The organism is Nocardia sp. NPDC024068 (genome assembly GCF_040638875.1).
Taxonomy (GTDB): domain Bacteria; phylum Actinomycetota; class Actinomycetes; order Mycobacteriales; family Mycobacteriaceae; genus Nocardia.
In genome coordinates this window covers 1-53,182 of sequence record NZ_JBEZYU010000038.1, presented here as the reverse complement: position 1 = coordinate 53,182, position 53,182 = coordinate 1, and the positions used below count along the sequence as shown (strand labels likewise).

The window sequence follows — 53,182 nt, the reverse complement described above, 5'->3', positions numbered from 1 at the left end:
CCTGCCCCACCTTGGCGGGCAAGGTCACCTGCCCCACCTTGGCGGGCAAGGTCACCTGCCCCACCTTGGCGGGCAAGGTCACCTGCCCCACCTTGGCGGGCAAGGTCACCTGTCCCACCTTGGCGGGCAAGGTCACCTGTCCCACCTTGGCGGGCAAGGTCACCTGTCCCACCTTGGCGGGCAAGGTCACCTGTCCCACCTTGGCGAGCAAGGTCACCTGCCCCACCTTCGCGAGCAACGTCACCTCCCCACCTTCAAAAGCAACCCTGCTCAACACCTGAGCAGGTTCCGCGATCATGTAAGTGCTCAAAGGCCGCGACCTATGGCCGGTGCGCGCACACCGCCCCCGAACCGGGCGGCCCCCGCCCACAGAATGCGACCGTCCGGACGGTCCGAACATTCGCGTGGACGCGCGCCCGATGCGGGTTCGGTCAGTCAGAGCTACCCGCGCGGATGTTCTCGAAGACCTTCGGGTCCACCAGAGTGGAGGTGTCACCCAACTCCCGGCCCTCCGCCACATCGCGCAGCAGCCGCCGCATGATCTTGCCGCTGCGGGTTTTGGGCAGCTCCGGCACCACATGGATTTCCCGGGGGCGCGCGATCGGGCTGATCTCGCGCGCCACTTCGGCCTTCAGTTCGTCGACCATGGCCTGTCCGGTGTCGGTGGCGTCCGAGGCCAGGATCACGAAGGCCACGATGCCCTGTCCGGTGGTGTCGTCGGTGGCCCCGACCACCGCCGCCTCGGCGACACCCGCGTGCCCGACCAGGGCCGATTCCACCTCGGCGGTGGAGATCCGATGCCCGGATACGTTCATGACATCGTCGACGCGGCCCAGCACCCAGAGATCGCCGTTGACGTCGAGCTTCGCTCCGTCCCCGGCGAAGTACCAGCCCTGCGCGGCGAAACGCTCCCAGTAGGTGGCCCGGTAGCGGTCCATATCGCCCCAGATACCGCGCAGCATGGACGGCCACGGCTGGTCCAGCACCAGGTAGCCGTTGGCCTCGGTTTCGCCGTGGCGTACCTCGTTGCCGTCCTCGTCCACGACGGTGGCCGAAATGCCCGGCAGCGGGGTCATCGCGGCGCCCGGTTTGGTGGCGGTGACCCCGGGCAGCGGGGAGATCATGATGGCGCCGGTTTCGGTCTGCCACCAGGTGTCGACGATCGGGGCGGCGCCGCCGCCGATGACGTCGCGGTACCACCGCCACGCCTCCGGGTTGATCGGCTCGCCCACCGAACCGAGCAGGCGGACCGTGGACAGGTCGTGGGCGTCGGGGATCTGCCGTCCCCATTTCATGAAGGTGCGGACCAGCGTGGGCGCGGTGTAGTAGATCGTGACGCCGTACTTCTCGATGATCTGCCAGTGCCGGTGTTCGTCGGGGAAGTTCGGGGTGCCCTCGTACAGCACCTGGGTGGCGCCGTTGGCCAGCGGACCGTAGACGATGTAGCTGTGCCCGGTCACCCAGCCGACATCGGCGGTGCACCAGTAGATATCGGTCTCCGGTTTGTGGTCGAACACCACGCGATGCGTGTAGCTGGTCTGGGTCAGGTATCCGCCGCTGGTGTGCAGGATGCCCTTCGGTTTCCCGGTGGTGCCCGAGGTGTAGAGGATGAACAGGGGGTGTTCGGCGTCGAAGGCCTCGGCCTCGTGGGCGGGATCGGCCGCGGCGACGGTTTCGTGCCACCACAGGTCCCGGCCCTCGGTCCAGGCCACCTCCGTCCCGGTCCGGCGCACCACCAGCACGTGCTCCACGCTGGACGGAACGTCTCCGTGCGCGAACAGCGCCTCGTCGACCGCTTCCTTCAAGGGGGCGGCGGTACCACGCCGCCACTGGCCGTCGGTGGTGATGACCAGGCGCGCTTCGGCGTCGTCGATCCGCTGCCGCAGCGCGGTCGGGGAGAACCCGGCGAAGACCAGCGAATGCGGCAGACCCAGCCGGGCGCAGGCCAGCATCGCCACGACGGTCTCCGGGATCATCGGCATATAGATGGCGACCCGGTCGCCCGCTGTCAGCCCGAGCGAGGTCAGGTAGTTGGCGGCGCGGCCGACCTCGGCCAGCAGATCGGAATAGGTGATCGTGCGGGAGTCGCCGGGCTCGCCTTCCCAGTGCAGGGCGACCTTGTCGCCGCGGCCTTCGAGGACATGGCGGTCCACACAGTTGTAGGCGACATTGAGGCGGCCACCGACGAACCATTTCGCCACCGGCGCGTCACTCCAGTCGAGCACCTGGTTCCAGGGCTCGTGCCAGTGCAACCGATCGGCCTGCTCGGCCCAGAATCCGTCGCGATCCTGCGCGGCCCGCTCGTATACAGCGGCGTCCACATTGGCCGCGGCCGCGAACTCCGCGCTCGGCGGGTAGGCGTCCGGGTGATCGGCGGTTTCGGTCATCTGAGTCACTTCCTTCGCGTTACCTGCACCATATGGGGCCAACTGTGACCCTAAACGCTCCTCTGTCCGGCCGCGGGAATCCCTGGATGAAAGGCAGCCGAGGTGGGGTGAACGGCAGCCGGGAGCCGACGAACGGTCGCCGCGGCGGCGACTCCGGCATCCGGTGCGGGCCGCGGAAGTCGCGCGCAGCACGCCGAGTGCCGATATCCTCGGCACACCGACGACACGGGGAGGGTGTGTGAGGGCAGCGTTCTGGTCGCTCTGGGCCGTGGGACTGGTGCTGATCCTGGCCGCCGTGACGGTGCTGCCCGCCTGCACCGTGACGCCGGCGCTCGGCGATTCCATCGCGGTCAACGGGTCGGAACCACAGAATCCGCTGGTCCCGTCGAATACCAACGAGAACGGCGGCGGCCGGATCGTCGATCGGCTGTTCGCGGGGCTGCGCCGGATCGCGGCGGACGGCAGCCTGCACGACGAGGTGGCCGAATCCATCGAAACCGATGATCAGCAGCACTACCGGATCCGGCTGAAACCCGGGTGGACGTTTTCCGACGGATCACCGGTGACCTCCCGGTCCTTCGTCGACGCGTGGAACTACGGCGCCTTGGTGACCCACGCGCAATTGCAGAGCTACACCTATGCGCCGATCGTGGGTTTCGACGATCTGCAGACCGATCCGCCACGCGCGCAGGCCATGTCGGGGTTGCGGGTGCTCGACGATCTCACCTTCACCGTCACGTTGACCGAACCCACCATCGATTTCCGCACCCGGCTCGCCTACGCGCCCTACTATCCGCTGCCCGCCGCGGCGTTCACGGATATGGAATCGTTCGGGCAGCATCCGATCGGAAACGGCCCCTACCGGTTCGCCGGACCCGATGCCTGGCAGCACGATGTGAAACTGGATCTCGTGCCGAACGAGCGGTACCCCGGCGACCGCCCGGCCCGGAACAAGGGCCTGACCTTCGTCTTCTACGCCGATTTCGATGCCGCCTACGCCGATCTGCTCGCCGGCAATCTCGACGTACTGGATACGTTGCCCACCAGCGCGCTCACCGTCGCGCACGCCGATCTCGGTGACCGGGCGGTGCAGGCGGCCACCGCCAAGAATCAGTGGATCGGCACCCAGCCCGGGCTCCCGCATTTCGGTGGTGAGGAAGGCCGGTTGCGGCGCCACGCCATATCGATGGCGATCCAGCGGCAGGCCATCGGGGACAAGATCTTCCGCGGCACCCGCGCCCCGGCCCGCGACTACACCTCCAGCGTGCTACCCGGTTTCGACGGGAACCTACCGGGCGCGGAGGTGCTCGAATACAACCCCGACGAGGCCCGCCGGCTGTGGGCGAAGGCGGACGAGATCTCCCCGTGGAGTGGCCGGTTCGAGATCGCCTACAACGCCGACGGCGACCATCAGGCCTGGGTGGACGCGGTCGCGAACAGTATCAAGAACACCCTCGGGATCGAGGCCGTCGGCGCGGCCTATCCGACCTTCAAACAGTTGCGCGACCAGATCACCACGCGCACGGTCGGCAAGGCCTTCCGGTCGGGATGGCAGGGCGACTACCCGACCATGCTCCAGTTCCTGGAACCGTCGTTCCTGGGCAACTCCGAAACCAACGACTTCGGCTACCGCAACCCGGAATTCGACGCGCTCATCGCCGCCGCGGAGGCGGCGCCGACCGAACCCGAATCGTGGAAGCTGGTGGCCCGGGCGCAGACGGTGCTGCTGCGCGATATGCCCACCATCCCGATCTTCGACTACGTGAACTCTTCCGGATACTCGGAGCGGGTCGGCGGGGTCGTGTTCGGCTGGAACGGGATGGCCGACTTCGAGAACCTCGAATTGATATGACGGCCGGATACCGTTCGCGTCCCGACCTCGAGGAGACCCCATGGCCTGGTATGTAGTGCGCCGCCTGCTGCAGATGGTCCCGGTGTTCTTCGGTGCGACGCTGCTCGTCTACTACCTGATCTACAAGGTGTCGGGTGGTTCGGTGGCCGCGCTCGCCGGTGACCGGACACTCACGCCCGCGCTGGAGGAACAGCTGCGCGCCCGATACCACCTGGACCGCTCGTTCCTGGTCCAGTACTTCTACTACCTGAAGGGCATCTTCACCTTCGACCTCGGCACGTCGTTCTCGGGGCGGCCGATCAAAGACGAACTCGCGCGGGCCTTCCCGATCACCATCCGTCTCGCGATCCTGGCGCTGCTGTTCGAGGCGGTGTTCGGGGTTCTGTTCGGGGCGCTGGCCGGGTTGCGTAAAGGGAAGCTCTTCGATTCGACCATGCTGGTGCTGAGCCTGATAGTGATCGCGGTACCGGTTTTCGTCATCGGTTTCCTCGCCCAGTACCTGCTGGGTGTCGAATGGGGGATAGCGCCGGTAACGGTCGGCGCCGACGCGAGCTGGAGCCGGTTGGTGGTGCCCGCGATGGTGCTCGCTTCGCTCTCGTTCGCCTACGTGCTGCGGTTGACCCGCAACGCGGTCGCCGAGAACCGCGACGCCGACTATGTCCGTACGGCGACCGCGAAGGGCCTGCCGCGGCGGCGGGTGGTGCCGGTCCACATCCTGCGCAACTCGCTGATACCGGTGGTCACCTTCCTCGGCGCGGACCTGGGCGCGCTGATGGGCGGGGCCATCGTGACCGAGGGCATCTTCAATATTCCCGGCGTCGGCGGCACCCTCTATCAGGCCGTGGTGCGGGGTGAGGCGCCGACCGTGGTCTCGTTCGTGACGGTGCTGATCGTGGTGTTCCTACTCGCCAACCTCCTCGTCGACCTGCTCTACGCACTGCTCGACCCGCGGATTCGCTATGCCTGAACAGGAGTGCGGTCATGTCCGATGAGTTCTCCGCCGGCGGGCTGCGGCCGGACCGGCAGCGCTGGGCCGCCCCGCCGGACGCGGTGACGGTCGAGACCACCGACCGGGTGCGGGTCGCGGGTTCGCCGCGGGGGTTCTGGGGTCAGGCCTGGCGCGCGCTGCGGCGTAACCCGCTGTTCCTGATCTCGGCGGCGCTGATCGTCCTGGTACTGCTGGTCGCGGCTTTCCCCGGACTGTTCACCGATCAGGACCCGCGCTACTGCGTGGTGGACAACAGCCTGCTGCCGCCGAGTTCGGCGCACTGGTTCGGGTTCGATCTGCAGGGCTGTGATGTCTACGCGCGCACCATCTACGGGGCGCGCGCGTCGATACTCACCGGCGTCGGCGCGGCTTCGCTGTTCGTGCTGATCGGTGCGACGGTGGGGGCGCTGGCCGGTTATTACGGCGGCCTGCTCGATTCGGTGATCTCGCGCGTCGCGGAGATCGTTTTCGCGATCCCGCTCATGCTGGCGGCGATCGTGCTCATGCAGCTCTCCGAACAGCGCACCATCTGGCTGGTGATCGTCATCATGGCCGGTTTCACCTGGCCGCAGGCCGCGCGGATCGCCCGCGGTTCGGTGATCGCGGCGAAGAACAACGAATACGTGCCGGCGGCGCGGGCGCTGGGGGCGTCGCGGTTCGCCGTCCTGCTGCGTCATGTGCTGCCGAATTCGCTGGGCCCGGTGATCGTGGTGACCACCATCTGGCTGGGTGTTTTCATCACCACCGAGGCGACACTGTCGTTCCTCGGGGTCGGCCTGCCACCCACCGAGGTCTCCTGGGGCGCCGATATCGCGACCGGCCAGCAGCAGTTGCGCGGCGGCTCGCTGATCCTGTTCTATCCGGCGACCGCGCTGGCGCTGACCGTGCTCAGTTTCATCATGCTCGGTGACGCGCTCGGTGACGCCATCGACCCGAAGTCCAGGGCGGCCCGGTGACCACGCCGGAACAGGAGGCGGCCATGAGTGCCGGGACGGAGAACGAGACCCCGCTGCTGGAGATCCGCGACCTGCGTATCGCTTTCGGCTCCGGGGAGCAGCGGGTGGACGCCGTGCGCGGAGTCGATCTGTCCGTGTATCCCGGCGAAACCGTCGCGGTGGTCGGCGAGAGCGGGTCCGGGAAATCGACCACCGCGCTCGCGGCCCTCGGCCTGCTGCCGCCGGGTGGGCGGATCGTCGGGGGCAGCGTCCGGTTCGAGGGCGTGGAACTGGTGGGCGCCCCGGAGTCCCGGCTGGTCGGATTGCGCGGCACCGAGGTCGGCTTCGTCCCACAGGACCCGATGTCCAATCTCGATCCGGTCTACAAGATCGGCTTCCAGCTCCGGGAAACACTTGCCGCCAACGGGATCGCTCGCGGTCGGGAGGCTCGTGAGCGGTCGGTCGAGGTCTTGCGCGCCGCGGGAGTCTCCGATCCGGAACTCCGGCTCGGGCAGTATCCGCATGAGCTGTCGGGCGGTCTGCGCCAGCGCGCGCTCATCGCGATGGCGCTGTCCGGGCGGCCGGCCCTGCTCATCGCCGACGAACCGACCTCCGCGCTGGACGTCACGGTCCAGCGCCGCATCCTCGACCATATCGCCGAGCTCACCGGAGAATTCGGTACGGCGATGCTGCTCATCACCCACGATCTCGCCCTGGCGGCCGAACGCGCGGAACACCTGGTGGTGATGTACCGGGGCCGGATCGTGGAATCCGGCCCGGCCCTGGACCTGCTGCGCGACCCGCGGCACGAGTACACCCGCCGGCTCGTCGAGTCGGCGCCGTCTCGCACCGCGGTCCGGCGCACCGATCGGGACCGGAAGCCGCCGGGGGAGGAGCCGATCCTGGTGGCGGATAAGCTCACCAAGCGCTACCGCCTCCGTGGTTCGGCGCCGTGGCGGTCCCGGGAATCGACGGCCGCCGAGGATATTTCGTTCACGCTGCGCCGCGGTGGCACCACCGCGCTGGTCGGTGAATCGGGGTCCGGGAAGTCCACGGTCGCTCAGCTCGTGCTCGGACTGCTGGAACCCACCTCGGGTTCGGTCCTCTTCGACGGCACCGATATCGCCCGCCTGGGCCGCCGGGAACAGATCCGGTTCCGGTCCCGGGTGCAGCCGATCTTCCAGAACCCGTACGGCTCACTCGACCCGCTGTACTCGATCCACCGCTGTATCGCCGAACCACTGCGGATCCACGGCATCGGCACCCGTGCCGAACGCGAGGCCCGGGTGCGCGAACTGCTGGACCAGGTGGCACTGCCGAGTGCGGTGCTCGACCGCTATCCCAGCGAACTCTCCGGCGGGCAGCGGCAGCGGGTCGCCATCGCCCGCGCGCTGGCGCTGGAACCGGAACTGCTGGTCTGTGACGAGGCGGTTTCGGCCCTGGACGTGCTCGTCCAGGCGAATATCCTCGATCTGCTCACCCGGCTGCAGGACGAACTGGGGCTGACCTATCTGTTCATCACCCACGATCTCGCGGTGGTGCGGCAGATCGCCGACGACGTGCTGGTGATGCACAACGGGCGGATCGTCGAGGCCGCGCCGACCACGGAGATCTTCGAATCCCCGCGCGAGGAGTACACCCGCCGGCTGCTCGCCGCCATCCCCGGCCGCGACCTGCCCGTGGCGTGATCGGGGGACCGGTCCGCCGGGGCCCGCGGCCCTTCGCAGTAGCCTGCTAACTCGTGACCGATCCGCTCGCGCCTCTCACCGACCTGCCCGGTGTCCGGGCCGCCGCCGACAAGGCCCGCGACGCGCTGGCCGAGGTACACCGGCATCGCGCCAACCGGCGTGGGTGGGCCACCACCGCCGCCGAGGCCTCGGTGCGGGCCGCCCGTTCCTCCGCCGCGCTGGAGGGCGGCGGGACGACCATGCCCGCCGAAGGGGAGCCCGCCGACCCCATCCTGGCGGGGGCGCTGCGGGTAGGCCAGGCGCTGGACGGGGACGCGCTGCGCAATATGGTCGGAGTATGGCAGCGGGCGCCGCTGCAGGCATTGGCGCGACTGCATCTGCTGGCCGCCGCGGATCTGGTCGCCGACGAAACCGGACTGGGCCGGCCACGCGTGGACGAGGGGGTGGCGCAGCGGCTCGATGTGCTGTCGCAGACCCTGCTGGCCACCTCGGTGCCCGCCCCGGTCACGGCCGCGGTGGTGCACGGCGAGTTGCTGACCTTGAAACCGTTCGGGTCGGCCGACGGAGTGGTCGCCCGTGCCGCGTCGCGACTGGTCACGGTGTCCAGTGGCCTGGACCTGCGGGCGCTGGGGGTACCGGAGGTGTTCTGGATGCGACGTCGGCAGGCCTATCTGGACGCCGCGGCCGGCTTCGGTAGCGGGACCGCCGACGGAGTGGGTGGCTGGGTGATCTTCTGTTGCGGCGCACTCGAAGACGGCGCTCGTGAAGCGACATCCATCGCGGACTCGGCGCCGGGCTGACGACCGGTGGCTCCCACGGCCGGCGAACCTGTTCCGCACATCAAAGCGGGCGGCGTGGTCTGTCGACCTCGCCGCCCGCTAGCACGGAACACCCGGTTACCATGCGTGCTGATTGGGGTTGTGTTCTCCGGCCTCGGCGTTCCTCCGGGCTCCGCAGCAGCTCATCCCCGCAGCTATGCGAGGCCATCGCCGGCAGCGGACCGGATTTCGCAGGCCCACAACGCTTCTGCCCTTGTCGCGGCGAGCTCCGCGTGGGTGCCTGGCGTCCGTGCTGGGAAGGATGGTCGGGAGACTGGGCCTTCTCTTCCGGCTGCGCCTTGGCCTTCCGTCCTTCCGTGTCTCCATTTCTACACTGTGAGCGCGTTCACATCAAGGCTTCCAGTGACATAACTCGACATTCGCGAACGCCCGGCACTCCCGGGAGGTATGTGCTATAAGACCAGGTCGTCGGGGTGTTCACCGGCGGCGGAGTAGCCGGTAACTCACCATGCCCGCGGCCAGCGCACTCAGTCCGACCGCGATACCGGCGGCCACCGTCTTCGACGGCGCCGGAAAGCGTGACCACAGCGAGACCGGGTTGGAGAAGCTCAGAACCGCCCAGCCGCGGGCCGTGGCCTCCCGCCGCAACGCGCGGTCGGGGTTCACCGCGGTCGGGTGTCCCACCGCCGACAGCATGGGCAGATCGGTGATCGAATCGGAATACGCGTAGCTCCGCGAGAGGTCGTAACCCTCTGCGGCCGAGAGTTTCTCGATGGCGGTGACCTTGCCCTCGCCGTAGCAGTAGAAATCGACCGCACCGGTGTATTTCCCGTCCACGACCTCCATCCGGGTCGCGGCGGTATGGGTGGCGCCCAGCGCCTCGGCGATAGGGGCCACGACCTCCTCGCCGGAGGCCGAGACGATGACCACATCGTGGCCACGGATGCGGTGATCGGCGATCAGATCGACCGCCTCGGCGTAGATCAGCGGATCCACGAGTTCGTGCAGCGTCTCGGCGACGATCGACCGGATCTGGGCGACATCCCAGCCGGCGCACAAGGCGGTGAGATGGGCGCGCATCCGCTCCATCTGATCGTGGTCGGCGCCCGAGAGCAGGAACATGAAATGCGCGTAGCTGCTCTCCAGAACAGCGCGCCGGTTTATCAGTCCTTGATCGAAGAACGGTTTGCTGAATACGAAGGTGCTCGACCTGGCTATCACCGTCTTGTCCAGGTCGAAGAACGCGGCGACGCGGCCGTTCTCGCGGTGCCGATCGCCGGTGAGTGGTGTCGTTTTGCCGGAGCCAGTCACCGGTCCAGAATAGGCATTCTCGCGTGGCGTGTCGTCACCCCGCTCTCGTCCGGGCGGAGCTGACCTGTGGTTTCGGCTGTTCGTTCGGGGCGTACGTGAGCTGTGGAACTTCTTTGACGTGAGGCTTGCGTTCCCGTCCTCGGTTGGGTGTAGTATTGCTGTCACCTGGACATGTTCCAGGCGCGTTCAGCCCGACCCCCCGGGGCTGAACCCCGACGGCCCCAGCCTCCTCCCCCCCCGGCTGGGGCCGTCCTCTATTTCCGGACAGTTGAGTTCCGGACAGGGTGGGCCGGTCCCGGGCTTTCTTTTTTCCACAACCCGCGAGTTGTCCACAATCGTCTACGCGGTGCATTTCGACCGGTGGTTCTCGACCACGCTGGCCGTATGGACCACGAATCCACCACCGCCCATCCCGGCGCCCCCGCCGTGCTGGTGCTCATCCGGGACGGCCGGCTCCGCGAGGAGGTACGGCGCGTGGCGGCCGCGGCCGGTCGCCGCCTCGACGAATACGAACCGCCCGCCGGCCGGCACGCGTGGGCGGTGGCGCCGCTCATCGTGCTCGATACCGAAGCGGCGGCGGAGTGCGCCGCCACCGGCCCGCCCCGGCGCAACGGAGTGGTCACCGTCACCGATGGCACACCCGGGCTGGCCGATTGGCAGGCGGCCGCGGTGATCGGCGCCGAGCGGGTGGTCGAGCTCCCGGGCGCCGCGGAGGAGCTCATCGAGAAGTTCGCCGAATACGCCGGGCAGCATGCCGAGGGCGGGGTCGTCGTCGCCGTGGCGGGGTGTGGGGGCGGAGCCGGCGCATCCACACTGGCGGCGGCCACAGCCCTGCGTTCGGCGACCGCGGGCTTCCGGCCGCACACCGTGCTGGTGGACGGCGTGCCACACGGTGGCGGGCTGGACCTGCTGCTCGGTATCGAGGGACTGCCCGGTCTGCGCTGGCCCGATCTGACCGTCGACGACGGCCGGGTCGCCGCCGCCGAACTACACGACGCGCTACCCGGCACCGGGGCCGGATTGTCGGTGCTCTCCTGCGGCCGGGGGACCGGCCGGACAGGCGCGATCGGGGCGGCCGCGGCGCATGCGGTGGTCGAAGCCGCCCGGCGCGCCGGGGATCTCGTCGTCTGCGATATCTCCAGCGCGCGCGGCCCGCATATCGATCGCCTCCTCGACGCCGCCGACCTCGTGGTGCTCGTGGTACCGGCGCGGTTGCGCGCGGTCGCGGCGGCCGAATCGGTCGCGCGATGGATCGCGGGGCGTAACCCGAACCAGGGTCTGGTCGTCCGGGGCCCCGCGCCCGGGAACCTGCGCGGTTACGAGATCGCGACGGTACTGGAGCTGCCGCTGCTGGCCGCGGTCCGGGCGCAACCCGGATTGGCGGCGCGACTGGAGCGCGGCGGGCTGCGGCTCCGGCGCGGTCCGCTGCGCGACGCCTGCGACGCGGTGCTCGCGGTGCTGAGCCCGCCGGGCGAGCGGAAAGCCGGATGACCGGCGGCCCGCACCACCCCGCGGCGGTCTCGGCCGAACTACTGGATCGCGTACGGGAACGCTTGGCGGGAGAATCCGCCGAACCGGATCCGTCCCGGGTCGCGGCGGCCATCCGGGCCGAAGCCGGTGGGATGCTGGGCGATACCGACCTGCTGCGCACGTTGCGCATGCTGCAGACCGAGCTCACCGGCGCCGGTGTCCTCGAACCCCTGCTCCAGGATCCACTGGTGGCCGACGTCCTGGTCACCGCCCCGGATGAAGTCTGGGTCGATCGTGGACGCGGGGTCCAGCGGACTTCGATCACCTTTCCCGATGAGGCCGCCGTCCGGCGCCTCGCGCAACGCCTCGCCCTTTCGGCCGGTCGCCGGATCGATGACGCACAGCCCTGGGTGGACGGGCAGCTGTCCGGCCGGGAACTGGTGCTGGGGGAGCATTTCGGTGTCCGGCTGCACGCCGTGCTGGCGCCGATCGCCCGCGGCGGCACCTGCCTGTCACTGCGGGTCCTGCGTCCCGCGACACAGAGTCTGGATGTACTGGCCCGCGCCGGAACCATCCCTCCCGAGGCGGAAGTCCTGCTGCGGCGGATCATCCGGGCGCGGCTTGCCTTCCTGGTGGTCGGCGGTACCGGGGCCGGCAAGACGACACTGCTGTCCGCGCTGCTCGCCGAGGTCGATCACGGCGAACGCATCATCTGCGTCGAGGACGCCGCGGAACTGGCGCCGCCGCATCCACATGTGGTCAGGCTGGTGGCCCGTCCCGCCAATATCGAAGGGGCAGGCGAGATCACGCTGCGCGACCTGGTGCGCCAGGCGCTGCGGATGCGCCCGGACCGCATCGTGGTCGGTGAGGTTCGTGGCGCCGAGGTGGTGGATCTGCTGACCGCCCTCAATACCGGCCACGACGGTGGTGCGGGCACTGTTCACGCCAACTCGCCGCGTGAGGTGCCCGCCCGGCTCGAGGCGCTCGCCGGTCTGGGCGGTCTGGATCGAGCCGCGCTACACAGTCAGCTGGCCGCCGCGGTGCAGGTCGTACTGCATGTGTGCCGGCTCGGGAACGGAACCCGGCAGTTGCGGGAAATCGGTGTGGTCAAGCGAAATACGGGCGGGCGGGTGGAGATACTGCCCGCGTGGCAGCCAGCGGGCGACGCACCCGCGGCGGCCCGGCTGGAAGCCTTGATCGAAGAAAGGTCCGGCCGGTGAACAGCGCGCACTCCGGTGGCGGGACGGTGCTCGCGCTCGTACTGGTCGCGGTAGCTCTCCTCGCGATGCCCACCGCGGCGGGGAGGAGGCGCTTCGCGTCGATATTCACCGCGCGGCCCACGCGGCGGTTTCCCCTGCACTGGCCGGCGCGTGCCGCGGCGGCCCTCGGCTGCGTGGCGGCGTTCGGTCTCGGCAGCGGAAGCCTCATGGCCGCACTACTGGTGGCGGCCACGGTCACCACGCGGGTCCGCCGAGCCCGCGCGGCACGGGTGCACCGGGCGGAGTGCGGGAATCTGCTCGACGGGTTGGAGGCCGTGATCGCGGAACTGCGCGTAGGTGCGCACCCCGGCGCGGCGGCCGCGGTCGCCGCCCGGGAAACCGCAGGTGTCGCGGCATCTGCCTTCGCGGTCGGCGCGGCCCGCAGCCGGTTGGGTGGTTCCGGCGCCGAAGGCCTCTTGCGCCCGGACTCGGTGATCGGCCCCGAACTCGTCCGCGTCGCGGACGCCTGGCGGGTCGCCGAACGCCACGGCCTGGCATTGGCCGAATTGCTCGCGGCCACGCGCGCCGACCTCTCGGCCCGGATCGCGTTTCGTAGCCGCACCGACGCCGCGCTCGCGGGCGCCCGCGCCACCGCGGCGATCCTGGCGGTGCTGCCGGTGCTGGGTATCGGGTTGGGGCAGATGATGGGCGCGAACCCACTGCGGGTGCTGTTGTTCTCCTCGCCGGGCACCTATCTGCTACCGCTGGGCACCGGCCTGGCCTGCGCCGGATTGCTGTGGGCCGATGAGATCACCCGCCGGGTGGTGCCGAGATGACAGGCGCGGCCTGGGCGTATTCCGCACTGGCGGCAGCGATTCTGCTCCTGCCACCCCGCCCGCCGGTCCTGATACGGCTCCGGACCGAGCGGTGGGCCGGCCGTGCGACGGCGCGAAAAGGCTCCGCGCAGTCCGATCCGGTGGCGATCGCGACCCTCTTCGATCTCCTGGCCGCCTGCCTCCGGGCCGGACTGCCGACGGCCTCCGCGGTACGGGCCGTGGTTCCCACCGCACCTGCCGCGCTCGGCCCACCGCTGCGCCGGGTCGCCGATCTGCTGGCGATGGGAGCCGACCCGGCCACAGCGTGGAGTTCGGCCGATCCGGATCCGGCCGCGGATTCGGACTTCGTATCACTGGCCCGGCTGGCCCGGCGATCGGCGAGATCGGGCTCGTCCCTGGCCGCCGCGGTCGGAGAACTGGCCGGCGAGCGGCGTGCCCGGGTGGAAGAGGCGGCGACCGCCCGGGCCGAACGCGCCGGCGTGCTCATCGGCGGACCGCTGGGTTTGTGCTTCCTCCCGGCCTTCATCTGTCTGGGCATCGTCCCGGTGATCATCGGCCTGGCCGGCGGGGTCCTCGGTGGGGTGCTCGGGTGAGGGCGGAGTGCGAAGGGGCCGGCGAGATGTGTCCGTACGGATCGGCCGTGCGGGCGGGAATGAAAGGGGAGACAGGTGCGGAGAGCGAAAACCGCGCGGTGGGCGCTGCAGGGGATCCGATCGGCCCGGCGGGAGACGAACGCCCGGGTACTTCGGCTGATCGTGGCGGACGAGGGGATGAGCACGGTCGAATACGCCATCGGAACCATCGCCGCGGCCGCCTTCGGCGCGGTGCTGTACACGGTGGTGACCGGCGAGAGCATCCCCGACGCGTTGACCGGCATCATCGACAAGGCACTGAACACCAGCGTCTGATGTCATCGCACCCCGCCGGGTCCGCGGTCGGGCGCGGTGGGGCGCCCGAGCCGGGCCCGGGCGGGCCCGGTGTGGCGGTCGGCCCGGGTGCGGCGGCGGCCGGGACAGTGGCAGAGCGCGTTCCGGCGTCCGGGCCCGGGCGGGTGGCGGCGCTGCGCGCGGACGGCGGCGCTGTCACCGTCGAGGCGGCCATTGCGCTCGGCGCGCTCGCCGCCGCCGTCGCGCTATGCGTGGGCGCGGTATTCGCGGCCGTCACCCAGGTGCGGTGTGTCGACGCGGCGCGGGAAGCGGCGCGCCTCGCTGCGCGTGGTGATCGGGCCGGGGCGGAACCCGCCGCCCGCCGGGTGGCGCCGGACGGTGCGGATATCTCGCTGCGCTACGAGGGTGAACGGGTGGTGGCGGTTGTTTCCGCCGACACCCCGCTGCTGCCGGTGCTCGAGTTGCGCGCCGAGGCGGTCGCGACGCTCGAACCGGGTGTGGGGTCGTGACGGCGGCGGCCGGGCCCCGGCGGCCGATCCGTCGTCGGCCCTCGTCCGGACGTCGACGGGGCGAGGAAGGGTCGGTGACCGTCACGGCGTGCTGTGGGCTGGCGGCGCTCATCGTGCTGACCGTGCTCGTGGTGCAGGTCGGCGCGGTGGTCGTGGCACGGCACCGGGTACAGGCGGCCGCCGACCTCGCGGCACTGGCCGCCGCGGGTGAATTGCGTTCCGGAGCGGACGCCGGATGTGCTGCCGCCGAATCCCTGGGACGTCGGATGAATGTGAGGGTCGAACGATGCGCGGTATCCGGTTGGGATGTCTTGATCTCGGCCGAACAAAAAGTACCGGTGGGTCCGTTCGGAGAGCGGAGTATACGAGCGGTTGCCCGGGCCGGGCCGGTGAAAGAAGAGGTCGTAATCGGAGTTCGATGAATTTTGTTAACGCCGAATATCGATATCACTTAGTGGCGGCAATTAATATCCCGTTACCCATTCTCCGGGTAGTCGTGGGAATTGTTCGGGGGGCGTGTCGAAAAGCTACCGGGCGGTTTCGGGGCTATCGCCCGGTTAACATGATCAACTTCCTCTTAAATCGGCCGTCCGGGAGCCGTGTCATCCGCGGGGGCCGTACGGGGGAAAGCCTCCTGAACAGTGGTTTCGCGCCGATGATCATGGTCTCGGGGCCGGGAGCCGGTGAGCTCGGTGAGAACCGCGGTCAACAATCTCATGGCTCCCGCCTTATCGAGAGGTTCGTTGCCGTTTCCGCATTTGGGCGACTGCACGCAGGAGGGGCATCCGGTGCGGCAGACGCAGGACTTGATCGCGGCGAGCGTGGCGCTCAGCCAGCGGTCCAGCAGCGCGTAGCCGCGTTCGGCGAAGCCGGCGCCGCCGGCCTGACCGTCGTAGACGAAGACGGTGGGCAGGCCGGTATCGGGATGGAGATCGGTGGATACGCCGCCGATATCCCATCGGTCACACGTGGCGACCAGGGGCAACAGGCCGATTGCCGCATGTTCGGCGGCGTGCAGTGCGCCCGGGATATCTGCGGGTGCGATACCGGCGCGGTCCAGCAGTTCCGGGGTCACCGTATAGAGGACGGCCGAGGTGGGCAGGGTCTGCGGGGGGAGGTCGAGTTCGACGAGATCCAGTACTTCGCCGGTCGCCAGGGTGCGCAGGTAGCCCACCACCTGGCTCCGCACCGTAACCTCGGCAAATGCTGCCATGACCTGGCCGGATGCCGCGCTGTCGCGCACCGATTCCACGGTCAGGGAAGTGACCTGGCGCGCGCTGGTGGTCCACCCCGGACTCTCCGCGTGGACCAGGGCCACACCGGCCTCCAGATCCAGTACCTCGACCACGTAGCTCTCGCCCTGATGTAGGTGAACGGCGCCCTCGTGCAGAGTCGCCGGGGCGCGGCCGGCATCGGTGGTGCCGAGCAGCCGGCCCGTGTCGGCGACCACGATCGCGACCTGGGTACCGATGCCGCCGCGGACGTCCACGGAATCGTGGGGCGGTTCGGCGCCGGTGAAGAACCATCGGTGCCCGCTCTCGGTTTCCCGTCGCCGAATCTGGCCCAGACCTGCAAGTTCGGTGAGAACTCGGCGGGCGCCGAGCCGCTCCGCCTCCAGGTCGGAGATCGGCAGCTCCATAGCCGCGCACAGCAGTTGCGGTCCGAGGACATACGGGTTCGACGGGTCGATGATGGTGGCCTCCACCGGCCGATCCAGCAGCGCTTCGGGATGATGGACGAGATAGGTGTCGAGCGGGTCGTCACGAGCTACCAGCAGGGCCAGCGCGCCCTGGGTCCGGCGTCCGGCCCGGCCCACCTGCTGCCGGAAGGAGGCGACCGTTCCGGGGAAACCGGCGAGCACCACGGCGTCCAGACCGGCGATATCGACCCCCAGTTCCAGCGCGTTGGTCGTGGCCGCCGCCAGGATCGACCCGTCCGATATCCCGGCTTCCAGCGCCCGCCGGTCTTCGGGGAGATAACCGCCGCGGTAGGCGGCCACCCGGTCCGGCAGGGCGGGATCGACCTCCGCGAGCCGTTGCCGGGTGTGGATCGCTATCAACTCCGCGGCCCGCCGTGACCTGGCGAAAGTCAGGGTCCGCGCACCCTCCGACACCAGGTCCGCGGTGATCCGCGCGGCCTCGGTGGTGGCGCCCAATCGGACCGGTGCGCCGTTCTCTCCGGTTATCGAGGTGAGCAGGGGCGGCTCCCAGAACGCCACGGTGCGCGAACCGCGGGGTGAGCCGTCCGTGGTCACCGCGACACAGTCCGTGCCGGTCAACCGCGAGGCCGCCGCCGCCGGATCGGCCGCCGTGGCCGAGCACAGCACGAACACCGGATCGGCCCCGTAATACTCGGCCAGGCGTCGTAGCCGGCGCAGGACCAGTGCCACGTGGGAACCGAAGACGCCCCGGTAGGCGTGGCATTCGTCGACGACCACATAGCGCAGCCTGCGCAGTAGCCGGGCCCACCGGCGATGCGACCGCAGCAGGCTCAGGTGGAGCATGTCGGGGTTGGTGAACAACCACCGGGCCTCGGCTCTGACCCACTGCCGGATCTCGGTGGGAGTATCGCCGTCATACGCGGCGACTGCGATCTTCCGGAGCGAATCGTGCCTGGTCAGCGCGCCGGCCATCCGAAGTTGGTCGGCTCCCAGCGCCTTGGTGGGGGCGAGGTAGAGGGCGGTGGCGCGGGGATCGTCGTGCAGCGCGGTGAGCACCGGCAGCTGATAGCCCAGGGATTTTCCGGACGCGGTCCCGGTCGAGACCACCACATGCTGCCCGGCGAAGGCCAGTTCCGCGGTTTCGGCCTGATGGCTCCAGGGTTCCGCGACACCTTCGGACCGAAGTGCGTCGACCACCGCGGATGGCGCCCATTCGGGCCAACAACCGGTAATTGCTTTACGGGCCGGTATCTCGGCTATATGCGTCAGTCGCGAATCGGAGTCCGAACTCCCCAGTAGGACACGATTCAGCAACGATCGCCCATAACTCGTATTCGCCGGGCTCTCCCGCGTCATTCCGATGTGCCTTCCGGACCGCTGAACAGTGTGAAACATCGCCTTCCGGGCCTTGCTACCTGCGACTTCGATACCGAATGGCGATCTGGGTCACAGCTGAGTACTCGTCCTGGAGGCTGGTTATCCGGGGGCAAACATACCGGAGGTTCAGATTCTGTGGCAGATTTCCTGAACTCCGCATTCGCGAGATCATTTTTTTTGCAAATTGTCGGTAACTCCGCTGTTGAATTTCCCAGAGACATGGTTCACTGGGTCTCGGTCGCAAGCTTCTGTGTTCGAGGGGCGGATGCAAAGTCCAAACCCTGGCAGGATCGATGTTGCGAACGGCTTACGTTGGCCCCCATGGGAGTCAAGAGTACCGCCGATCGGAACAGGCCCGGTGGACGAAACCCAGTTGTCCGCCGTTCCGAGTAAGAAAAGAGAAGGAACAGAATGGCACAGGGAACTGTGAAGTGGTTCAACGCGGAGAAGGGCTTCGGCTTCATCGCGCCCGAAGACGGCTCTGCGGACGTCTTCGTCCACTATTCGGAGATCCAGGGTTCGGGCTTCCGTACCCTCGAGGAAAATCAGAAGGTCGAGTTCGAGGTTGGTCAGGGCACCAAGGGCCCCCAGGCCACCGGAGTGCGCGCGCTCAGCTGAGCGGGTAAGGCTCCCAGTACGTCCCTCGCCTCCCGTAACGGGAGCGAGGGACGAACTATATGTGGAGTATGTGTACCTCGGGATCCGCTCCGGCCCACCGCTCCGGGCGTACCTCCGGATCCGCTCCGGCCGTGCGCTCCCGATGTGAGTCGGCGTCCGCCCGGGGCCGCGCCTCCGGGCTCGCCTCCGGGCTCGCCTCCGGGCTCGCCTCCGGGCTCGCCTCCGGATCCGCCCCGGCCGCGCGCCGATCGCGTTCCCGGAAATCAGCCGCGGCGGGTGCTTCTCGGTACCCCGCCGCGAGCACCGGCCCCGTACCCGGGCGCCCGTCGACCCCGGCTGGGCCGACACGTCCCGCCGGGCAGCGGGCCGGGATGAGGCGCTCGTCTCCCCGCCATCGGACCACCCGGTCCGGTGATGCCCCGCACGCGTCCACGGGCCCTGTCGCCACGCGCGGAGGGGCACCGGATTGCCCTCCACCCGCACCGGTCATCGCGATATCGGGCAGGTTCCGCACCCACCGTGCGTGCTTTGCCGCCCCCCGGCACTGCATACTGAACGGCATCGACGCGCCATCGCCCGATGGTCGCAACCGCTCGACCACGCGCAGCGTCAAGGTATAAACGTGTCTGGTGGTGATGTACACCGTCACCATCTGTTCATCCAGCCGCGTCCTGCGCCCCCAGCAGAGTTCAGCGGGTCGAGGAAGGAAAGGGATTCGCCGGTGGCAACACGAGACCGAAGCGCAGCCGAGGCGGGCCGTCCCGTGCGTCGTCTCGTGATCGTCGAGTCCCCCACAAAGGCCCGAAAAATAGCCCCCTACCTGGGCCGGGACTATACGGTCGAGGCATCGGTGGGTCATATCCGGGACCTGCCGCGCGGCGCCGCCGATGTGCCCGCCAAATACAAGGGGCAGGACTGGGCGCGGCTCGGGGTCGACGTGAACAACGACTTCGAACCCATCTACGTCGTCAGCCCGGACAAGAAGGGCAAGGTCACCGAACTCAAGGGTCTGCTGGCCGACGCCGACGAGCTGTATCTCGCCACCGACCCCGACCGTGAGGGCGAGGCCATCGCCTGGCATCTCCTGGAAACCCTCAAGCCGAAGGTCCCGGTCCGGCGGATGGTGTTCCACGAGATCACCGAACCCGCGATCCGGGCGGCCGCCGCCGATACCCGTGATCTCGACAACGACCTGGTCGACGCCCAGGAGACCCGCCGCATCCTGGACCGGCTGTACGGCTACGAGGTCAGTCCGGTGCTGTGGAAGAAGGTCATGCCGCGGTTGTCGGCCGGCCGGGTGCAGTCGGTGGCGACCCGGGTGGTCGTACAGCGCGAACGTGAGCGGATGGCGTTCCGTTCGGCGGAGTACTGGGATATCGCGGCGAAACTGGACGCCGGCGGGGAAACCGATTCCGCCAATCCGCGGACCTTCTCCGCCCGCCTGGTCGATGTGGACGGGTCCCGCGTCGCCACCGGTCGCGATTTCGGGTCGAACGGGCAGCTGAAAGCCGATTCGCGGGCGCTGGTCCTCGACGAACCCCACGCCCGCCGGCTGGCCGAGGCTCTGCACGGGGCCGACCTCGTGGTCACCTCCGCGGAGTCCAAGCCCTACACCCGCAAACCGTATGCCCCGTTCATGACCTCCACGCTGCAGCAGGAGGCCGGCCGCAAATTGCGGTTCACCTCCGAACGCACCATGCGCACGGCGCAGCGGTTGTACGAGAACGGCTACATCACCTATATGCGTACCGACTCGACCACGCTGTCGGAGTCGGCGATCAATGCCGCGCGCGCCCAGGCCACCCAGCTCTACGGCGCCGAGTACGTACATCCGACCGCCCGCCAGTACACGCGGAAGGTCAAGAACGCCCAGGAAGCACACGAGGCGATCCGGCCCTCCGGTGATACCTTCTCCACCCCGGGCCAGCTGCACGCGCGCCTGGACCAGGACGAATTCCGCCTCTACGAGCTGATCTGGCAGCGCACGGTGGCCTCGCAGATGGCCGACGCGAAGGGCACCACCCTCACCCTGCGCATCACCGGCACCGCCGGCACCGGCGAGCAGTGCGTGTTCTCCGCCTCCGGCCGCACCATCACCTTCCCGGGCTTCCTGAAGGCGTATGTGGAGAGCGTCGACGAGGAGGCCGGCGGCCAGTCCGACGACGCGGAGACCCGGCTGCCGCAGCTCGACGAGGGTGAGGGCGTCACCGCGGTGGAGCTGAACCCCGATGGGCACAGCACCAATCCGCCCGCCCGATACACCGAGGCGTCGCTGATCAAAACGCTCGAAGAGCTGGGGATCGGCCGGCCGTCCACCTATTCGTCGATCATCAAGACCATCCTCGACCGCGGTTACATCTACAAACGCGGTAGCGCGCTGGTGCCGTCGTGGGTCGCCTTCTCCGTGACCGGGCTGCTCGAACAGTATTTCGGCCGGTTGGTCGATTTCGATTTCACCGCCGCCATGGAAGACGATCTGGATGCCATCGCGGGCGGCCGCGCTCAGCGCGGCAACTGGTTGTCCAGCTTCTACTTCGGTGGCGACGACGGCGCCGAGGGTTCGGTCGCCCGCGCCGGTGGGTTGAAGAAGATGGTCGGGGAGCGGCTCGACGATATCGACGCCCGTGTGATCAACTCGATCAAACTCTTCAACGACGACGCGGGCCGCGATGTGGTGGTGCGGGTCGGCCGGTACGGGCCGTACCTGGAGCGGATGGTCACCGACCCCGATAAACCCGACGCCGAACCGACCTCGCAGCGCGCGAATCTCCCGGATGATCTGCCGCCCGACGAACTGTCGCCGGAGATCGCGGAGAAGCTTTTCGCCACCCCGCAGGAGGGTCGCAAGCTCGGTGTCGATCCGGCGACCGGTCACGAGATCGTCGCCAAGGAAGGCCGTTTCGGCCCCTATGTCACCGAGATCCTGCCGGAGCCGGAGGAAGATCAGGCGGCCAAGAAAACCGCCAAGAAGAACGGTCCGAAACCGCGCACCGGTTCGCTGCTGAAATCGATGGACCCGGCGACGGTCACCCTCGAGGACGCGCTGAAACTGCTGTCCCTGCCCCGCGTTGTCGGTACGGATCCGGCCTCCGGTGAGGAGATCACCGCCCAGAACGGCCGCTACGGCCCGTATCTGAAGAAGGGCACCGATTCGCGTTCGCTGGCCACCGAGGATCAGATGTTCACGGTGACCCTGGACGAGGCGCTCAAACTCTATGCCGAACCCAAACGCAGAGGTAGACAGGCCGCGGCCGCCGCGCCGCTGCGTGAACTGGGCAATGATTCCGCCACCGGGAAACCGATGGTGATCAAGGACGGCCGGTTCGGGCCCTATGTCACCGACGGTGAGACCAACGCCAGCCTCCGCAAGGGCGACGAGGTGGAGTCGATCACCGACGAACGCGCCTCGGAGCTGCTGGCCGACCGGCGGGCCCGGGGTCCGGTGAAGAAGACCGCGAAGAAGGCCGCCAAGAAGGCTCCCGCCAAGAAGACCGCGGCGAAGAAGACCACCGCCAAGAAGACCACCACGGCGGCGAAGAAGACGACCGCGAAGGCCGCCACGAAGAAGGCGCCGGCCAAGAAGGCGGCCGCGAAGAAGGCCCCGGCGAAACAGTCCGCGAGCGGTTCGGCCGAGAACGGCGATCGGTAGTTCGCTGCCTGTCGGACCCTCGCCGTAGTGTCACGCGGGATTGCCGTCCGATACAAAGGGAGCGCCGATGACCCGCAGCCGGGAACGTGAGGATCTGATCCAGCTACTCGACGAGCAGCGAGAGATGTTCCGGATCGCGCTGCGCGGTATCGGCGAGGACCAGGCCCGCACCCGCACCACCGCCAGTGAACTCACTCTCGGCGGCCTGCTGCACCATCTGGTCCGATGTGAACGCGACTGGACCACCGTGCTCGTCGAACGCGACGAGAACGCGGAACAGAAGCTGGAAGACTACGCCGACGAATACCTCATCGCCGCGGACGAGACCGTCCCCGGCCTCCTCGCGGAATGGGAGCGGATCGCCGCGAACACCGCGGAACTCATCCGCGCCGTGGACGATCTGGACGCCTCCATCCCCACTCCCGCCAATCCCTGGGTGCCCGGCCGGGTGTGGTGGTCGGCGCGTTTCCTCATCCTGCACATCCTGCGCGAGATCGCTCACCACAGCGGCCACGCCGACATCATCCGCGAGGAACTCGATGGCGCCAACACGACCGCGCAGCGCGCCGGCTGAGGCGGGTCCCGTGCGAAGTTCACGACCGAACCTCGCGAGGAGCGAGACGGCATTCAGCGTGCGCCGCGGTGTGGCCGGGCGCCTCGATTAAGGTGGCGGGCGTGGGAGTCTTCGATCGTCTCGTGGGCCAGGAGACGGTGACGGCCGACCTGGTCAACGCCGCCGTCGCCGCGCGTTCCGGGACGGCCGAGGGCGCGATGACGCATTCGTGGCTGTTCACCGGCCCACCCGGTTCGGGCCGCTCGGTGGCCGCGCTCTGCTTCGCCGCCGCACTCCAGTGCACCGACCCCGGCCGGCCCGGCTGCGGACACTGCCACGCGTGCACCACGACGATGGCCGGAACCCACGGCGACGTCCGCCGGGTGATCCCCGAGGGCCTGAGCATCTCGGTCAAGGAGATGCGCGCCATCGTGCAGATCGCCGCCCGCCGCCCCAGCACCGGCCGCTGGCAGGTGGTCATCATCGAGGACGCCGACCGTCTCACCGAGGGCGCCGGAAACGCGCTGCTGAAAGCAGTCGAAGAGCCCCCGGGGCGCACAGTGTTCCTGCTGTGCGCACCGTCGGTGGATCCCGAGGACATCTCGGTGACCCTCCGTTCCCGCTGTCGGCACGTCCACCTGGTGACCCCCTCGGCCCCCGCCATCGCCCGCGTCCTGCGCGAGCACGACGGCCTCGATCCCGAAACAGCCGAATGGGCGGCATCGGTGTCCGGCGGTCATATCGGCCGCGCCCGCCGCCTCGCCACCGACGAGGAAGCCCGCACCAGCCGCCGCCTCGCCCTGGACCTGGTATCGGCGGTCGCCCGCGGCAACGCCTACGTCGCCGCCGACGAACTGGTCAAAGCCGCCGAAGACGAAGCCAAACAACTCAGCGCCGAACGCGACGAACGCGAACGCGACGAACTCGCCACCGCCCTCGGCGCCGGCGGCACCGGCAAAGGCGCCGCCTCCGCCACCCGGGGTTCGGCGGGCGTGCTGAAGGAACTCGAGAAACGCCAGAAGTCCCGCGCCACCCGGACCGGCCGCGACGCCCTCGACCGCGCCCTCCTCGATATCGCCGGCCTCTACCGCGACGCCCTCGCCATCTCCTTCGGCGACCACACCGGCCTCACCCTGACCCACCCCGATATGGCCGGCCGAGCCCGCGAACTCGCCACCCGCGCCCGCCCCGAGGGCCTGCTCCGCTCCATCGACGCCATCCTGGCCTGCCGCGAAGCCCTCGACCGCAACGTCAAGCCGCGTTTCGCGCTGGCCGCGATGGCCGCGACTCTCATCGCGCAATCCTCCTGACCACCCGTTTTCGCGGAACCGGGCGGGAGACGATAGACTCGCGTGGCCGAAAGGCACGCCGCCTTAGCTCAGTCGGTAGAGCGCTTCACTCGTAATGAAAAGGTCAGGAGTTCGATTCTCCTAGGCGGCTCCACTCGGAAATCGGCTCTAACCAGCTGGTTTCCGCCTATCCCGACGCTTCCGGCGAGGTGTCCAAGCCACTCGGTGATCACCGCGATCGGCACCTGCTGGAAGTGCGTCAGGGTCCCGCAGGTGTGACCGCTGGGATTGCACCCGGGTGACCCCTCGGCCGGGTGCCGGGCGGATTGCTGAACAGAATCCAGCGGTGAAGTCCGTGAGCACGGATCCTGGATACCCCGTTTGCGCGGAATCGGCTCGGGTACGGCTGAGGCAGATCACCGCATCTTCCCGGGAACCTGCAGTGATCGAGACCGCGCCGGTTCAACAAAGCAGCCGGCGCGGCCGACCTCTGATTCAATTGCTGAACGGAAGCCGCGGTGCGGTGAGGCTTCGAGCGCAAGACCGCTTACGCATTCACAAGCTGACATGACTCAGCGGATGCAAGCTCTATGTTTGCTGGATGGGTTCCACAGATGCCGCGACGGCAGGCACCACACCCCGAAATTTGTCCTATGTGATGTTCGCCGGAGTGGTTGTCATCTACCTCCTGATCATCCAGGGTGGCGGGCTGCTGCTAGGAAGAATCAGTGGCGAGGACAACTTCCTGACCCCCCGGGCGGTCTTCTTCGGCATGATCATCCCGCTCGCCGTGGCACTGGCATTCACCTACGTCGTCGCCGCCTACCTGGGATGGCTGCGCCCGGTGCTACGTGATGACCGGCCGACCCAGACATGGGTGCGCGTGGTGCCGATCGTGTTCATCATCGCGATCGCACTCGGCATCGACTACAGCGCGCTGGCCGAGAAGGGCTGGGTCTACATAGTGGTCCTGCTGATCGCGACACAGCTGGTCGGCTGGGGCGAGGAGGGCATGTTTCGCGGCATCGGGGTCACGACACTACGTCGGCACGGTCTGACCGAGGGCCGGGTCGCGTTGTGGTCGAGCGTCGTATTCGGCGCGGTACACCTGTCCAATGTTGTCGGGCACGGCATCTCCGCACTGCCGCAGGCGATCATGGTCAGCCTGGCCGGATACTTCTTCTATCTGATCCGCCGGGTCAGTCGCAGCAACGCTGTCAACTCGACCATCCACGGCCTCTTCGACTTCTCGCTGCTGAGCGGAACCGCGATCCTCGTCGAGCAGAAGTCCTACGTCGGAACACTCCTGCCGATCCTGGTCTACCCGGTTCTCGCGATCATTCTGTTCGTCAAACGCCACGACATCGAACCAACGACCACCGCCGCACAGTCGAACTGAAATCAGCAATTTGTTCGTCTATCGCTTCGAAAACTATTGGCGGCTGGGCTATCTCGCTCACCGGTTCGATCGCCGGGGACGGGCAGGGCAATGGCCGCCACCAGCACCGCCAGCGGGAGGGCGGCCGCCACCACCAGGCCGAGCGTTATCAACGCCCGGCCCCCACGGTCGACCACCGGGCGAACGACAAGCGTGGCAGGACCGTTTCGACGTCGGCGACATCCATCACCCGATTCAGTTCCAGCGGGCCGAGGTGGTGTGGGCCGGGCATGACAACCGCGTCCACGTCAGCGGCGTGCACCTGGTCGAACAGTGAGAGCACCGATGCTACGTCCGGCCAGATCACCAGGTAGCCGAGATGGCGCGCCAGACGTTGGACCTGTGCCCGGTCCCACGCCGGCGAAGTACTGATGTCCAGATCTATGTATCCGAGTGCGGTCGGCCGTTTGCGCATCGGGTGCCCCTGTCCCTGTGTCCCCTCGGTCGGTGGTGTGCGCCCACCACCGGGGACTCGAACACCCGGCGGCGGGGCCGAATTCGACGCTATGTGGGCCGATGACGCGCGCATATGCCTACGCTGTTGACAGGTGTTTGCTGTCGGCCGTCGCCGAAAGGAACCCATGGAACCGGGATCGCTTCTCCGGGCCGCCCGTGAGGCGGCCGGTATGGCGCTGCGGGAAATGGCCCGGCGGACGCATTACAGCGCGTCCTACCTATCACTGATCGAGTCCGGTAAGCGCGCCGTTCCGACCGCTGTGGTGGCGGCCTATGAAACGGCGTTGGGGTCGGACCTGGAGCGGTTGACCACCGTCGCGAGATCCGCCGCGAACGTGGACACCAGTGCCTTGTCCGACGTGGCCGTGATGCTCTCGGCAACGCGCCGGATCGAGGACGCTACCGGCCCGGTCGCGGTGCTCCCGGCGGTCAAGGGCATGGCGTTGATGGCCGAGACGTTCGCCGACGAGGCCCGCTCGGGCACCGGGACCGCCGCCGCGTCGATGGCGTCCGAAATAGACCAGTACCGGGGGTGGCTGGAACACGCGACCGGAGCGGGGGCCGCCTCACGGCGCAGTCTCGGCAAGGCCGTGGAGTTGGCGCGACATTGCGGCGACCCGGACCGCTTGGCGCACGGGCTCAGCTTCACGGCGTACGTGCACGCCGAGTCCGGCCGGTACACCGAGGCGGCTGCTCTGTCGGAAGCGGTCCTCGCGGTGCCGGGGATCCATCCGCTGATCGAGGTCTATGAGTGCTACCAGCGGGCTCGGCTCCACGCTGTGACAGGAGAACCCCGCGAAGCTCAGCGGGTCCTTGTGGTCGCTGATAAGGCAGCGGAAGCGGCCGAGGACAAAGAGAAGCCGGACGCGGGGTACTGGTACACCCCGGGGTTCTACGGGCTACAGCGATCCAGGGTGCTGCGCTCGCTGGGCCAGGCCGAGCGGGCGCGGGAAGAGGTCCAGGCCGCCGTCGATGCGCTACCGGCCGAGCACCGGCGGGCAGAGTGGGCCGCGAAGTGGCGGCGGGCGGCCGACGGTGCCGCCGACGTCCCGCACTGAGGGCGGGCTCACTGTCGACCCTGCCCGGCTCAATGCGGTCCCGCACCGCGTGGATAACCGTGCGAGTCCGCACGACTGCCGGTAAACCGGGGTGGTTCGCCGGTACACGGCAAGTGAGGTTGCCGGTAGGGGTCGAGGTGAACGGCTATGGCAGTGATGGAGCGGGAGCGGTCGGTGATTTCGATGGTGATCCCCGTCGTGCTGTAGTCGGCGTACTCACGGGTGTCGGCGGCGCGAGGACGGTGATCATGGCGGCGACCCCGATGGCCGCCGCGGTGATCAGGGCGGTGGCCGCCCACCCGAACCATTCGACCGCCGCCGCGCCGAACGCGGTCCCGAGGCTGCCGCCGATGAAGTAGACCAGCATGTACGCGCTGTTGAAGCGTGCGGGGGCGGTGGGGTCGATCGCGAGGACGGTGCTCTGGTTGGCCACTTGGGCGGCGAACAGTCCGGCGTCGAAGACCGCGAGGCAGACCAGTGTCGCGAACGTGTTCGCGAGGCCGAAGCCCGCGACGATCGCGGCCGGACCGGCCAGGGCGAGGCCGGCGAGGATTACGCGGCGGGCGCCGTCGCGGTCGGTCCGCGCCCCGGCGATCTGGGTGGCGAGGATGCCCGAGAGGCCCGCCAGGGCGTACAGGCCGATCCGTTCGGCCGAGTAGGAGTACGGGGGTTCGGAGAGCGCCACGGCGAGGCCGGCCCACACCGCGCAGAAGGCGAAGAACCACAGGGCGCCACGGAGTGCGGCGACGCGCAGGGGCGGGTGGTGGACGAAGAGGCCGGGGAGGGAACGCAATGTGCTGAGGTAGCCGCGCTCGGCGTTACCGGGTGTCGCGGGGAGCGCCACCGGGCAGCAGACGGCGACGAGGCCGCAGGCGGCGGCGAAAACGAGCAGCATCCCGCGCCAGCCGAGTTCGTCTGCCAGCCATCCGCCTATGATCCGGCCCGCGAGGATACCGACCGAGATACCGGCGGTCACCGTCCCCAGGACCGTTGCCCGCCGCCGTGGATCAGCCAACCGGCCCGCGACCGAACTCAGCCCCGCCCCCACCGCCGAACACGCTCCGACCAGGGCGATTACCGCACCCAATGCGGGGACGGTGCCGACGGCGGCGCCGGCCGCGAGCGCACCCGCGAGGATTCCGAACTGGACGGCGAGGACGCGTCCGGGGGCGTAGCGGTCGACCAGTGGCACCAGGAGAGCCAGGCCGATCAGGTAGCCGATGGGCCCGCATGCGAGTGCGAGCCCGACGGCGGTGATCCGCGTGCCCAGCGTGTCCGCCACATCCGCGATGGCGGGCTGCATCGGGTAGATGGTCGACGTGCCGAGGGCGGCCGCGACCGACATGAACAGGATGACGGGACCGCGGAGCCGGGTATCGGCGGGGGCCTCGACGCTGATTTCGATTCGCACTCGACCGACCGTATGGACGTGGGGACCGGGTTTCCGGCGGAAATGCGACATGACCGTCCCGGTGCGGAGGCCGCCCGGGCCACCGGTGTGACTCGAGAATTTAACTCCCACGGCAGTTCAGGGTCAGAATTCTTACGCGACCATCGGTTCATGACAGCGGTCGCCATGGCTTCGCAGTATCCACCGTCGATTTTCGACGGTTACCATGCCGGCCGTCATCGCCGGGCCTACGACGAGATGTTCGACCCGGCCGGCCGGGTTCGTCCGCCCTATCGGGGAATACACACCGCGCTCGAGCGGATGAACGCGGCCGGGCTGGCGGCGCGTTCGGACGCGCTGGGGCGGGCCTTCGTCGACCAGGGGATCACCTTCTCCCTGTCCGGGCAGGAGCGGCCGTTCCCGCTCGACCCGGTGCCGCGGGTGATCGCGGCGGCGGAATGGTCGCGGTTGGAGCAGGGGTTCGCGCAGCGGGTGCGGGCCCTGGAGATGTTCCTCGCCGATGTCTACGGTGCGCAGACCATCCTGCGGGAAGGGGTGGTGCCGCGGCGGCTGGTGACGACCTGCCCCAGTTTCCAGCGCGCGGCGGCGGGGTTCGCACCGCCGAACGGGGTGCGGATCCATGTCTCGGGTATCGATCTGGTCCGTGACGAGCGGGGTGTGTTCCGGGTGCTGGAGGACAATCTGCGCTCGCCGTCGGGGGTGTCGTATGTGATGGAGAACCGGCGCGCCATGGCGCGGGTGTTCCCGGATCTGTTCGCCGCGCATCGGGTGCGCCCGGTGGGCGATTATCCGGGGCATCTCTTGCGGGCATTGCGCGCCTCGGCGGGCACGAACACTTCCGATCCGACTGTCGTGGTGCTCACGCCGGGGGTGTTCAACGCCGCGTATTTCGAACATTCGCTGCTGGCCCGGCAGATGGGTGTGGAACTGGTGGAGGGGCGGGATCTGTTCTGCCGCGACAACTTCGTCTATATGCGCACCACGCACGGTGAGCGGCAGGTGGATGTGGTGTATCGGCGCATCGACGACGATTTCCTGGACCCGATGCACTTCAACCCCGGTTCGGTACTGGGGGTGGCGGGGATCTTGAACGCGGCACGTGCGGGGAACGTGGTGATCTCCAGTGCGGTCGGCAACGGTGTCGCCGACGACAAACTGGTGTACACCTACGTGCCGACCATGATCGAGTACTACCTCGGTGAGAAGCCGCTGATCCCCAATGTCGACACCTACCGCTGCTGGCTCGACGACGAACGTGCCGAAGTGCTCGACCGCATAGACGAATTGGTGATCAAACCGGTGGAGGGCTCGGGAGGCTACGGCATCGTGTTCGGGCCCGACGCCTCGGCGGAGGAACGCGAGGAGATCCGGCGCCGGGTGACGGCCGAACCGCGCGGGTGGATCGCTCAGCCGCTGGTGCAGTTGTCGACCGTGCCGACGATGATCGGTGACCGGCCGGCGCCGCGGCATGTCGATCTGCGGCCGTTCGCGGTGAACGACGGGGAGCGGGTCTGGGTGCTGCCCGGTGGGCTCACCCGGGTCGCGATGCCGGAGGGATCGCTGGTGGTCAACTCCAGTCAGGGTGGCGGCAGCAAGGACACCTGGGTGTTGGCGCCGCGCACCGCCGTGGACCGGGAGAGCGCGGACCGGGATCCGGCTGCCGAACTGGTGGCCGAACCCGCCGCCACCGGGCACACCGACCGCGATCGCCACTACTCGGCGGCGCAATCGCAGCAGCAGCAACAACAGCAGTAGGAGGCGCGATGCTGGCGCGGAACGCGGAATCCCTGTTCTGGATCGGCCGCTATGTGGAGCGGGCCGACGATACGGCGCGGATCCTCGATGTCACAGTTCACCAGTTGCTGGAGGACGCCACCGTCGACCCCGATCGGGCGGCCCGGGTGTTGCTGCGGGTGCTGGGTATCGAACAGCCGGCGGGTCCGCTGGACGTGTGGTCGCTGACCGAGTTGGTCGCCTTCGACCGGCAGCAACCCGGATCGATCGTCTCGTCCATCTCCGCGGCGCGCGAGAATGCGCGCGGTGCGCGGGAGGTCACCTCCACCGAACTGTGGGAGTGCCTGAACACCGCCTACCACGGTCTGGGCGGCGCCATCCGCGCGGCCCGGGACCTGGGGCCCTACGAGTTCTTCCGGTATGTCGAGGACCGCGCCGCGATGTTCGCCGGGCAGGCCGACTCCACCCTCAGCCGCGACGACGGGTATCGCTTTCTGCTACTGGGCCGTTCGCTCGAGCGGGTGGATATGACGGTCCGGTTGCTGCTTTCGCGTGGCGGCGAACCCAGCGATTCGCCGGCCTGGGTGAGCGTGCTGCGCTCGGCGGGTGCGCACGACTCCTATCTGCGCACGCACCGCGGTGTGCTGGACGCGCGGCTGGTGGCCGAATTCATCCTGCTGGATCGGCTCTTCCCGCGTTCGGTCTTCCGTTCGGTGCGGGTGGCGGAGACCTATCTGCTGGAGCTCGATCAGCTACCGGACGGTGCGCGCGGTGCTCGCAACGAGGCGCAGCGGCTGCTCGGGCAGGCGCGCAGTGAGCTCGAATTCCTGCCTCCTGGAGCACTTCTGGAAGATCTGCAGACGCGGCTCGGCGCGCTGCAGCAGACCTGTCACGAGGTCACCGAGGCCGTCGCCCTGCAGTATTTCCATGCCGCGCCGTGGGTGGCGTGGACCGACGCACGTCGCCACGTCGAGCCGGCGTCCGTGGTGGAGGGGGAGATATGAGAGAGGGCGATTCGATGGGTTGGCGTATGCGCGTGGTGCACACCACGGGGTTCGCTTATGACTCGGCGGTGACCGGGTCGTTCAACGAAGCCCGCCTCACGCCCCGGTCGGACGGCCGGCAGAACGTCATCCTGAACCGGGTGGAAACCGTTCCGGCCACCCGGCCCTATCGATACACCGATTACTGGGGGAGCGCGGTCACCGCCTTCGACGTGCACGCCCCGCACGACGCGCTGGAGGTCTCGGCGTACTCGGTGGTGGAAACCGCACCGGCGACAGTTGCGGACCGGGACGCATGCGGCTGGGCGGACCTGCGTTCGGAGCGAATTCTCGACACCTATGCCGAATTGCTCGCGGCGACCACCTACGTTCCGGAAGACGCGGAACTCCGCGCGGCCGCGGCAGACCTCGCCGAGGGCGTCGATCCGGAGCAGGCGGTGCTGCGGGCGGCGGAATGGGTGCATTCGGCCATGACCTACGTCGCGGGCACCACCTCCGTCCACACCTCCGCGGTGCAGGCCTGGGCCGACCGCAAGGGCGTCTGCCAGGACTACGCCCACCTGACGCTGCTGTTGCTGCGCGCCATGGGAATACCGTGCCGGTACGTCTCCGGCTATCTGCACCCGGACCCGGATGCGGAGATCGGGACCGCGGTGGCGGGGGAGAGCCACGCGTGGATAGAGGCGTGGACCGGTGGCTGGTGGGGTTACGACCCGACCAACGCCACCCCGATCGGCGCACAGCACGTCTCGGTCGCCGTCGGCCGCGACTACGCCGACGTACCGCCGCTGAAGGGCATCTTCTCCGGCGGCCGCTCGACCGACCACGATGTGGTCGTGGAGGTCACGCGGCTCGCCTGAGGCACCTTTATCGGAGGAACTCGAGCAGTGCGGTGTTCACCTCGCTCGGCCGTTCCTGCTGCACCCAGTGCCCGGCGCCGTCGATCATCACCTCGCGGTACGGGCCGGTGACTATTTCGGTGATCCGGTGCCGGGGAGTGGTGAGCAGCGCGGAGTCGGCGGTTCCGGCGACGAACAGCGTCGGTATCCGGATGGTGGCGGCGGGCGCGTCGGCGAGAAGGTGCCAGTTTCGGTCGATGTTGCGGTACCAGTTCAGTCCACCGGTGAATCCGGTGCGGGTGAACTCGGTGATGTAGTGGTCGATCTCGTCGCCGGAGATCCAGTCCGGTGCGGTATCGGGTTCGGGTAGCCGTTCGATGAAACCCTGTGGGCCGGGTGCCGACAGCCGGCGCATGGTCGCCTGTTCGTGTGGGGCGTCGCCGGCGCGCAGACCGCTCAGCAGGCGGCGGATGGTCGTGGCCGGGTCGCTGCCGAGTTCGGCATCGGCCGGTCCGACCTGCTGGAAGTAGAGCATGTAGAAGAAGTTCGCACCGTAGCGCCTGGCCAGGATCTGCATCGGCGGGGCCGGTGGCCGGGGTGTGGGGGGCACGCTCAGCACCGCGAGGGCCGAGATCCGGTCCGGGTGCCGTTGCGCGAAACCGGCTGCGACCGTCGCGCCCCAGTCGTGTCCGACGACCACTGCCTTTTCGGCGGCGACATCGTCGAGCAGGCCCGCGAGGTCATCGGTGAGGTGGGCGATGTCGTAGGCCTCGACGGGTTCGGGTCTGCTCGAGCCGCCGTAGCCGCGCTGGTCGGGGGCCAGCACGTGATATCCGGCCTCGGCGAGTACCGGGATCTGGTGCCGCCAGGAGAATGCGAGCTCCGGAAAGCCGTGGGTGAGAACGACAACCGGGGCGCCGCGGTCACCGGCCTCGGTCACGTTCAGCGTTACACCGTTGGTGTGGACCATACGTTGTCGGGTGCGATACACCCACTCAACCAACCACAGCCGGGCGGCCGATGTCGGCACCCGGCGGATGGAACCCGGCTCACACCGCCAGGTCGACGGCCGTCGAGGGCTCGGGGTCGTAGGCATTCGCGCCCTCGGCGACGGCTCTCTCGTATCTGACCCGCGCCGTCGCGTCGATTTCGGTGTTGGTGCTCCCACGTTTCCAGTACGCGGGCGCGAGCAGATCACCGCGATCCACACCCCATTTTCCGACCGCATGGAATCGGACCTCGCGTACCTGCCCGGCGTCGGGATCACGCAACCGTCGCTCCAGGCTTCGGCCGGGGCGGCGGTTGTGCCGGTTGTGCGGAGACGCCGCTTTCGGAGAACGCTCGTGCACGCCTGGGCGGTGGGTTACCGCCGGTGCGGGCGATCCGTTCGCGCGCGCAGGGCGCCGCGGGCCAGGGCGGCGATCTCGCGGTTCAGATCGACGAGTTCGGTTTCCATATCGCCCGCGGCGCGGCGGGCCGAGCGGTTCGCCCTGTGGAGGCTTTTCGCGGTGGCCGCTTTGACCTCACGCGCGAACTCCGAAACCCATTCGGCTTCGCGGTTCACCACGCGCGAAGCCGCTTGCGTCAGGTCGGCCCAGGGCTCGGGCCGTTCGGTCCGTTGTCGACTCATATCCACACTCCAGTCGATTGTGGATCGGTGAACAAGTGTGCACCGACAATGGAAGGCTATCGGTGCACGGAGTGCGGGGCAATGGGTGCCGGGTAGCGCGAAGCACCCTTTTCGCCGGCCGTTCGGGGTGGAGCAGGCCCGGCCGGTTCAGCTGTTGAGGCGCTTCAGGATCACGGCCAGTTCGATCGCCTGACCCGACCCGAAGCTCGGCGCGAGGGTGCCGACGGCCTCCCAGCCCTTGCGGCCGAGATCGTTGAGGTCCTGTTCCATCTGGCCGTAGTCGAAGCCCTTCATCTTGAGTTTGTAGGTCAGGACTTTGTGTTCCCACTGCGCGGACATGAGCGGGTCTCCTTCGCGATCAGGTAATCGACCTCTGTCGGAGACAGTCAAAACTATGCCGTTGCGGCACGGTCAAACCGCGCGCGGTTCGGTGGTCAGTCCCACCAGAGGCGCCACAGCGGGTTCAGGAGCGCCGCGGCCAGTTCGTCCAGCGAATCGCGATCCTGGGTGGCGGCGTCGGGGCAGTAGAGGAACGCCTCCATCGCCATGGCGAGGGTGGCGTCCTCGTCGAGAACGGCCTTGTCGATCTTCAACCACATGGTGTCACCGTCGAGGGCCACCAGTTCGCAGCCGCGGCTCGCCGACCAGCGCCGCAACACGGCCGTGTGGATCGCGCCGTAGATGTCGTAGTTCACCGCGCCCGACCAGTCGAGTTCCTGCGGGATCAGCCAGTGGGCGGCGGCGGGAATCAGGGCGAGCAGGTCGAATTCCTCGCAGTCGGGGCGGATGGCCCAGATATCGCTCCAGCCGAAAGAGGTGTAGTCGTAGTCGCTGAGGTCGAGCTCGGACCATGCCGGGCCGCCGCGCGGGATCGCCTCGGGATCTATCGCGTATTCGGTGTGCTCCTTGGTCAGCCACTCTCCGCCGCTGAGTTCGGGGACGCCGGGGTCTCGGGGTTCGGATTCGATACCGAGGCCGCAATGGGGCCAGGTGTCGCTGTTGGACAGCAGCGGCCACAGACCGGTGCGGGGGCCCAACTCACGGATACGCTCCCAGAGCGCCGGGCCGTCGTATCCGGGCTCGATCGGCACGGTCCATACGGGAGCTCCGGATGCCGTGGTGGCGGCGACCACCGGAGCCGCGATCTCGACGCCGAGTGCGGCGAGCGTCGCCGCCGGGTCGGTGCCGGTGTAGGGGGCGGCCAGCGGGCCGGCGGGGAGATCCGGTTGGAAAGGGGGAACACCGAACAGCTCTTTCATGGTCGGCAATTCAACAGCAGTGCGGTGACATCCGCGGATGGCATTCCCCATCTGTGCGAAGTACTCGGATGTGGTCTCGGCGGCGGTGGGGCGCCGACGAGTACTAGGTCCCCGAGGCGGTCGAAATCTCCACCCTCGAAATCATTCGCCCGCAGGAATATTCGGCCAACGCCACTGATCGCGCGGTTCGGCGAATACGAGTCCGAAACCGGAGCCGGTTCTCAGCAGCCCACAATCCTCCAGATAGAGGACAGGCACCGGCGAATCCAGCAGTGGCCGGGACTCCGATACGATCCGGTATCGGGCTTCCTCGGGTTGCGGGATCTCCCGTGCGACAAACTCGTGGTCTTCCTCCGTGAATGCCGCATACGGTGTGATCCGCACCAGGTTCGATCGAATGTGCGTCCACCGGAACAGAACCCAGTTGGAGATAAACGGCCGTGCGTACTCCACGGAGCCGACCCCGTCGGGAAAGAAGACCACGAACTCGTCTTCCATCGATGAGTAGTACCCGGTCTCCACGCTCCACTCACCGACGAGATCACTGCGACACATGAAGTCATTCGACCACTGGAGGTCGGGGAAAACCATCCGCCGATTCCGGGGGTCGATCAGGTCCTGGGGCAGGTTTTCGGCCGATCTGTGCTCGCCGACGGAGCACCGTATTTCATCGGCGAGAACGGCCGGGGCTGCCGAACACCGGGCAACAGCGCCTTCGAACGAGGGTTCAGCCACTGTTCGAAGCCGATTCGTCGACGATCTCCGTGCCTTGAACACGGCTAAAGTTCTGGTCTATGGACACAGATAGTCCCGATCCGAATCACCGTGGTAGCCGGAGGAAGCCGGTGATCTGGGTGATCGTGGGTGTGGTCGGGTTGACGGCGCTCGTGTGGTGGTTCTGGCCGGAGAGCCGGTTGCAGGCCCATATGTCCTCTGTCGAGGTCGAAGGGTATGTGAAAGTAGCGGAACACGGTGCGCTGGGCAACCTTCCGTCATCCACGGTGGTCTTCGTCGGACCCGCCGTAGACGATGTCGGGCGGATTATTTCAGCACCGGATATGACCGTTCGACTGCTGCCCCCGGAAGCGCCGACCACAACATATCCGGGTGTAACTCCTCAGCATCCTCACGCTCCGGCCCACGTATGGGCGGGAATTGCGGTGGGCGACTGGGATGACGGCTGCAACCTGTCGGTCGATCGAATTTTCGAGAGTCCGGACTATCAGGAAAATCTCTTGAAGGAACAGGTTGAAGGAATACGCGACGGGTCGTTGTTCATGCTTAAGATGGTTACGATGTGCGGTGAAGGATGACCCTGCGCAAACCATATCCGACGCGGCCCGCTCCAGGCAGTCCGGTGCCTGCCGGGCACCCCGCGGCTCTGCCGGCCTGGATATCGCGGCACCGTGGGCTCCTACTGGAGACGATCCGACCTGAGAGTCGCGGCTACATCGGCAATCTCTCGGGTTCGATGCGCGACAGGAGGGCTTCCCGGGAACCGGGACGGGATATCGTGTACCGCGAGTTGGCGAAGTCGATGACCGCCGGCGGGATGGGACTGCCGCAGTTCGGCTCTTCGGCACGGACTCCGTTCGGCGCGGAGATACCGAGCGGTGGCCGGGCCGCGATCACCCGCCCGGCCGTGACGACCGTCGACCGGGATGCGCAGCGGGTCCTGGAGCGGGCGAGGGTGCGCCGAGTCCAGCAAGCGCTCACGTACACCAACCGCTGGAGGTAGCGCTCACGGCGGCGACTCCCGCCCGGGCAACCAGACCTTTCGCAGGTTCGTTGTCCTGTTCAGCGGTGCCGGATTTCCTCAGGTAGCGCGCTGGAGCCGCCGACTGCGGCGTGGGGGAAGCAGGGTGAGGTCACGTAGATCTCTCGACGCCCGAAAGCTTCTTGGGTGACCAATGTGTTCGGCGCGGGTGGTGGGGCCGCTCTTTGTTCAGCGGTGGCGGACTTCTTCCGGTAGCGCGCCGGAGCCGCCTACTCCGGTATGGGGAAAGCACGGCGAGGTGACAGCTATGCTTCGGCGCCCGGCGATTTCTTGAGCGACGAGGGTGTAGTGGTCCGGTGTCTGTGTTTGTACGACGTCGGTTTCTTCCTCGACGATTTCCCAGCCGGCTTTGTATCCGGTGTCCCAGCCGAGTTGTTCCCACACCGTCTTGATCTGTTTCAAGTACTCGGCCTCCATACCCGCAGTGCCGTGCAATTGGTATAGGACGATCAGCTTGTGCGGCGCGTCGATCACTTTGTCGTCGAGCAAGCAACTCGGAACCAGTTTGGGGTCAGCGGGGCTCTCGCTGGAAGTGTCGCCACGCCGAACCGACGTTCGTGGCGTCAGCGATGCGCCGTTGGGTAGCGCGTTGGCTGTGGTGGTGAGGTGTTGCAGGATTTGTGTCAGCGCCCGCGTTTCGGTGAGTTCTTGCTGGACAGGGAAGTCGCTGGTGTAGGTGATCTCCTGCGCTTCGGTCCACCCGGCGCCCTCCGTATCTGTGGTGTTGGAACCCCCGCCGGTGGCACACCCTGTACTCGCGATGCAGAGGCAGAAGACAGCGATTAGTGGTAGCAGACGGATCGCCAGGTACCTGCCATGCATCGGGACAACCTTTCCCGTCAACCTGGTTGCACCAGGGTTCTTTGGTGGGCCAACCGTTTGTGGGCGCGGCGTGCGGTCCCGCCGTCAACCCGCCGATCCGGAGCGGCTCGGAAGCTTCCTCGATCGGCCCTCTTCAACGTGCGCACGGAGGCGATAGCCCGTGTAGACGATATCAACAACGACAGGAGCCAAAAATGAACAACGACATATACTCCGCTCTCTTGCAGATTCCGCGAGGCCGGGCAAGCAGGCATGGCGATGTTCGGGAGCTCGTGGGCGATGCGCTGCTCCTGGGGCTTCGCTCTTATCTGCCTCGAGCCCCACTCGGAATGTTCGATGCGCCCGCAGCCGCCGAACCGTTGCTTCGTTTCACCGATCAGCGAACTCAGGCCCCCGTACCGGGTCTCGGCCGTGACGACCCCGCACGTCAAGGCGCTTCGGACGCGGCATTCCTGAAACTGTTCGGCGAACTGCCCGACTCGAAAGTCGACAGAGCGACCGCGGAAGCCCTCAACCCGAACAGCTACGACCCCAAGTACGAAGGGGTCGGACCGGAGATCCGGGTGGCGCGCATCAAACCGGTTCCCGGTCAGGGGGTTGTGCGGGTCGCGCACTGGATCGAACAGGATGAGGTCTTCAACCCGGTTATGCTCGCCACCAATCTCGGCGATGGGCGGGGAAGCCAGCAGAACTTCGATCCGGAACACGGCAAGGTGATCACCTATGTCGACTACGAGAACGGCATCGTGGTGATGCGGCAGAACCCATCGGTCAGGCCGGAGATCCATGGACCGGACGGCCTCGTTCCGCCGGAGGCACGGGTTGCCGCGCCGAAAGGCAGGGTTTGGCAACGGCCGGACGGTTCGGTGCGTGTCGAATACGGAGCTCGCGACGGATTCAACCCCGATTTCGGGCGTACCTTCGGCACCGTGAACGGCGATCTGGTGTTCACTCCTGGTCAGGACGGGGTGCGAATCGACGGTACGCGTACCAACTTTCCGTCGTTCGAGGCCTATCAGGACTTTGCCGACGGGTCCAGCCGCGTCGTTCTGATGGATAAAGCCGGTGATCATGGTATCGGTCCGGGGACGCAGCTCGGACCGACGATGAATCTGTGGGCGAACCACGACGTGGGTATCGGACAGGATGCGATCGACCGTTTCCGCCATTGGCGAAATGCCGGCGCCGCGGATCCGACACTCGGCGCGGTAGAGCAGGTGGAAAACCCGTCTGTGGACTTCGGAACCGTGAACAGCCCGCCGACTGTTCCGATCCATGACGGGGTCCCCGAGCCTTCGAAGCCGCGTGGTGGCGGCTACATCAGCGACCGCGTCGCGCCTTCGCTTCGCGGTGTGGTCTTTTCCCGTGACCGGGGACCCAGCGAGATGTATCGGTCCTTGGCGCGGTCCGTGCTCGAACACGGACAGAGTCGGCAGCTCATGCCGCCGCTGGGTATCTCCCGGTTCGTTCCTCGGAGCGCGACAGCGCCCACCGTGCGTGCCGATCGGCCGAAGACGGCGCACGTATACACCGCCGATATGGAGGCGACGCTGGAGCGCGCGCGAGAATCGGAGGCGCAACGAGCGCTCACCTACACCGGCCGCTGGGCATGACCCATACGAATCGCGCGTGGTAGCCCGGGTCTTGCCGGTCAGCGTCCGGCGCGCCGCATACGCGTCACGCCGAGCCAAGCCGATACATAGATTGCCGTCACATACGCAGCGGTCTGGACGGCGTCCACCAGCACGCTCCGAGCACAGTCGTAGCCGCTGGTGCGGCTTGCGGGCTCGGTGAGTGCGGCCATGGCACCGCAGGCGGTGAGCGTGGACAGGCAGATCGACGCCGTCCATCGGATCCGTGGCGGCGCCCAGCAGTATTGCCTCTACACCCGCCCGATCGTCGGTACCTATCCGCAGAACTGACACGCGCACCGCCCACAGGGGTGAGTCGAATGGTCTCGAGGAATGCAGTGACCGAATTCGGCTTCACCCGGCGAGGTCCGGGTGGGCCCGACCTGTCACGACCGGCATATCGACGAAGGTGAGGAGACCCGGAGGGGCTGCGCAGACCGTGGGGATCGAGTTGACGCAGTGGGCGGCGGTGACCACGATGCCGGGATTGCGGAGGAGGCCGGCGGAGACGCTGGCGGGGTGCCAGCCGTGGATGACGGCCGAGCAGTCCGGATCGCCTTTCACCTCGATCTCGAATCGTTCCCCGCCCGGCCCGAAAGTCCATGCCGGTTCCAGGTTTTCCTCGCCCATCAGCCAGTTCACCGCGACCCGCACGACTTTGGTCTCCCCGACGAACGCTTCCCAGGCGAACCGCTGCGCCGCGACGGTGCCGGGTTCGATGACCCCGGCGGGGGAGTCGATCGGCGCGGTGGCGACCGCGACCTCATGGTTGCTGCGAATCTCCGCGTCGGCGAAACCGAGGGTGTCCAGGCACATGCGCACCGATTGTTCGAAACCACGCGCGAGCAGGCCCTGCATCGGACCGGCTTTCGCTTTTTCGGGGTCGGCGCCGAAGCCCATGATGTAGCGGACGACGTCGGGGGCGTTGTAGGTGCGGATATCGGAGAACTCTTCGCCGCGGACGAAGGTGATGGCCGAGGAGAGGCCGCTGAAGAAGAGGGGTTGTTGTTCGGTGGCGCCGCCGGGGTCGATTCCGGTGCCGTGCAAGGTGACTCCACCTTCTAGGGCGGCGGGTTCCATCGCGGCGCGCTCTTTCTCGGTGGGCCAGAACCAGCCGAGCGGGGTGACGACGTTCTTGCCGGAGCGCAGGATCGCGCGGACCTCGTCGGCGTCGGGCATCAGTGGGGAGTAGAGGACGCAGTCGGCGTCGAGGGCGAGGATTTCCGCGGTGCTGTCGGTGGCACGGACCCCGATGGGGTCGAGTCCGGCGAGTTCGCCGGCGTCGCGGCCGGATTTCTCGGGGGAGTGGACCCAACAGCCGACCAGTTCGAGGTCGGGGTGGCGGACGATATGTTCGATGGCCGCCCGGCCGACGCCACCGGTGGCCCATTGGATCACGCGCAGAACCATTGTGAATTCACCTTTCGTCGCGGCGATCCGGCGGCCGGGTGCCGTGGGTACGTCGGCGTACCGGGCCAGGGTAGACACCTGTCCGGAATTCGTTCAAGGGGAGGTCTGGGGATGGGTGTGGATAAGCCGGAAGGCGGGGGCTCAGTGTCCGGTGCGGGCGAGGGTGTCGTCGAGCCAGTCGAACATGCGCTGGTCGGTGAGGGTGCGGGCCAGCGGCTGGCAGTGGTAGTTCGCGCCTTCGGTGGCGGTGAAACGGGAGACCAGGGCCGGGCCGCCGGACATATCGGCGAGGCGCCGGGATTGGCCGGGCCAGAACTGTTCGTCCTCTGGATCGGTGAGGAACAGGGGTGTGGTGATGCGGGCGGCGTCGGCGGCGGTGAGGGTGTGTTCGTGGACGGCGGTGAGGGTGTCGTAGTAGCTGTCGCGCTGGTAGGGGCGGGCGCGGAAGTTCCAGGTGTGGGCGGCTTTCGGGGTGAGTTTCAGGCCGATGCCCAGTTCGGTGTCGAACTGTTTCCGCTGGCCGGCGTGGAACAGTTTCATCAGGGATTTCGGGATATTCGCCGACCAGGACGCCGCGACATCGACCACCCCGGGGTCGGCGATGGCGGCGGCGAAACGGTGCTCGTAGGCGAGGGCGCGGGCGATCCAGTAGCCGCCCTGGCTGATGCCGTAGAGCGCGACGCGGCCGGGGTCGACATCGGGGCGGCGCAGCAGGTGGTCGAGGACGGGGGTGAGTACTGCCTCCCAGTCGGGGCGGAACGCGGTCTCGCGTTCGAAGAGCATCGACTGCTGGCCGGGTCCGTCGAACATCACCACGTTGTAGCCGCGGGCGAGGGCACCGGCGGCGCCGGAACTCCACAGGGCGCTCAGGGCGCCGTCGCTGCCGTTGACCATGACGAAGGTGGGGCGGGGGACCGGATCGGGTCCGGGAGAGAAGAAATAACCCGGTAGTTCGTCGCCTTCGTAGGGAAAGCCGATCCGATCGACGGAATGCGCGGTGGTGTCGACGAAACGGTCCCAGCAGGCCCGGTGCTTACGGAAGGTGGGCAGCAGGCGGTCGTCGGGGCCGAACCCGCTGAGGGCGTTGACGGCGGCGGCGAAATAGGTGGCGGCCCGCAGGTAGGCCCAGGACGCGCTGAATTCGTGGTCGACCGCCGCCGTGGTCTCGGCGAGGGCGCGGGCGCGTTCACCGGCCGAATGCCAGCTGCGGAACCATTCGTCGTGATCGCCGGGCGAGACGGCGTCTATCGCCCACAGGACCTCACCCACATCGGCCGCTCCGGAGGCGGTGGCGCCGAGAACGCAGCGGACCACGAAATCGAAGTCGATATCGGGGTAGAAACCCGCGCTGAAGGCCTGGTGCGGATGGGCGGGGCGGAACGGGATCGCGGACATGAGGTCTCCATCGGATGGGGAAGCCGAGCGGTGGACCGGGATGCCGAGGCGGAGATCTATCCGGCGGAAACAGGCGCGGGGGCGAGGGGGTTTCCGGGACCGACCGACCCGCAGTCGCTCGACGGCGGGACGCCGGCGAAACGGTCGGTGAGGAATTGGGCGGCCTGCGCCTCGAACGGGGCGAAGGCGGCGCCGTGGTCGCGGCCGTCGTAGCGCGCGTAGGTCACCGCGACTCCGCGCTCGCAGTACTGATGGGCGAGACCCTCGACATCGCCGGTGACCATGAGGGTGTCGCCGGTCGGATCCACCTGACCCACGCCCAGCAGCAGCGGAATGCCGGGTGTTCCGGCGGTACCCATGATGTTGTCGTCCACCGCGGCGGCGACTTCTGGGACGGCGAGCAGCGAATCGTAGGGTGCGCGCACCATATCGGCGTCGGTGAGACCGGGGTAGTCGCCGGCGAACTCGGCGATGCACAGCTCGTCCACGGCATCGACCACCTGGGCGCCGCGCTCGGACAGGAAGCTCCCGACGGGCAGGTCGTAGGCGCGGTGATAGGCCACCACCAGCGCCGGAATGACTCCGGCCCAGCGCGCGCTACCGCTCACGTAGGGGAGGTTGTGCGCGAGATCCACCGGGAGACCACCTGCCGCGGCGCCGACGAGGGCAAGCTCCGGGGCGTAGGCGGGGGCGAGTTCGGCGGCCCATTCGGTGGGCACCGAACCGCCCGAGTATCCGACCATGCCCACTGGCGTGGAATCGGGAAGTTCCAGGATCCGGTGGGCGGCGCGGATCCCGTCCAGCGCCGCGTATCCGGCCTCCCGGCCGACGGTCCACTCCAGGTCGGGGCCTTCGTAGTCGGGCACCACGACGGTGTAGCCGACGGCGAGGTAGCCGGCGATCACGGCCTGCTCGACCCGCGCGATACCGCGATCGCCCTGGCCGGTGAGCGTGTAGGAGGGGTCGCATTGGGAGCCCAGGGCGTCGTAGGCCATGTGATACGACACGAGGCGTGGCGGTCCGGGCACCGGCGGCCGGAGCACGGTGGTGACCGTGGTGGTGGGTGCATTCTGCTGGTCGGTGGTCCGGTACAGGACCTGGGTGCTGTTGATGGGTGTGGATAAACCGGGTGCCGCGAAAACCGCGGGACGGGAGCGCAGCACGGTGCCGGGTGGGGTGGAATCCAGGGGGCCCTCGTAGCGGTAGAAAGGGTCGGCCGCAGGTAGTGGAGGTGCCGGTTGCGCCTGGGTGGGCGCGGTGGTGATCAGTCCGGTGGTGAGCAGTGCGGCGGCGAGCAGGGCGCGGTGGGTGCCGCCGCACAGCCGTCGTCGGCGATCTCCTATACCCCCGGCCCCGGGTGCGACGGGATGCGGCCGCATGGGTGGGGGTGTGTGACCGGCGGTTCTCATGGCGCAACTCCGTTCCGGTACGAGACTGCGCCGCCGCGAGGGGCGGCGGCGCGTTCGAGCGTCGGTGTTGTGACAGTGCGATTGCTGGTGCCGAGATCACGTCCCGCTGGACGTCTGTGCATTCAATCCCAGGGGTGTGCGCAGGTCAACGAGGCTGTCCGGACGGGTCGCGGGTCCGGCGCAGGCTGTTACGCAGGATCTCCAGCCGCTGCTCCCGATGCCCGGGCCGCAGTCGGCCGTCGCGTTCGAGGGTGACCAGCCCGTGCAGGGCGCTCCAGCAGGTTTCGGTGAATGTCTCGACGTCGGCGTCCCCGGCCAGGGGACCGAATACGGCGATCAGTTCGCCGAACGCCGCCTGCAACGATTCGGGGGCGCCGGGGCCGAAGGCCAGATCGGTCGGCATGGCGAAGATGGCGTCGTAGAGAGCCGGTTGATCGGTGGCGAAGTCGGAGTAGGCGCGGGTGACGGCATCCAGGGCCTCGGCGTCGGTGGCGGCGGACTCCCGGGCGCGGCGCATGGTCGCGGCGAGCACGCCGATACCGTCCTCTGCGACCGCGGTGACGATGGCGCGCTTACCGGCGAAATGGCTGTAGAGCACCGGCTGGCTGTATTCGATCCGGTCGGCCAGTTTGCGTACCGTCACCGCGTCCCAGCCTTCGGTTTCGGCCAGCTGCCGGGCCGTATCGATGATGAGCCGATGCCGTTCGGCGCGTTCCCGTTCTCGTCTGCTCTGGATACCCACTCCTGGATACTAGCACCGCTAGACAACATAGCGATTGTGTGAGTAGTCTTGCTTCAAGAAATAGCACTGCTAGATTTTGGAGCGAAGATATGACCGTGGCAATTCAGATTCTCGCGGCCCTGGCCGTCCTCACCAATGCCGTCGTCTACGGCACCGATGTCCTCGCCGCGCTGGTCATGCGGTCGGTCTACGCACGACTGGACGACGCGACCATGACCCGCAGCGCCGGCTGGGGCCATCACTACGCCGATCTCCGGATGCCGCCGGTCGGGGTCACCGGGCTGCTGAGCGCGCTGGGCGCGGCGGTACTCGCCGGTATCGCCGGTCTCGCGGTTCCGGCGGTGGCCGCCGCGACCGCCGTCGTCGCGCTGGTGGCCTGGCTCGCGCTCTACGCGCGGATCGCGAAACCGATCAACAGCGCGCAGAAAGCCGCCGCGAAATCGGGGGTGATCCCCGAGAACGCACGTGCCCTCCAGGATCGCTGGGACAGCATCATCTACGCGCGGGTAGGCCTGCAGATGGTCGCTCTCACGGCGCTGGTGGTCGTTCTGGCCACCGCGGGACTGTGAGGTCTACCGCGGCGGCGGGCCGCCGCCGGGTGATCGACGGGAAGCCGAACTCAGAGCACGATGACATTCTTGCCGCGAGTATGGCCCGACTGCCCGGCGGCGAAGGCCTCCGCGACCTCTTCCAGCGAGAAGGTCGCGCTGACCGGCACCACGAGAGCGCCCTCCGCGGCCAGATCGGCCAGGCGCTGGGTATGGGCACCGTCCGGGCGGACCCAGACGGAGCGCCCGCCGTGTTCGGTCACCGAACCGTCGGCGATCGAGGCGTGCCGGCCGCCCGCGGCCAGCACCGCGAGAGTGGTGTCGAGCTGGCCGCCCACGAAATCGGCGACCGCCTGCACCCCGTCCGGGGCCAGTTCGCGGATACGGTCCACGACGCCCTCCCCGTAGGCCACCGGTTCGGCGCCGAGGTCGCGCAGGAAGTCGTGGTTGCGCTCGGACGCGGTGCCCAGCACGCGCGCTCCGCGGGCCCGCGCGATCTGCACTCCGAGGCTGCCCACGCCACCGGCCGCGGCGTGGATGAGCACGGTGTCGTCGGCGGTGACCTCGAGGAGGTCGAGCGTGCGCAACGCGGTACCGCCGGCCAGCGGCAGCGCCCCGGCCTGCTCCCACGGCAGTTCCGGTGGTTTGCGGGCGACATGGGCCGCCGACACGGTGACCAGCTCGGCGAAGGTGCCGGCGTGCAGTACGTCCTTGCGGGCGTAGGCCAGGACCTCGTCGCCCACCGCGAACTCCGGGGTGTCCACACCGGTGGCCACCACGGTGCCGGCGACATCCCAGCCGGGAATCACCGGGAAGATCGCGTCGATCATCGGGTCCAGGGCGCCCGACATCAGCTTCCAGTCCACCGGATTGACCCCGGCCGCGCGTACCTCGATCTGCACGGTGCCCGGGAAGATCTTCGGTTCGGGCAGGTCACGGACCCGCAGATCGCCGAGTTCGCTCGTGTACCGGTCGTAGGTCGCTGCGCGCATGAATCAGTCCTATCGGTTGCGGTCGTCGCCTGGGTGCAACGACGCGCCGGGACCGATATTCCGGTTCGAGTTTCGTGCGCCGGGTCCACCGAGCCGGGCATCGTCGACCGGACTCGGGGACTTCCGCTCAGCCCGCAGCAGCGGACCGGGGGTCGGTGCGGTCCAGGACGGACCCGAGTTCGGCGTTGAAACGGTCGGTCGCCTCGAGATTGCCCAGGTGCCCGGTGGGCCAGACCTGGTAATCGGGGCGGTGCCCGGCCTCGCGCATGGTGTCGGCGATGTGACGGGACATCCGCTCGGGCAGCAGCCGGTCGTATTGCCCGGCGATGATCGTGGTGGGCACCGAGAGGTGGGCCGCGGCCGCGCCGAGGTCCATATCGGCGAGCATGGCGGCATGCCGGCCGCGGGCCAGCGGGCGGCAGGAGCGGACGATGCTCAACGCGAAATCGGCCTGCTCACTGGTCGCGCCGCGAGCCATGATGCGCTCCTTGAGCACTTCCCGGGCGGCCCAGCCGCCGGGCAGCGGCACCGGCGAGGTGAGGATGGATTCGGCGACGAACATCGGCAACCGGACCGGCGATCCGAGCAGGGTGATCGGCTGCTTGGCCAGGGTGAGTGGTTTGTTCAGCAGCGGCAGCAGATCGGTGTCGTAGCGGATATTGCCCGAGGTGGTGTTGGCGAGCACCACCGCGCGCGCCCGGCGGGCGACCTGCGCGGGATGGCGCGCGGCCCAGGCCTGCAGGGTGATCCCACCCATGCTGTGGCCCACCAGCAGCGCCTTCTGGCCGGGGCTCAGGGTGGCGTCGAGTACGGCGGCCAGATCGTCGGCCAGGGTGTGGTCGCCGAGGCGGGAGCTGCCCAGGGTGCTCTCCCCGTGGCCGCGCTGGTCGTAGCAGATAACGCGGTAGCGGTCGGCGAAGGCGTTGATCTGGGGATGCCAGTATTCGATACAGCAGCTCCAGCCGTGGATGAGCACGATCGGCTCGCCGTCGGCGGGACCATAGGAGTGAACGCGCAAGCGGGCGCCGTCGGCAGTGGTGACCGGAACGACCTCGTGCCCGGTGGCCGGTGCGTTGTACGGCGCACTACGGAAACGGCGGGTACGCAACATCGCCCGGTACGGGGCGGTCAAAGCGCCGTTGTGCGCCTGCGATAGCGCGGTTATCGACTTCACCAGCATCAGAACACTCCTTTGTGCCTGCTGACACCGTAACCTTGCAAGCAGGGTGCTTACAAGAGCAAGCGCCCTAACGGATTCCACCGGAAATGACGTCCTCGTCCACCTGAATATCGGAAACCGTATGGCGTTGTTAACCCAGGATGCCCATTGGTAGGGGGTTCTATGCATCCGGCGGCGAATCCGGAGCTAGCACCTCCGCTGGTTGTGGCATCAACCGCCGCGCCCCGGCTACCGTGAGGACTGTGAAGGACTCGGACGCGACCGAACCGCGGGATCTGGTGCCGGCCGGTACATCGGCCGTGGGCGAGCCGGGGCGCGGGGCTCCGGAGTCGTCCCCGGATGTCGCTCGAACCGGCAGGTGGCAGGCATTGGCGCTACCGGTCGTGGCCGCGGGCGCGGGTATCGCGGCGGTGGCGATGCTGCACGTCCGCGATCCGCATATCGAGGGTTCGTGGGGGCTGTGCCCGGTCTACGCGCTGTTCGGTGTGTATTGCCCCGGATGTGGGGGTATGCGGGCAGTGCACAACCTGACCGACGGGAACATCATCGATTCCCTGCACAGCAACCTGCTGGCGTTGCCGATGCTGGTGCTGTTCGCGCTGTGGGTCGGCGATTGGGTCCGCCGGGCCTGGCGCGGCGAAGGTCCGCGGTTGCCCGGTATCAGCGCCACGACGATGTGGGTACTGCTCGGCTCTCTCGCGATCTACACCGTATTGCGCAACACACCCTGGGGCACCTGGCTGACGCCGGTCTGAACTACGAGGCGGATATGGGCGATTCACTGAAGAACCGGGTACGGGACAAACTGCTCCGGCAGATGGCCGAGGACGGGCAGCCACCGGCCGCCGGGTCCGAGGACCCGCGGCTCATCTCGGTGGTCGCCGATCTGGACGCGCTCGAAAGCGTCGCCGACGACGATCCACTGGTCGAACTGCTGGCGGGCCGCTACCTCGTGTTCTAGCCCGTACGCATCCCACTACCGCCGACCGGCGGCAGCGGCGGTAGCGGTTCCGAGTACAGCCATTCCTGCCACAGCGGTTGCAAGGGCACCGCGCTGTAATGGCCCACGAGGTCGGTGAACTCCTCGGTGGACACCGACGCGTGCCGGTGCCGGGCGGTCCAATCCCGGATCAGGCGGAAGAACGCGGTATCGCCGAGTTCGAGCCGCAGCGCGTGCAGGGTGAGGGCGCCGCGCTTGTACACCCGGTCGTCGAACATCAGCGTCGGCCCGGGATCGCCGACCACGATGTTCTGCGGTTCGCGCCGCAGCGTATGCCAGGCCGCCCGGGCCAGCTGATCGGCACTCGCGCCGCCTGCCGCCTCCGACCAGATCCATTCCGCGTAGCAGGCGAAACCCTCGTGCAGCCAGATATCGCACCAGTGCTGGATGGTGAGGCTGTTGCCGAACCACTGGTGCGCGAGTTCATGGGCCACCAGCCGTTCGGCGCCGCGGCGGCCGTCACAGTGGTTGGCGCCGAAGATGGAGATGCCCTGGGCCTCGATCGGGATCTCCAGCTCGTCCTCGGTGACCACCACCGAGTAGCTCTGGAACGGATACGGGCCGAAGAGTTCGCCGAAAACCGACACCATCTGCGGTTGACGGGCGAAATCATGATCGAAAGCGGCGCGTAGTGCGGGTGGGACGACCGCGTGGATCGGCACCGGGGCCTGCCGGTCGGTGAGCTGATGTCTGCGGTAGCGGCCGATCTGCACGGTGGCCAGGTAGCTGGCCATCGGTTCGGTCTGCTCGTAGATCCAGGTGGTCTGACCGGCCTTTGTCTGCTTGCCGACCAGGGTGCCGTTGGCGAGCGTGTAGTACGGGGTGTCGGTGGTGATCGAGATCCGGTAGCTGGCCTTGGAGCTGGGGTGATCGTCACAGGGGAACCAGGACGCGGCGCCGTTGGGCTGGCTGGCCACCAGCGAACCTTCGGTCAGTTCCTCCCAGCCCACTTCGCCCCACGGGCCCCGGACCGGTTTGGGCGCGCCGCCGTACTGCACCGAGAACTGCAGGATCCCGCCGGCGGGAATCCGTTCGCGGGGGGTGACGGTGAGCTTGCCGCGCTGATGTTGGTATTTACCGGCCTTGCTGCCGTTGACCAGCACTTTCGTCACCGACAGTGCCTGCGAGAGATCGAGCGAGTAGCGCGGGCGCTCGGCCGTGGTCACCGCGGTGACCACCGCGCGCCCGGCCAGCCGGTTGCTCGCGACCTTGTAGTTCAGGTCGAGTTCGTATCGCGATACCCGATAGCCCCGATTCCCGTTCTGCGGTAGATAGTCGTCGATGGGGGCGTCGTAGAACCTGCTCCCCATCAGCGGTCTGTCTCCTCGTCCGCCGAATCGGTCTCCGGCGGGATCGGCCGGGCGGTCCACGGCGTGATCGGATTGCCCCACCATCTGGTGGACGGGGGCACGGTATCGCCGCGCATCACGAGCGACGCCGGGCCCACTGTGGCGCCCGCGCCGATGGTCGCGGCGGGCAGGGCCACGCAGTGCGGTCCGAGGGTGGCCCCGTCCTCCAGCACCACGGTGTCCATGGCCATTATCCGGTCGTGGAACAGGTGGGTCTGCACCACACAGCCGCGTTCCACGGTCGCCCCGTCACCGAGTGTCACCAGGTCTGCCTCCGGAAGCCAATAGGATTCGCACCATACCCCGCGGCCGATCTTCGCGCCGAGCGCGCGCAACCAGAGGTTCAGTACGGGCGTACCGGTTGCGGCGCGGGCGAACCAGGGCGCGGCGACGGTCTCCACGAAGGCGTCCGATACCTCGTTGCGCCAGACGAAGGAACTCCACAGCGGATGTTCCTCGGCCCGGATCCGGCCGACGAGAACCCATTTCGCGGTGACCGCGCTCGCGCAGGCCACCGCCCCGGCCATCATCAGCACCACCCCGGACAGCAGTCCGGCGCCGAAATATCCGAGGTGATCGGCCAGCAGGGCCAGGGCCAGCAGAACCCCGAGACCGATGGCGAACGTCACCACCAGCGCGGCCAGCCGGCAGGTCTCGAAGGCGCCGCGGAAGACGCGCAACCGCAGCGGCGGATCGAAGGTGCGATCGCTGTCGGCGGTCCCGGCGGCGCGCCGCAACCGGACCGGCGGGCTGCCCAGCCACGACGAACCGGCCTTCGCCTTGGACGGCGCCGCCGACAGCACGGCCACCAGCCCGTTCTTCGGCACCCGGCGGCCGGGCGCGGTCATCCCGGAATTACCCAGGAAAGCCCGTTTGCCGACCTTGGCTTCCCCGATATGCAACCAGCCGCCACCGAGTTCGTAGCCGGCGATCATGGTGTCGTCGGCGAGGAAGGCGCCGTCGGCGACCGTGGTGAACTTGGGCAGCATCAACACCGTCGACGCCTCGACCCGTTTACCGATCTTCGCGCCCAGCAGCCGCAGCCAGACCGGGGTCAGCAGGGAGGCGTAGAGCGGGAACAGGAAGGTGCGCGCCGAATCCAGCAGGCGTTCGGTGGCCCACACCTGCCAGCCGACCCGGCTGCGCACCGGGTGATACCCCTCGGTGAGGCCGATACCCAGCAGCCGGACCGCCACCACCGTCGCGACCGCGTAGACGAGCAGACTGACCAGCGTCGCGACCGGCAGCCAGAGGACAGCGGGGACCACCGCGGCGGAGAGGTGCGCGGTGTCCCGGATACCCCATGCGATCACGGCGAGACCCGCGGCCAGCCCCAACAGCGGCATGGCCGCCAGCGCGAGGGAACCGATCCCGAACGCCGCCACCCAGTGCACCGCCCGCCGCGGTGTTTCCGCGGGCCAGCGGTGCCGCGCCTTACCGACCTTCACCGCCGGCGAACCGGCCCATTCCTGCCCGGCCTTCACCTTGCCGGACACCGCGGAACCGGCGGCGATCTCGGCGTCGCGGCCGATCTTGGTCCCGGGCAGCAGCACCGAACGGGCGCCGACGACAGCGCCCCGGCCGACCTGAATCGACCCGATATGCACGGTATCGCCGTCGATCCAGTAGCCGGAGAGGTCGACCTCGGGTTCGATACTGCACCCGTCGCGCAGATCCAGCAGACCGGTGACCGGCGGCAGGGTGTGCAGATCCACGCCCTGGCCCACCTTGGCGCCCAGTGCCCGGGCGAACGGCACCATCCACGGTGCGCCGGACAGGTTCTCCGCGCCGCTGGCCTCGGCCAGGCGAACCGCCGCCCACAACCGCACATGGACGGGACCGCCGCGTGGATAGCTGCCCGGGCCGACCCCGGCCAGCAGCGCCCGCGTCCCCAGCACACAGATCCCCATCCGGCCCAGCGGGGTGATGAAGACCAGGAACAGCAGCACGGTCCACCACCAGGACAGGCGCGGCAGCCAGGGCAGCAGATCCAACCATCCCGCCACCCCCGCGGCGACGGCGAGCCAGGTAAGCCATTGCAGACCGGTCAGGGTGGTGAGCGCGACGGTGGCCAAGACCTGGATCGTCTGCGCGCCGAGGGGCGTCGGCAGGACCAGCCGGGCTTCGGCGGTAGCGGCCGGACCGGTGTCGTCGAGGAGTTCGGCCAGTGCGCCCAGTCGCGGGTGGTCGTAGATATCGGCCACGGTGACCTGCGGGTACCGGGCGCGCAGCGCGGTCACCAGCTGGGCCGCCGAAAGCGAACCGCCGCCCAGTTCGAAGAAATCGGCTTCGGCGCCGGTGATCTCGGCGCCCAGGACATCGGTCCAGATCTCGGCCACCCAGGCCGGGGTGCCGGTGAGACCGTGATCGCCGCCGGTATCGGCGCCCGGCAGCGGCCACGGCAGGGCGTTGCGATCGACCTTGCCCGACGTACGCGTCGGCAGCTCCGGCACCACCACCAAGCGGGGGATCAGCGGCGCCGGCAGCCGGTCGGAGAGATGGGCCCGGGCAGCGGCCAGGTCGTAGTCGGCGGCGACGCCGGTGAGGTAGCCGATCAGCACCGGCGCCCCGGTGGCGGTGGCCCGCACCGCCGCGGCTGCCCCGCTCACCCCGGGGAGATGCTGCAGCGCGTTGTCGATCTCACCGAGTTCGATACGGCGGCCACCGATTTTGACCTGATCGTCGGCGCGGCCGAGGAAAACCAGTCCGGCGCTGTCGTTGCGGACCAGGTCGCCGCTGCGGTAGGCGCGGTCCCAGCCGAGAGTGCCCATCGGAGCGTATTTCTCGGCGTCCTTGGCCGGATCGAGGTAGCGGGCCAGCCCGACCCCGCCGATCACGAGCTCCCCGGACTCGCCTTCACCCACCGGAATCCCGTCCGCGTCGACGACGGCCAGATCCCAGCCGTCCAGCGGTAATCCGATCCGTACCGGACCGGTTCCGTTCAACAGGGCAGCGCACGCCACGACGGTGGCCTCGGTGGGACCGTAGGTGTTCCAGATCTCGCGGTCGTCATCGGCGAGGCGTTCGGCCAGCTCCGGTGGCACCGCTTCGCCGCCGAATATCAACAGCCGCACCGATTCCAGCGCCTCGGCCGGCCAGGTCGCCGCGAGGGTCGGCACCGTCGACACCACGGTGATCCCCTGGCGGACCAGCCAGGGACCGAGGTCGGCTCCGGTGCGGACCAGTGCGCGTGGCGCCGGGACCAGGCAGGCGCCGTGCCGCCAGGCCAGCCACATCTCCTCACAGGAAGCGTCGAAGGCCACCGACAGACCGGCGAGCACCCGGTCACCCGGGCCGATCGGCTCATCGCGCAGGAACAGCCGGGCTTCGGCGTCGACGAAGGCGGCGGCATTGCGATGGGTCACCGCCACACCCTTCGGGGTGCCGGTGGAACCGGAGGTGAAGATGATCCAGGCGTCGTCGCCGACGGCCGGGGGTTCGGGGGGTTGCCCGTCGATTGCCGGGGTCGCGGCGGGCGTGCCGCCGGAGTCCGGGACCGGGATGATGCCGGTGGCCGTGGCGACAGCCGTGACCGCGGCCTCGGAGAACACCAGCCGGGCCCGTTCCTCGGGGTCGTCGGCGTCCACCGGCACATACGCGGCCCCGGCGTGCAGCACGGCCAGGATGGTCAGATAGAGCTGCCAGGTGCCCGACGGCATCCGCACCCCGACCCGGTCGCCGCGTCGCACCCCGGCGGCCGCGAGATCCCGGACCGTCGCGTCGATCTCGGCCAGCAGTTCGGTGTAGGTGAGGGTCCGGTCGGCGGTTGCCAGCGCCGGTGCGTCGGGGTGGGTGGTGGCGGTGGCTGCGAGTATGTCGACGAGGGTGCGGGCCGGTGGCGCCGCTCCGGCGCACCGGAGTGCGTCTTCTGCTTGCAGCTGTGACTGCATCTGTCCGGCCCACCTTCCATCGCCCTGCCGACAGACTCGTTGTCTCATACCAGGGTTACCGTCCGGCAAACGGCGGACGACCGGGTGAACAGACTACCTGGTTGCTTGGCGCGCCTCCGGCGCGCGGGGTTCGGCCCCTTTGGCGTCTGCTGTCAGCCCTCGAGACACTGTCGAGGCGGGTAAGCGCTCGTCGTGACTGGCATGACTATCAGAGACGTAGC

Annotated in this window: 47 protein-coding genes and 1 tRNA gene; 27 read left to right on the top strand and 21 right to left on the bottom strand. The window is 68.3% G+C overall.

Annotated elements, in window-relative coordinates:
* Together AB0F41_RS23240 and acs are read right to left on the bottom strand one after the other, a co-directional pair.
* Nucleotides 1-244, bottom strand: a 244-nt coding sequence (locus AB0F41_RS23240) for a hypothetical protein (protein WP_357427087.1), incomplete at its 3' end; no start/stop codon positions are given.
* A gap of 187 nt (nucleotides 245-431) precedes the next feature.
* A complete protein-coding gene (gene acs / locus AB0F41_RS23235) occupies nucleotides 432-2,387 on the bottom strand; it encodes an acetate--CoA ligase (RefSeq protein WP_357427085.1) in 1,956 nt (651 codons plus the stop codon).
* A 238-nt stretch (nucleotides 2,388-2,625) separates the two neighbouring features.
* Between acs and AB0F41_RS23230 the strand changes: the two genes are divergently transcribed.
* From AB0F41_RS23230 to AB0F41_RS23210, 5 genes are read left to right on the top strand one after another with little or no spacing between them, the layout of a single operon-like run.
* Nucleotides 2,626-4,239 carry an ABC transporter substrate-binding protein gene (locus AB0F41_RS23230; RefSeq protein WP_357427083.1) on the top strand — a complete coding sequence of 538 codons (1,614 nt, stop codon included), beginning with the start codon at nucleotides 2,626-2,628 and terminating at the stop codon, nucleotides 4,237-4,239.
* A gap of 40 nt (nucleotides 4,240-4,279) precedes the next feature.
* The gene (locus AB0F41_RS23225) at nucleotides 4,280-5,206 is read left to right on the top strand and encodes an ABC transporter permease (protein WP_357427081.1); all 927 of its coding nucleotides are present in this window, start codon (nucleotides 4,280-4,282) and stop codon (nucleotides 5,204-5,206) included.
* A gap of 14 nt (nucleotides 5,207-5,220) precedes the next feature.
* The gene (locus AB0F41_RS23220; protein ID WP_357427079.1) at nucleotides 5,221-6,183 is read left to right on the top strand and encodes an ABC transporter permease; all 963 of its coding nucleotides are present in this window, start codon (nucleotides 5,221-5,223) and stop codon (nucleotides 6,181-6,183) included.
* Between the two features lie 23 nt (nucleotides 6,184-6,206).
* The gene (locus AB0F41_RS23215; RefSeq protein ID WP_357427077.1) at nucleotides 6,207-7,850 is read left to right on the top strand and encodes an ABC transporter ATP-binding protein; all 1,644 of its coding nucleotides are present in this window, start codon (nucleotides 6,207-6,209) and stop codon (nucleotides 7,848-7,850) included.
* A gap of 53 nt (nucleotides 7,851-7,903) precedes the next feature.
* Nucleotides 7,904-8,650, top strand: a complete 747-nt coding sequence (locus tag AB0F41_RS23210) for an oxidoreductase (protein WP_357427075.1) — start codon at nucleotides 7,904-7,906, stop codon at nucleotides 8,648-8,650.
* 456 nt (nucleotides 8,651-9,106) lie between these two features.
* Here AB0F41_RS23210 and AB0F41_RS23205 read toward each other — a convergent pair whose 3' ends face one another.
* Complete coding sequence (locus AB0F41_RS23205) at nucleotides 9,107-9,940, bottom strand: HAD-IB family hydrolase (protein WP_357427073.1); 834 nt, start codon at nucleotides 9,938-9,940, stop codon at nucleotides 9,107-9,109.
* 384 nt (nucleotides 9,941-10,324) lie between these two features.
* Between AB0F41_RS23205 and ssd the strand changes: the two genes are divergently transcribed.
* The 7 genes from ssd to AB0F41_RS23170 all read left to right on the top strand — a co-directional run bounded on the left by ssd (nucleotide 10,325) and on the right by AB0F41_RS23170 (nucleotide 15,263).
* Nucleotides 10,325-11,431 carry a septum site-determining protein Ssd gene (gene ssd, locus AB0F41_RS23200; RefSeq protein ID WP_357427071.1) on the top strand — a complete coding sequence of 369 codons (1,107 nt, stop codon included), beginning with the start codon at nucleotides 10,325-10,327 and terminating at the stop codon, nucleotides 11,429-11,431.
* A complete protein-coding gene (locus AB0F41_RS23195; RefSeq protein ID WP_357427069.1) occupies nucleotides 11,428-12,630 on the top strand; it encodes a TadA family conjugal transfer-associated ATPase in 1,203 nt (400 codons plus the stop codon). The genes ssd and AB0F41_RS23195 overlap by 4 nt, the downstream gene beginning before the upstream one ends.
* 65 nt (nucleotides 12,631-12,695) lie before the next feature.
* A complete protein-coding gene (locus AB0F41_RS23190; protein WP_357427095.1) occupies nucleotides 12,696-13,445 on the top strand; it encodes a hypothetical protein in 750 nt (249 codons plus the stop codon).
* Complete coding sequence (locus AB0F41_RS23185; protein ID WP_357427067.1) at nucleotides 13,442-14,038, top strand: type II secretion system F family protein; 597 nt, start codon at nucleotides 13,442-13,444, stop codon at nucleotides 14,036-14,038. The genes AB0F41_RS23190 and AB0F41_RS23185 overlap by 4 nt, the downstream gene beginning before the upstream one ends.
* Nucleotides 14,039-14,152: 114 nt before the next feature.
* Nucleotides 14,153-14,353, top strand: a complete 201-nt coding sequence (locus AB0F41_RS23180) for a DUF4244 domain-containing protein (protein ID WP_357427093.1) — start codon at nucleotides 14,153-14,155, stop codon at nucleotides 14,351-14,353.
* Between the two features lie 143 nt (nucleotides 14,354-14,496).
* Complete coding sequence (locus AB0F41_RS23175) at nucleotides 14,497-14,841, top strand: TadE family type IV pilus minor pilin (RefSeq protein WP_357427091.1); 345 nt, start codon at nucleotides 14,497-14,499, stop codon at nucleotides 14,839-14,841.
* Nucleotides 14,842-14,915: 74 nt separating this feature from the next.
* Nucleotides 14,916-15,263, top strand: a complete 348-nt coding sequence (locus tag AB0F41_RS23170; protein ID WP_357427065.1) for an Rv3654c family TadE-like protein — start codon at nucleotides 14,916-14,918, stop codon at nucleotides 15,261-15,263.
* A gap of 155 nt (nucleotides 15,264-15,418) precedes the next feature.
* Here the strand turns inward: AB0F41_RS23170 and AB0F41_RS23165 are convergent, their stop codons facing one another.
* Nucleotides 15,419-17,857 (bottom strand): DEAD/DEAH box helicase, encoded by a 2,439-nt coding sequence (locus AB0F41_RS23165; protein ID WP_357427063.1) that lies wholly within the window; start codon nucleotides 17,855-17,857, stop codon nucleotides 15,419-15,421.
* Between the two features lie 432 nt (nucleotides 17,858-18,289).
* Between AB0F41_RS23165 and AB0F41_RS23160 the strand changes: the two genes are divergently transcribed.
* The 6 genes from AB0F41_RS23160 to AB0F41_RS23135 all read left to right on the top strand — a co-directional run bounded on the left by AB0F41_RS23160 (nucleotide 18,290) and on the right by AB0F41_RS23135 (nucleotide 25,386).
* Nucleotides 18,290-18,496 (top strand): cold-shock protein, encoded by a 207-nt coding sequence (locus AB0F41_RS23160; protein WP_011206895.1) that lies wholly within the window; start codon nucleotides 18,290-18,292, stop codon nucleotides 18,494-18,496.
* A gap of 721 nt (nucleotides 18,497-19,217) precedes the next feature.
* Nucleotides 19,218-22,145 (top strand): type I DNA topoisomerase, encoded by a 2,928-nt coding sequence (gene topA / locus AB0F41_RS23155; protein ID WP_357427061.1) that lies wholly within the window; start codon nucleotides 19,218-19,220, stop codon nucleotides 22,143-22,145.
* Between the two features lie 67 nt (nucleotides 22,146-22,212).
* Nucleotides 22,213-22,719, top strand: a complete 507-nt coding sequence (locus AB0F41_RS23150; RefSeq protein WP_357427060.1) for a DUF664 domain-containing protein — start codon at nucleotides 22,213-22,215, stop codon at nucleotides 22,717-22,719.
* A gap of 101 nt (nucleotides 22,720-22,820) precedes the next feature.
* The gene (locus AB0F41_RS23145; RefSeq protein WP_357427058.1) at nucleotides 22,821-24,008 is read left to right on the top strand and encodes a DNA polymerase III subunit delta'; all 1,188 of its coding nucleotides are present in this window, start codon (nucleotides 22,821-22,823) and stop codon (nucleotides 24,006-24,008) included.
* A gap of 57 nt (nucleotides 24,009-24,065) precedes the next feature.
* Nucleotides 24,066-24,141: transfer RNA gene (locus AB0F41_RS23140), tRNA-Thr, on the top strand.
* A 447-nt stretch (nucleotides 24,142-24,588) separates the two neighbouring features.
* Nucleotides 24,589-25,386: a CPBP family intramembrane glutamic endopeptidase gene (locus AB0F41_RS23135; protein ID WP_357427056.1), complete on the top strand. Its 798-nt coding sequence runs from the start codon at nucleotides 24,589-24,591 to the stop codon at nucleotides 25,384-25,386.
* Between the two features lie 148 nt (nucleotides 25,387-25,534).
* On the opposite strand, the gene AB0F41_RS23130 is transcribed toward AB0F41_RS23135, so the two are convergent.
* Nucleotides 25,535-25,840, bottom strand: coding sequence for a hypothetical protein (locus tag AB0F41_RS23130; protein ID WP_357427055.1), 306 nt, complete (start codon nucleotides 25,838-25,840; stop codon nucleotides 25,535-25,537).
* A 166-nt stretch (nucleotides 25,841-26,006) separates the two neighbouring features.
* On the opposite strand from AB0F41_RS23130, the gene AB0F41_RS23125 reads away from it, so the two are divergent.
* The gene (locus tag AB0F41_RS23125) at nucleotides 26,007-26,939 is read left to right on the top strand and encodes a helix-turn-helix transcriptional regulator (protein WP_357427053.1); all 933 of its coding nucleotides are present in this window, start codon (nucleotides 26,007-26,009) and stop codon (nucleotides 26,937-26,939) included.
* Nucleotides 26,940-27,084: 145 nt separating this feature from the next.
* Here the strand turns inward: AB0F41_RS23125 and AB0F41_RS23120 are convergent, their stop codons facing one another.
* Nucleotides 27,085-28,350 carry an MFS transporter gene (locus AB0F41_RS23120; RefSeq protein ID WP_357427051.1) on the bottom strand — a complete coding sequence of 422 codons (1,266 nt, stop codon included), beginning with the start codon at nucleotides 28,348-28,350 and terminating at the stop codon, nucleotides 27,085-27,087.
* Nucleotides 28,351-28,500: 150 nt separating this feature from the next.
* Here AB0F41_RS23120 and AB0F41_RS23115 point away from each other — a divergent pair, with 150 nt between their 5' ends.
* Genes AB0F41_RS23115 through AB0F41_RS23105 form a run of 3 tightly spaced genes read left to right on the top strand, consistent with a single transcriptional unit; the run spans nucleotide 28,501 to nucleotide 31,948 of the window.
* Entirely contained in the window at nucleotides 28,501-30,105 is a 1,605-nt protein-coding gene (locus AB0F41_RS23115; protein WP_357427049.1) for a circularly permuted type 2 ATP-grasp protein, read from the top strand.
* Between the two features lie 8 nt (nucleotides 30,106-30,113).
* The gene (locus AB0F41_RS23110) at nucleotides 30,114-31,088 is read left to right on the top strand and encodes an alpha-E domain-containing protein (RefSeq protein ID WP_357427047.1); all 975 of its coding nucleotides are present in this window, start codon (nucleotides 30,114-30,116) and stop codon (nucleotides 31,086-31,088) included.
* Between the two features lie 14 nt (nucleotides 31,089-31,102).
* Nucleotides 31,103-31,948: a transglutaminase family protein gene (locus AB0F41_RS23105; RefSeq protein WP_357427089.1), complete on the top strand. Its 846-nt coding sequence runs from the start codon at nucleotides 31,103-31,105 to the stop codon at nucleotides 31,946-31,948.
* Nucleotides 31,949-31,955: 7 nt separating this feature from the next.
* On the opposite strand, the gene AB0F41_RS23100 is transcribed toward AB0F41_RS23105, so the two are convergent.
* The 6 genes from AB0F41_RS23100 to AB0F41_RS23075 all read right to left on the bottom strand — a co-directional run bounded on the left by AB0F41_RS23100 (nucleotide 31,956) and on the right by AB0F41_RS23075 (nucleotide 35,371).
* The gene (locus tag AB0F41_RS23100) at nucleotides 31,956-32,897 is read right to left on the bottom strand and encodes an alpha/beta hydrolase (RefSeq protein ID WP_357427044.1); all 942 of its coding nucleotides are present in this window, start codon (nucleotides 32,895-32,897) and stop codon (nucleotides 31,956-31,958) included.
* 79 nt (nucleotides 32,898-32,976) lie between these two features.
* Nucleotides 32,977-33,198: a hypothetical protein gene (locus AB0F41_RS23095; RefSeq protein ID WP_357427042.1), complete on the bottom strand. Its 222-nt coding sequence runs from the start codon at nucleotides 33,196-33,198 to the stop codon at nucleotides 32,977-32,979.
* A 92-nt stretch (nucleotides 33,199-33,290) separates the two neighbouring features.
* On the bottom strand, nucleotides 33,291-33,557 hold the full coding sequence (locus AB0F41_RS23090; RefSeq protein ID WP_357427040.1) for a hypothetical protein: 267 nt from the start codon (nucleotides 33,555-33,557) through the stop codon (nucleotides 33,291-33,293).
* Nucleotides 33,558-33,704: 147 nt separating this feature from the next.
* Nucleotides 33,705-33,896: a DUF4177 domain-containing protein gene (locus AB0F41_RS23085; protein ID WP_357427038.1), complete on the bottom strand. Its 192-nt coding sequence runs from the start codon at nucleotides 33,894-33,896 to the stop codon at nucleotides 33,705-33,707.
* Between the two features lie 95 nt (nucleotides 33,897-33,991).
* Nucleotides 33,992-34,816, bottom strand: a complete 825-nt coding sequence (locus tag AB0F41_RS23080; RefSeq protein WP_357427036.1) for a DUF4253 domain-containing protein — start codon at nucleotides 34,814-34,816, stop codon at nucleotides 33,992-33,994.
* Nucleotides 34,817-34,957: 141 nt separating this feature from the next.
* Nucleotides 34,958-35,371: a hypothetical protein gene (locus AB0F41_RS23075; RefSeq protein ID WP_357427034.1), complete on the bottom strand. Its 414-nt coding sequence runs from the start codon at nucleotides 35,369-35,371 to the stop codon at nucleotides 34,958-34,960.
* A 239-nt stretch (nucleotides 35,372-35,610) separates the two neighbouring features.
* Here AB0F41_RS23075 and AB0F41_RS23070 point away from each other — a divergent pair, with 239 nt between their 5' ends.
* On the top strand, nucleotides 35,611-36,129 hold the full coding sequence (locus tag AB0F41_RS23070) for a hypothetical protein (RefSeq protein ID WP_357427032.1): 519 nt from the start codon (nucleotides 35,611-35,613) through the stop codon (nucleotides 36,127-36,129).
* 632 nt (nucleotides 36,130-36,761) lie between these two features.
* Here the strand turns inward: AB0F41_RS23070 and AB0F41_RS23065 are convergent.
* The gene (locus AB0F41_RS23065) at nucleotides 36,762-37,415 is read right to left on the bottom strand and encodes a hypothetical protein (protein ID WP_357427030.1); all 654 of its coding nucleotides are present in this window, start codon (nucleotides 37,413-37,415) and stop codon (nucleotides 36,762-36,764) included.
* A 44-nt stretch (nucleotides 37,416-37,459) separates the two neighbouring features.
* Here AB0F41_RS23065 and AB0F41_RS23060 point away from each other — a divergent pair, with 44 nt between their 5' ends.
* Nucleotides 37,460-39,028: a hypothetical protein gene (locus AB0F41_RS23060; protein WP_357427028.1), complete on the top strand. Its 1,569-nt coding sequence runs from the start codon at nucleotides 37,460-37,462 to the stop codon at nucleotides 39,026-39,028.
* Nucleotides 39,029-39,400: 372 nt separating this feature from the next.
* Here the strand turns inward: AB0F41_RS23060 and AB0F41_RS23055 are convergent, their stop codons facing one another.
* From AB0F41_RS23055 to AB0F41_RS23040, 4 genes are all read right to left on the bottom strand, one after another.
* Nucleotides 39,401-40,456 carry a dihydrodipicolinate reductase gene (locus AB0F41_RS23055; RefSeq protein WP_357427026.1) on the bottom strand — a complete coding sequence of 352 codons (1,056 nt, stop codon included), beginning with the start codon at nucleotides 40,454-40,456 and terminating at the stop codon, nucleotides 39,401-39,403.
* Nucleotides 40,457-40,597: 141 nt separating this feature from the next.
* Nucleotides 40,598-41,851 carry a prolyl oligopeptidase family serine peptidase gene (locus AB0F41_RS23050; protein ID WP_357427024.1) on the bottom strand — a complete coding sequence of 418 codons (1,254 nt, stop codon included), beginning with the start codon at nucleotides 41,849-41,851 and terminating at the stop codon, nucleotides 40,598-40,600.
* 56 nt (nucleotides 41,852-41,907) lie between these two features.
* Nucleotides 41,908-43,260: a lipase family protein gene (locus AB0F41_RS23045; protein ID WP_357427022.1), complete on the bottom strand. Its 1,353-nt coding sequence runs from the start codon at nucleotides 43,258-43,260 to the stop codon at nucleotides 41,908-41,910.
* Nucleotides 43,261-43,405: 145 nt separating this feature from the next.
* On the bottom strand, nucleotides 43,406-44,002 hold the full coding sequence (locus tag AB0F41_RS23040) for a TetR/AcrR family transcriptional regulator (RefSeq protein WP_357427020.1): 597 nt from the start codon (nucleotides 44,000-44,002) through the stop codon (nucleotides 43,406-43,408).
* 89 nt (nucleotides 44,003-44,091) lie between these two features.
* On the opposite strand from AB0F41_RS23040, the gene AB0F41_RS23035 reads away from it, so the two are divergent.
* The gene (locus AB0F41_RS23035; RefSeq protein WP_357427018.1) at nucleotides 44,092-44,571 is read left to right on the top strand and encodes a DUF1772 domain-containing protein; all 480 of its coding nucleotides are present in this window, start codon (nucleotides 44,092-44,094) and stop codon (nucleotides 44,569-44,571) included.
* Nucleotides 44,572-44,621: 50 nt separating this feature from the next.
* Here AB0F41_RS23035 and AB0F41_RS23030 read toward each other — a convergent pair whose 3' ends face one another.
* Together AB0F41_RS23030 and AB0F41_RS23025 are read right to left on the bottom strand one after the other, a co-directional pair.
* Entirely contained in the window at nucleotides 44,622-45,542 is a 921-nt protein-coding gene (locus AB0F41_RS23030; protein ID WP_357427016.1) for an NADP-dependent oxidoreductase, read from the bottom strand.
* 127 nt (nucleotides 45,543-45,669) lie between these two features.
* Nucleotides 45,670-46,722 (bottom strand): alpha/beta hydrolase, encoded by a 1,053-nt coding sequence (locus AB0F41_RS23025; protein WP_357427014.1) that lies wholly within the window; start codon nucleotides 46,720-46,722, stop codon nucleotides 45,670-45,672.
* Between the two features lie 242 nt (nucleotides 46,723-46,964).
* Between AB0F41_RS23025 and AB0F41_RS23020 the strand changes: the two genes are divergently transcribed.
* Nucleotides 46,965-47,477, top strand: a complete 513-nt coding sequence (locus tag AB0F41_RS23020; protein ID WP_357427012.1) for a DUF2752 domain-containing protein — start codon at nucleotides 46,965-46,967, stop codon at nucleotides 47,475-47,477.
* 14 nt (nucleotides 47,478-47,491) lie between these two features.
* Nucleotides 47,492-47,683, top strand: coding sequence for a hypothetical protein (locus tag AB0F41_RS23015; RefSeq protein ID WP_357427010.1), 192 nt, complete (start codon nucleotides 47,492-47,494; stop codon nucleotides 47,681-47,683).
* On the opposite strand, the gene AB0F41_RS23010 is transcribed toward AB0F41_RS23015, so the two are convergent.
* Entirely contained in the window at nucleotides 47,680-49,032 is a 1,353-nt protein-coding gene (locus tag AB0F41_RS23010) for a M1 family metallopeptidase (RefSeq protein WP_357427008.1), read from the bottom strand. The genes AB0F41_RS23015 and AB0F41_RS23010 overlap by 4 nt on opposite strands.
* Nucleotides 49,032-52,961, bottom strand: a complete 3,930-nt coding sequence (locus tag AB0F41_RS23005; protein ID WP_357427007.1) for a Pls/PosA family non-ribosomal peptide synthetase — start codon at nucleotides 52,959-52,961, stop codon at nucleotides 49,032-49,034. Before AB0F41_RS23005 ends, AB0F41_RS23010 begins: the two co-directional genes overlap by 1 nt.
* Between the last annotated feature and the right edge of the window lie 221 nt (nucleotides 52,962-53,182).

Coding starts and splice junctions, on each gene's coding strand:
- AB0F41_RS23105 (WP_357427089.1), top strand. CDS start 31,103: ATGGGTTGGCGTATGCGCGTGGTGCACACCACGGGGTTCGCTTATGAC.
- AB0F41_RS23030 (WP_357427016.1), bottom strand. CDS start 45,542: ATGCGCGCAGCGACCTACGACCGGTACACGAGCGAACTCGGCGATCTG.
- AB0F41_RS23165 (WP_357427063.1), bottom strand. CDS start 17,857: ATGACGCGGGAGAGCCCGGCGAATACGAGTTATGGGCGATCGTTGCTG.
- AB0F41_RS23085 (WP_357427038.1), bottom strand. CDS start 33,896: ATGTCCGCGCAGTGGGAACACAAAGTCCTGACCTACAAACTCAAGATG.
- ssd (WP_357427071.1), top strand. CDS start 10,325: ATGGACCACGAATCCACCACCGCCCATCCCGGCGCCCCCGCCGTGCTG.
- AB0F41_RS23185 (WP_357427067.1), top strand. CDS start 13,442: ATGACAGGCGCGGCCTGGGCGTATTCCGCACTGGCGGCAGCGATTCTG.
- AB0F41_RS23070 (WP_357427032.1), top strand. CDS start 35,611: ATGGACACAGATAGTCCCGATCCGAATCACCGTGGTAGCCGGAGGAAG.
- acs (WP_357427085.1), bottom strand. CDS start 2,387: ATGACCGAAACCGCCGATCACCCGGACGCCTACCCGCCGAGCGCGGAG.
- AB0F41_RS23080 (WP_357427036.1), bottom strand. CDS start 34,816: ATGAAAGAGCTGTTCGGTGTTCCCCCTTTCCAACCGGATCTCCCCGCC.
- AB0F41_RS23150 (WP_357427060.1), top strand. CDS start 22,213: ATGACCCGCAGCCGGGAACGTGAGGATCTGATCCAGCTACTCGACGAG.
- AB0F41_RS23130 (WP_357427055.1), bottom strand. CDS start 25,840: ATGCGCAAACGGCCGACCGCACTCGGATACATAGATCTGGACATCAGT.
- AB0F41_RS23045 (WP_357427022.1), bottom strand. CDS start 43,260: ATGAGAACCGCCGGTCACACACCCCCACCCATGCGGCCGCATCCCGTC.
- AB0F41_RS23065 (WP_357427030.1), bottom strand. CDS start 37,415: ATGCATGGCAGGTACCTGGCGATCCGTCTGCTACCACTAATCGCTGTC.
- AB0F41_RS23190 (WP_357427095.1), top strand. CDS start 12,696: ATGCCCACCGCGGCGGGGAGGAGGCGCTTCGCGTCGATATTCACCGCG.
- AB0F41_RS23160 (WP_011206895.1), top strand. CDS start 18,290: ATGGCACAGGGAACTGTGAAGTGGTTCAACGCGGAGAAGGGCTTCGGC.
- AB0F41_RS23055 (WP_357427026.1), bottom strand. CDS start 40,456: ATGGTTCTGCGCGTGATCCAATGGGCCACCGGTGGCGTCGGCCGGGCG.
- AB0F41_RS23025 (WP_357427014.1), bottom strand. CDS start 46,722: ATGCTGGTGAAGTCGATAACCGCGCTATCGCAGGCGCACAACGGCGCT.
- AB0F41_RS23005 (WP_357427007.1), bottom strand. CDS start 52,961: ATGCAGTCACAGCTGCAAGCAGAAGACGCACTCCGGTGCGCCGGAGCG.
- AB0F41_RS23195 (WP_357427069.1), top strand. CDS start 11,428: ATGACCGGCGGCCCGCACCACCCCGCGGCGGTCTCGGCCGAACTACTG.
- AB0F41_RS23135 (WP_357427056.1), top strand. CDS start 24,589: ATGGGTTCCACAGATGCCGCGACGGCAGGCACCACACCCCGAAATTTG.
- AB0F41_RS23035 (WP_357427018.1), top strand. CDS start 44,092: ATGACCGTGGCAATTCAGATTCTCGCGGCCCTGGCCGTCCTCACCAAT.
- AB0F41_RS23220 (WP_357427079.1), top strand. CDS start 5,221: ATGTCCGATGAGTTCTCCGCCGGCGGGCTGCGGCCGGACCGGCAGCGC.
- AB0F41_RS23215 (WP_357427077.1), top strand. CDS start 6,207: ATGAGTGCCGGGACGGAGAACGAGACCCCGCTGCTGGAGATCCGCGAC.
- AB0F41_RS23100 (WP_357427044.1), bottom strand. CDS start 32,897: ATGGTCCACACCAACGGTGTAACGCTGAACGTGACCGAGGCCGGTGAC.
- AB0F41_RS23050 (WP_357427024.1), bottom strand. CDS start 41,851: ATGTCCGCGATCCCGTTCCGCCCCGCCCATCCGCACCAGGCCTTCAGC.
- AB0F41_RS23090 (WP_357427040.1), bottom strand. CDS start 33,557: ATGAGTCGACAACGGACCGAACGGCCCGAGCCCTGGGCCGACCTGACG.
- AB0F41_RS23115 (WP_357427049.1), top strand. CDS start 28,501: ATGACAGCGGTCGCCATGGCTTCGCAGTATCCACCGTCGATTTTCGAC.
- AB0F41_RS23225 (WP_357427081.1), top strand. CDS start 4,280: ATGGCCTGGTATGTAGTGCGCCGCCTGCTGCAGATGGTCCCGGTGTTC.
- AB0F41_RS23010 (WP_357427008.1), bottom strand. CDS start 49,032: ATGGGGAGCAGGTTCTACGACGCCCCCATCGACGACTATCTACCGCAG.
- AB0F41_RS23110 (WP_357427047.1), top strand. CDS start 30,114: ATGCTGGCGCGGAACGCGGAATCCCTGTTCTGGATCGGCCGCTATGTG.
- AB0F41_RS23125 (WP_357427053.1), top strand. CDS start 26,007: ATGGAACCGGGATCGCTTCTCCGGGCCGCCCGTGAGGCGGCCGGTATG.
- AB0F41_RS23015 (WP_357427010.1), top strand. CDS start 47,492: ATGGGCGATTCACTGAAGAACCGGGTACGGGACAAACTGCTCCGGCAG.
- AB0F41_RS23075 (WP_357427034.1), bottom strand. CDS start 35,371: ATGTGTCGCAGTGATCTCGTCGGTGAGTGGAGCGTGGAGACCGGGTAC.